We start from the raw sequence: 40,889 nt of genomic DNA on the forward strand, positions 1-40,889 counted from the left end.
TGGCGGCTTTAGGCGGCGACCGGCTTCAGGAAGAACTCGACGCTGCTGTTCACCCGAGCCTTGATCGGCTCGACCGCGTCATTGGCAACCTTCACGGTCATCTCCGACAGCTTGGCGGTCTCGGCGATGGTCTGGTCGAAGCTGGTCTTGGCGAAGCCGTTCTGCAGCTCCATCACATCACGCAGCGTCTTGCAGCCCATCAGCGCCTGCATGGTGCCGGCGGCCTGCTCCAGGCTCGACTGGGTGAAGCCGTACCAGGCCTTGCCGATTTCCTCGGCGCCCTTGCTGACGATGGCGCCGCTGGTGTTCAGCGCGTCCAGATTGGCGCGGTTCAGCTCGGTCAGCCCATCATAGGACTTGAAGAACGCCTCGCTCTGCTTGGCGATCTGTTCCTTGGTCAGGGCGACAGCCTGCTCATAGCTCTTGTTAGCGGCGTCGCCACCGGTCTTCACCATGGTTTCCATCGCCTCCTTGCTGGCGGCGACCATGGTCTCGACCTGCTTCAACGTCTCCTGAGGCGCGGCGGCCTTCTTGGCGGTGGTCATGGTGTGCTTCTCCAAAATCTTTTATGATTGCGGTCTTCCCGAGCGCCAGCGCAGGGCGTCATCGCATCGCGCCTGGCGGAACGGATTGCTGCAATGCAGCATGCGACTTAATTTAGGAAACGCTGCTTTTTTGTCAATGGATTTTTGTGCACTGCAACATAAAATTCGTATTTTTGCCGCTTGAGGGCGCTTTTCCGGGCTTCCTGCGGCGGGCCGGGACAGCTTATGCTGCTGCGCGACGGCAGCGCAGACCGTCCACGGCTGAAGAGAGAAACGATACGTGACCTATTGCCTTGGCATCGCCATCGAGGAAGGGCTGATCGCCCTGTCGGACGGCCGCATCACCAGCGGCACGGAGGTTTCCCAGGCAAAGAAACAGGTCCTGCTCGGCCCGCCCGGCGCGCAATTCGTGGTCATGACCTCGGGCCTGCGCTCGCTGCGCGACAAGACGCTGGCCTATCTGAAGCGCGACATGGCGGAAACCCGCCCCGAAGGCTTCCGCGGCATGCTGGAGGCGGTGATGGCCTACGCCAAGGCCCTGCGCCGCGTCGCCGACGAAGACCGCGAGGCACTGCAGCTCTCCGACCTGTCCTTCAACCTGCACGCCATCATCGGCGGCCAGCTGGGCCCGGACACCGAACCCTCCATGTTCCTAGTCTACCCGGAAGGCAACTGGATCGAGCTGGAGCCGCGCACGCCCTACCTGTCCATCGGCGCGACCGGCTATGGCAAGCCGATCCTCGACCGTGCGCTCAGCTTCGACAAGCCGATGCGCACGGCACTGAACATCGCCTATCTCTCCTTCGATTCCACGCGGGTCAGCGCGTCCAATGTCGGCTTTCCGGTCGACATCTCGGTCTATCTGCGGCGCGAGAAGGTCTGGCACACGGCGCGCTACGATTATGACGAGGTGCGCGAGCAGCGCGAATGGTGGAACACCAACCTGACCGAGCTGGCCTCGCGGCTGCCGGACGGGCCGTGGCTGGCCGGATTGCTGCCGGACTCCGCCCAGAAGCGCTTCACGGTTGTCCGGGAGGAGTAGGCTGTTACCGCGTCCCGCATACCGGAACACCGAAAAAGAGAATCTACATTTGATTCAATGGATTATGGACAAATCCTAAAATCGACATTAACATAAGGCCGGATTGGGGCATATTCAGGCTAAAATTCGACATCGAGGGGGCAGGCAATGAGGGGGCTTTTTCCGCAGGGCCGGAACAATGAGCAGGCACGCGGCATCGGGCGTCTTGTCCTCCTGCCGCTGATGTTCGTGATGGCCCTGGCTTTCGCCGTGGCCGCCCCGCTGGGTGCCGAAGCCCAGGCCAGCCGCTACGCCGCCCTGGTGATCGACTATTCCACCGGCAAGGTCTTGTTCGAGCGGCACGCTGACGAGCGGCGCTATCCTGCCTCGCTCACCAAGATGATGACGCTGTACATGACTTTCGAGGCGCTGGAGAGCGGCAAGCTGAAGTTCGACCAGCAGCTGCCGGTGTCCCAGCGTGCCGCCGGCATGTCCCCTTCGAAGCTTGGCATTCCGGCCGGCAAGACCATCAAGGTCCGCGACGCGATCTATGCGCTGATCACCCGGTCGGCCAACGACATGGCGGTGGTGCTGGCCGAGGCGCAGGGCGGCACGGAGATCAAGTTCGCGCAGATGATGACCGAGCGCGCGCACAAGCTGGGCATGAAGAATACCAGCTTCCGCAACGCATCCGGCCTGCCAAACCGCGGCCAGGTCAGCACCGCGCGCGACATGGCGCAGCTTGCCGTGCGGCTGATGCGCGACTACCCGCAATATTACGACATGTTCAAGGTGCGCTCCTTCACCTATGCCGGGCGGACCTATGTGAACCACAACCGGCTGCTCGGCAATTACGAGGGCACGGACGGCATCAAGACTGGCTATATCCGCGCCTCGGGCTTCAATCTCGTGGCCTCGGCCAAGCGCGGCCAGCACCGGCTGATCGGTGTGGTGTTCGGCGGCCAGACCGCCGCCTCGCGCGATGAGCACATGATGGATCTGCTGGAAGCCAGCTTCGTCGAGATCGACCAGATCCGCGTCGCCAACGCGGTGCCGGTGCCGTCACGCAAGCCGCGCCTCGACAATCCGCCGCCGGTCGCCGTGGCCGATGCCGGCACCACGAAGCTGGCCGAAGAGGAAGCGCTGGCCCAGGGCGACGCCTCCGACCTCGCCGCCGCCCGCGACCTGTGGGGCGTGCAGGTTGGCGCCTTCACCCAGGAAGGCCCGGCCCGCGCCGCGCTGACCAGCGCGCAGAAGCTGGCGCCGAAGCTGCTGGAAAGCGCGCAGCTGTTCATCGAACGCGCCCGGCCTGACCAGAAGCCGCTCTACCGCGCCCGCCTGCTGGGCCTGTCGGAGAAGGAGGCGCGCCGCGCCTGCGATACGCTGAAGACCAAGAAGATGGCCTGCGTGCCAGTGCCGCCGGACGCCATCGTCTCGGTCGCCAGCCTGCCGAACTGAGCGGTTTCCGGATCAATCCTAATATCGTCACCCTCGGGCTTGACCCGAGGGTCCAGGGGCGGTGCCCTGCCTGCATCATCTCAGAACGCGGCCCCTGGATTGCCGGGTCAAGCCCGGCAATGACAAGCGGAAAAATCCAGCCCCCTCACCCCGGAAACAGCTGGCGCAGCGCGGCGACCGTGCCGATGCCGATGAGGATCGCCACTAGCTCCTGCTTTGTCAGGCGGATGGCGATGACGGCCAGCACCAGGCCGGTCAGTTCGATCCAGCCACCCTTCCAGACCGCCGGCGCCACAACGGCGGCGATGACCGCGCCCGGAATGCTGCGCAGCCAGGATTCGACACGGCCCGACAGCGGCACGAAGCGCATCAGCCAGAAGCCGCCGGCCCGCGTGCCATAGGTGATCAGCGCCATGCCGAGGATGGTGTAGAGCGACAGCGGATCAAGTGTCACGGCTGCCCCCCACAGGTGCCTTGTAACGCACCAGCCCGGTCAGCGATCCGACGAAGCCGCCCAGCAGGATGTACCAGTGCCCGGGGAGGAACTGCGACGCCAGGATGGCGACCGCCGCCGCCACGCCCCAGGGCAGCAGGTCGCCCTTCCCCTTCCACATCGCTGCCAGCAGCGAGCCGAAGAAGATCGGCAGCAGCACATCCAGACCATAGATGCTGGGATCGCCGACCATGGAGCCCAGCCCGTAGCCGATGGCGGCCGAGGCCACCCAGCCGGCATAGAGGGCCAGCCCGCTGCCGATCAGGAAGGCGGCATCGCGGTAGCCGTTGAAATACTCCTTCATCGCCATGGCCCAGTTGCCATCGGTCAGGAAGAAGAAGGAGCCATAGGCCTGCTTCGCCGTGATGTGGATGAACCAGGGCCGCATCGAGGCGCCCATCAGCAGCATGCGGGAATTCACCGCCAGCGTGGCGATCAGGATCGGCAGCACCGGCAGCGGGGCCGCCCAAAGCTGCACCGCGATCAGCTGCGAGGCACCGGCGAAGACGGTGGCGCTCATCAGCACCGTCTCTGCCAGGCTGAGGCCGGCATCGCGGGCCAGCACGCCATAGACCGCGCCGAACACCGTGGCGCTCAGCACCAGCGGTATCATGGTGCGCGCGCCGAACAGCGCGCCCCCCATCGTGAAGGGAACGGATTTGTCACCGGATGCGGACATGCGCTCGCCGCCTTGCCTTTTGCCGAGAGGTCAATATGTCAGTCAGGATGTCGTAGTCACACCCTGGCACCGGTCCGTGTCAACCGAACTATTGTCGGGGTGGCAATAAGGTAAATGAATAAGTGCGCGGGCCTTCACAAAGCCGGCAGCAACGTTCATTGTGCTTATGAAAGGCCTTAACGGCCAACCAGGGGCATTCGCAAAAAAGGACGCACGGGAATGATCGTCGCCATTCCAAAGGAACGCCGACCGGGAGAGACGCGTGTCGCCGCCTCCCCCGACACGGTGAAGAAGCTGATCGACCTCGGCCTCGATGTGGTGGTCGAGAAAGGCGCTGGCCAGGCCGCCGCCATGACGGACGAGGCCTACAAGGCCGCTGGCGCCACCATCGCCAAGGACACCAAGACGGTGCTGGAAAAGGCCGACATCGTCCTCAAGGTGCAGCGGCCGACCGGCAGTGACGACAAGACCGACGAGGTCGCGCTGATGAAGGAAGGCGCGGTCCTGCTGTGCATCCTGAACGCCTATAACGACAAGCCGCTGCTGGACCAGCTGGCGGCCCGCAAGGTCACCACCTTCGGCATGGAGTTCGTGCCGCGCATCACCCGCGCGCAGTCGATGGACGTGCTGTCGAGCCAGTCCAACCTCGCCGGCTACAAGTCGGTGCTGGATGCGGCGGCAGAATTCGGCCGCGCCTTCCCGATGATGATGACCGCCGCCGGCACCGTGCCGCCGGCCCGCGTGATGATCATGGGCGTAGGCGTCGCCGGCCTGCAGGCCATCGCCACCGCGCGCCGCCTGGGCGCCATCGTCAGCGCCACCGACGTGCGCCTCGCCACCAAGGAGCAGGTGGAAAGCCTGGGCGCCACCTTCGTGATGGTCGAGAGCGAGGAGGCCAAGCAGGCCGAAACCGCCGGCGGCTATGCCAAGGAAATGAGCGACGAGTACAAGAAGCAGCAGGCAGCGCTGATCGCCGAGACGCTGAAGAAGCAGGATATTGCGATCTGCACCGCGCTGATCCCCGGCCGCAAGGCACCGACCCTCATCACCGAGGAGATGGTGAAGTCTATGAAGCCGGGCTCCGTCATCGTCGATCTGGCGGTCGAGCAGGGCGGCAACTGCGAATGCTCCGAGCCGGGCAAGGTGGTGCAGAAGCATGGCGTCACCGTCGTCGGCCATCTGAACGTGCCGGGCCGGCTGCCGGTCGATGCCAGCGCGCTCTACGCCAAGAATTTGCTGAACTTCGTCACCCTGCTGATCGACAAGGAGACGAAGGCGCTGAAGATCGACCTTGAGGACGAGATCGTGAAGGGCACGCTCGTCACCCAGGATGGCCAGGTCGTGCACCCGGCCCTGAAGGCGGCCTGAGAGCGGAGAGAGACATCATGGATCAGAAGACATTCATCGATAAGGCGGCCGAACTCGCCACTTCCGCCTCCGATCTCGCCGACCGCGCCGCCGTGCTGGCGAACGAGGCAACGCGCATCACCGCCATCGGCGCGCAGAGCCATGACGGCACCAATTTCGTGTTCCTGCTGACCGTGTTCGTACTGGCCTGCTTCGTTGGCTATTACGTGGTCTGGCGGGTCACACCGGCCCTGCACTCGCCGCTGATGGCGGTCACCAACGCGGTGTCCTCGGTCATCATCGTCGGCGCGCTGATCGCTGCCGGACCGGTCGAGATGAACTTCGCCAAGGTGATGGGCTTCCTCGCCGTGATCCTGGCCTCGGTCAACATCTTCGGCGGGTTCATCGTCACCCAGCGCATGCTGGCCATGTTCAAGAAGAAGCAGAAGTAAGGCGGAGAAGAGTCAATGAGCGCAACCTACGCAGCCCTGCTCTACCTCGTCGCCAGCATCTGTTTCATCATGGCGCTGCGCGGCCTGTCCTCGCCGGTCACCAGCCGTCAGGGCAACATCTACGGCATGGTCGGCATGGCCATCGCCATCCTCACCACCCTGGCCCTGCCCGACGTGCTGTCCTACGGCATGATCCTGGCCGGCATCGTGATCGGCGGCGCCATCGGCACGCTGATCGCCTACAAGATCCAGATGACGGCGCTGCCGCAGCTGGTGGCCGCCTTCCACAGCCTGGTCGGCCTGGCCGCCGTGTTCGTCGCCGCGGCCGCCTTCTACAGCCCGGAATCCTATGGCATCGGCGTCGCCGGCAACATCGCCGTCGGCAGCCTGATCGAGATGAGCCTGGGCGTGGCCATCGGCGCCATCACCTTCACCGGCTCGGTCATCGCCTTCGGCAAGCTGCAGGGGCTGGTCACCGGCAAGCCGCTGATCTTCCCGATGCAGCACCCGCTGAACGCGGCGCTGGGCATCGCGCTGGTGGTGCTGATCGTGGTGCTGTGCATCACCCAGTCCACCACCGTGTTCTGGCTGATCGTCATCCTGGGCCTGCTGCTGGGCCTGCTGCTGATCCTGCCCATCGGCGGCGCCGACATGCCGGTCGTCATCTCCATGCTGAATTCCTATTCCGGCTGGGCGGCGGCGGGCATCGGCTTCACCCTGCAGAACAGCCTGCTGATCGTCACCGGCGCGCTGGTCGGCGCCTCGGGCGCCATCCTCAGCTACATCATGTGCAAGGGGATGAACCGCTCGATCTTCAACGTCATCCTCGGCGGCTTCGGCGGCGAGACGGCGGCAGCGGCCGCCGGCGGCCCGGCGGGCGACCGCAGCGTGAAGGCGGGCAGCGCCGACGACGCGGCCTTCATCATGAAGAACGCCGCCTCGGTGGTGATCGTGCCGGGCTATGGCATGGCGGTCGCCCAGGCGCAGCACGCGCTGCGCGAGATGGCCGACATCCTGAAGCATGAAGGGGTGAAGGTGCGCTACGCCATCCATCCGGTGGCGGGCCGCATGCCGGGCCACATGAACGTGCTGCTGGCCGAGGCAAACGTGCCCTATGACGAGGTGTTCGAGCTGGAGGAGATCAACCGCGATTTCGCCTCCACCGACGTCGCCTTCGTGATCGGCGCCAACGACGTGACCAACCCGGCGGCCAAGACCGACCCGGCCAGCCCGATCTACGGCATGCCCATCCTGGAGGTGGACAAGGCCAAGACCGTGCTGTTCATCAAGCGCTCCATGGCGTCGGGCTATGCCGGCGTGGAGAACGAGCTGTTCTTCCGCGACAACACCATGATGCTGTTCGGCGACGCCAAGGCGATGTGCGAACAGGTCGTGAAGGCGCTGGAACAGCTATAGGCTTGACCTATCCCTCTCCCCTTGCGCTACCCCTCTCCCCAACGCGGGAGAGGGGTGCGTAGCCTTATCGAGCCAACCGGCGAGATTAGGCGAAGCTGGGTGAGGGGGCAGTTGCACAGGCACAGCCTCCCCCCTCACCCGGTTCGCTTCGCTCATCACCCTCCCCCGCTAGGGAAGAGGGTTTTTTCTACCTCACCCTACCCCTCGCCGATATCGCGCATGGCCCGCGCGCCGGCGGGGATGCCCTGCGGGGCCGGGCGCGGCATCGGGATCAGCAGCCGGCGGCGTGCCGGTTCGCGCCGACCCGTGGTGGCATAGACCTGCTTTGCCGCCTCCACCATCACCACCCCACCCATCTGCGGGAACCAGCGCTGGCCCAGCCGCTCGAAGCTGGCGGAGGAGCGCAGCAGCAGCCGCGAGCGCGCCGGCGGCGCGAACAGCGCATGCATCTGTTCGATGGGGGTGAAGCGGCAGTCGCGCAGCAGCCGCTGGATCTGCCCGGCGCTGTAAGGCTGGCCATGGCCGAACGGCGTGCTGTCGCGCATCGACCACAGGCTGCGGCGGTGCGGGGCGACCACCATCAGCCGGCCATTGCCGGCCATCACCCGCCAGATTTCATCCATCAGGGCGCGCAGCTGCTCCGTGCTTTCCAGCGCATGGACCAGCAGCACCCGGTCCATCGAGGCATCGGGCAGCGGCAGATCGCTTTCATCGGCCAGCAGGGTGACGTTCGGCCCCTCGCGCGGCCAGTGCATAATTCCTTGAGTCGCCGGCATCAGGGCGATGGTGCGCGCCGCCTCCTCCCGGAAGGGCCGCAGATAGGGCAGCGTGTAGCCGATGCCGAGGAAATTCTGCCCGCGCACATCCGGCCAGATCTGCCGCATCCGGCGGCGCAGCAGCCGGCGCGCCATCTGGCCCAGGCTGCTGGCGTAGAAATCCCGCAGATCGACGACATCGTCATACATGACCGCTTCGTCCTTTCCCCATCTGCCTACCCTTGGCTGCCATGCCCTGGAGGCCGTTGGCGCATGGCGGAGCGGGTGCTACTGTCCCGGCGAACCGAAATTAACACAACCGGATATGGGGAGGGAGGCAGCCATGACGCAACTGACCATCCACCAGATTCCCGTCCTCAGCGACAATTACGTCTATCTCGTCCATGACGAGGCCTCCGGCGAGACCGCCGTGGTCGATCCTGCCGTGGCGCCACCGGTGCTGGCGGCGCTGGAAGCGAAGGGCTGGCGGCTGACGCACATCCTGAACACCCACCACCATGCCGACCATACCGGCGGCAATCTGGCGCTGAAGCAGGCGACCGGCTGCACCATCGTCGGCCCGCGTGCCGATGCCGCCCGCATCCCCGGCATCGATGTGCAGGTTGGCGATGGCGAGCGCTACCGCTTCGGCGGGGAGGACGCGCAGGTGTTCGACGTGCCGGGCCATACGCGCGGCCATATCGCCTATTTCTTCGCCGGCAGCCGGGCGCTGTTCTGCGGCGATACGCTGTTTGCACTCGGCTGCGGCCGGCTGTTCGAGGGTACGCCCGCACAGATGTGGGCCTCGCTCGGCAAGTTCCGCGCCCTGCCCGCCGATACCCGCGTCTATTGCGCGCATGAATATACCCAGTCCAACGCCCGTTTCGCGCTGACCGTCGATCCGAAGAATGACCGGCTGAAGCAGCGCGCGGCGGAGATCGACCGGCTGCGCGCGGCGGGCCAGCCAACCGTGCCCTCGCTGCTGGGCGAGGAGATGGCGACCAACCCGTTCCTGCGCGCCGATGAGGATGGCGTCGCCGCCGCCGTCGGCCTTGCCGGGGCGGACCCGGTTTCCGTGTTTGCCGAAGTCAGGAAACGGAAAGACAGTTTCTAACAAGCACACCCCAGGAGGAGTCCCCATGAAGCTGCGTTATTCCCCGACCTCGCCCTATGTGCGCAAGGTCATGGTGCTGGCGATCGAGGCCGGCATCGACGGCAAGATCGAGAAGGACAAGACCGCCGCCAGCCCGGTGGAGCGCAACGAATCGCTCTATGCCGACAACCCCATCGGCAAGGTGCCGTCGCTCACCACCGATGACGGCATGACGCTCTTCGATTCGCCGGTGATCTGCGAATATCTGGATGCCGAGCATGCCGGCGGGAAGTTCTTCCCGGCCAAGGGCAAGGCGCGCTGGGTGGCGCTGCGCCAGCACGCCATCGCCGACGGGCTGCTCGATGCAGCCTTGCTGGCGCGCTACGAATCCGCGATGCGGCCGCAGGAGCTGCGCTGGGATGCCTGGCATGATGGCCAGAAGGGCAAGGTGAAGAGCGCGCTGGACATGCTTGAGAAGGAAGCCGCCGACCTTAATGGCCCCGTTACCATCGGCCAGATCGCGGTCGGCTGCGCGCTGGGCTACATGGATTTCCGCTACGAGGCGGACAAGTGGCGCGAGGGCCGGCCGAACCTCGCCAAATGGTATGAGGGCTTCTCCGCCCGCCCGTCCATGCAGGCGACTGTCCCGCCGAAGTGAGGGGGAGGTAAGGTGCCAATTCAGAACTTGATTTGACGCCAGACCGTCGCACCTTTTCTCAGGCCGTCACCCCCGCACTTGTTGCAGGGGTCCAGGGTTCAGCCAGCACGGGCGATGCCGGCGCGAGCCGAGGCCTGGATTCCCGGGACAAGCCCGGGAATGACGGTTTGAGTGAAAGTGCGATGCCCCGCGTACAACACCACCCCACCTGCACACGAAACACCGCCGGGAGAGCCCCATGCAGGACCGCGACGCCGACGCCATCATCCGGCATCTGGGGCTGGAACCCCATCCGGAGGGCGGCTATTTCCGGGAGACCTTCCGCGATGCGCCGGCGGATGGCTCGCGCGGGGCGCTGACCTGCATCCACTACCTGCTGAAGGCGGGCGAGTTCTCGGCCTGGCACCGCGTCACCGACGCCACCGAGATCTGGCATTTCCAGGCCGGCGCGCCGCTGGTGCTGACCCTGTCGCCGAACGGTCACGATGCCGAGGCGCATCATCTGGGCAATGACGTGCTGGCCGGGCACCGCCCGCACATCGTCGTGCCGCCGAATTGCTGGCAGACCGCCGAGAGCCTGGGGCACTGGACGCTGGTCGCCTGCACCGTGGCACCGGCCTTCGATTTCGCCGGCTTCGAGATGGCGCCGCCGGACTGGCGGCCTCTCCCCCGCCCTTCGGGCCGCTGACGACACCATGGCGGACCATCTGTTCTGTTTCGGCTTCGGCTATACGGCGGAGTGGCTCGCCAGGATGCTGCTGCCACAGGGCTGGAAAATCGCCGGCACCGCCCGCGAGGCGGACAAGCGCGCGGCGATGGAAGCACGCGGCATCGCCGCATATCCCTTCCCCCTGCCCGACCCGGCACAGGCGCTGGCAGATGTGACCCATATCCTGTCCTCCGTCCCGCCGCGCGACGGGCACGACCCGGTGCTGGCCGCGCATGGCGAGGCAATAGCAGCACTGCCCAACCTCGCCTGGGCCGGCTATCTCTCCACCACTGGCGTCTATGGCGATACTGGCGGCGCCTGGGTGGACGAGGACAGCCCGCTCGCCCCCTCCACGCCCTCCGGCAAGGCACGGGTGGCGGCGGAAGCGGAATGGCAGGGCCTCAATCTTCCGCTGCACATCTTCCGCCTGTCCGGCATCTACGGGCCGGGGCGCAGCGCCATAGACCAGCTGCGCGCCGGCACAGCCAAGCGCATCGTGAAGCCGGGGCAGATCTTCAACCGCATCCATGTCGCGGATATCGCGCAGGTGCTGGCCGCCTCGATGGCGCAGCCCGATCCGGGGGCGATCTACAATCTGGCGGATGACGAGCCTGCCTCCTCGGCCGATGTCGTGCTGGAGGCCAGCCGCCTGCTGGGCGTCGAACCGCCACCGGAAATCCCGCTGGAACAGGCCGGCCTCGGCCCTATGGGGCTTGCCTTCTATTCCGAGACCAAGCGTGTGCGCAATGACCGCATCAAGCGCGATCTCGACATCGCTCTCGCCTGCCCGACATACCGCGAGGGGCTGGCCGCCTGTCTTACCCCCTCCTCGGCCGCCGGCACACAGAATTAGTCTTTTCTGATTTTCTTCCTTGCATCCCCTCTCCCCGCCTGCTGACATAGGCGTTCATCAAGAAAGATGCGTCCCGCTCCGCCGTCCCCGGCGCGCTTCGGGAACGATGAAGAAGCGGGCCGCCGGCATTTGCCAAGGGAGGTGGCCATGGTCGCAAGAACCGAACGCATGCCCATCGACACGCCGCGCTGCGCCGTGCTGGTGGGCCCCTATCTCAGCGGCAAGACATCCCTGCTGGAAAGCCTGCTGGCGGCTTGCAGCGCCATTCCCCGGCAGGGCAGCGTGAAGGACGGCAACAGTATTGGCGATGCCTCGCCCGAGGCCCGCACCCGGGGCATGAGCGTGGAGCCGAACATCGCCCATGCCAGCTATATGGGCGAGCCCTGGGTGTTCGTGGACTGCCCCGGCTCCATCGAATTCGCGCAGGATTACCGCAACGCGCTGCAGGTGGCCGATGTCGCGGTGGTGGTGTGCGAGGCGGACCCGGCGCGCGCCCTGACCATCGCCCCGATCCTGAAATATCTGGATGATGAGGATATCCCGCACATCCTGTTCGTGAACCGCATGGACGAGAGCACAGGCCGCGTGCGGGACCTGCTGGCGGCCCTGCAGGCGCATTCCCGGCGGCCGCTGGTGCTGCGCCAGGTACCGATCCGCGAGGGCGAACACGTGACCGGCTATGTCGATCTGGCGAGCGAGCGCGCCTATCGCTACCGGCCGGGCCAGCCCTCCGACCTGATCCAGTTGCCGGAGACCGCGCTGGCGCGCGAGCAGGAGGCGCGCGGCGAGATGCTGGAGGCGCTGGCCGATTTCGACGACGGGCTGCTGGAACAACTGCTGGAAGACATGGTGCCGGAGACGCACGACATCTACCGCACGCTGGCGAAGGATCTGCAGTCCGACCTGATCGTGCCGGTGTTCCTGGGCGCTGCGGAAAAAAACCATGGCGTACATCGCCTGCTGAAGGCGCTGCGGCACGAGGTTTCCGACGTGGCCCATACCGCCGGGCGCAAGGCGATCCCGCCGGAGGGCGAACCGCTGCTGCAGGTGTTCAAGACGCTGCACCTCGCCCATACCGGCAAGCTGTCGCTGGCCCGGATCTGGCGCGGCAGCGTGAAGGACGGGCAGATGCTGACCGGCCCGCACGGGCAGGCGCGCATCAGCGGCCTCTATCACCTGCTGGGGTCCAATCTGGCGAAGATACCGGAGGCCGGCCCCGGCGATGTGGTGGCGCTGGGCAAGCTGGAGCCGGTCGCCACCGGCGATGCGCTGACACCCGCCGATCATCCTGCGGACGCACCCGACTGGCCATCCCCGCTGGCGCCGGTCTATGCCATGGCGCTGCATGCCGCCAACCGCAATGACGAGGTGAAGCTGTCAGGCGCGCTGCAGAAGCTGGTGGAGGAAGACCCCTCACTGACCGCCCGGCATGACGAGGATACCGGCGAGCTGCTGCTGTCCGGCCAGGGCGACATCCATCTGCAGATCGCCGCCGACCGGCTGAAGGGGAAGTATAATCTGGCGGTGACGCTGGCCCGCCCGCAGGTGCCCTACAAGGAGACCATCCGCCGCAAAGCCGAGCAGCATGCAAGGCACAAGAAGCAGAGCGGCGGCCATGGCCAGTTCGCCGATGTGAAGATATCGATCCAGCCGCTGCCGCGCGGATCGGGCTTCCAGTTCGTGGACAGGATCGTCGGCGGCGCGATTCCGCGCCAGTACATCCCCTCCGTCGAGGAAGGGGTGCGCGAGTTCATGACGCACGGTCCGCTGGGCTACCCGGTGGTCGATGTCCAGGTGACGCTGCATGACGGGCAGTTCCACAGCGTGGACAGTTCCGACATGGCCTTCAAGCTGGCCGGCCGGCAGGCGATGGCCGAGGGCATGCCAGCCTGCGAGCCGGTGCTGCTGGAGCCGATCCTGTCGGTCGCCATCGCGGTGCCGAACGAGTTCACCTCCAAGGTGCAGCGCCTGATCACCGGGCGGCGCGGGCAGATACTGGGCTATGACGCGCGCGCCGGCTGGGAGGGCTGGGACGAGGTGCAGTGCTACATGCCGCAGGCGGAAATCCACGACCTCATCATCGAGCTGCGCTCGGCGACGCTGGGCGTGGGCAGCTATAGCCAGCGCTTCGACCATCTGCAGGAACTGACCGGCCGGCTGGCCGACCAGGCGGTCGCGCGCTCGACAAACGGAGCCGTCGCCGCGCAGTAGGGGCTCAGCTCAACCGTCACCCCCGGGCTTGTCCCGGGGGTCCAGGCTTCCGCCCGCACCGACCTTGCCAGTGCCGGCGATGACCGAGCCTCCTTAAACGTGGACCCCCGCAACAAGTGCGGGGGTGACGAAGGAGGATAAGAGGAGAGCAAGGCTCACCCCTGAGGGTGGGGTGCAGACGGGACGTCGGTTATTTCTTGCGGAATTTATCCAGCGTCACGACATTGGCGCCATTCTCGGAGGCCGCGTTTGCCTCCGCCGGTTCGTCGGCGGCTGCCTCTGGGGCGGTGGCCTCCGGCGCGGCTGCCGGCTTCCCGGCGGGTGTGAAAGCGGCCACGCCTTCCGGCGTCTCCTGCACCTGCGCCTCCTCGGCGACCTGGAACTGCAGGCCGAACTTCACCGACGGATCGACGAAACCGGTGATGGCAGTGAAGGGGATCGACAGCTTCTCATGCACATCGTTGAAGCTGAGCAGAACCTCGAAGCGGTCCTCCGTCACCTTCAGCCCCCAGAACTGGTGCTGCAGGACGATGGTCATCTCGTCCTCGTACTTCTGGCGCAGAAAGGCAGGGATATCCACGCCGGCCAGCTGCGTCTTGAAGGTGATGTAGAAATGATGGTCGCCCGGCAGGCCGTTGATCGCGGCCTCTGTCAGCGCGGTCCGGACGACGCTGCGCAGCGCCTCCTCAACCAGCCTGTCGTATCTCAACTGATCCTGCACCTGTCGATTTCGCCCGGTTGGATGGCCCGCCTGCCCGAAAGGGCCGGCCGGCGGATTACGGCCAGCACGCTCGGCACCAAGATCGGGAATGGAGCCACGCGGCAACGAAAGTAAGTGGAGGGCTTCTGTTGCCCGGTGCCCTCCGAACCGCGCCTTACCTTAGCAAGATAAGGGCTTAAGGGTGGTTACCCAGACCGCAATTAAGCGGCGAGGGCGACCTGCTTGGAGTTGTCGTTCGCAACTACTAGCTTGGCCCGATAACGGTGGTACCATGCCGGGAGAAACTTACGCCTTTACTACACACGTCGATCCTGTTTCGCCCCCAGAGGGATGCGCCAGCCCACATATCCGTAAACGGGCGCATCTTGTAAACTGGTGGAGGCGCCGGGTACCGCCCCCGGGTCCGTAATGCTTATTCCGCGAAAGGTTTATCCCCATAGCCGGTTTCCCGACGCCTTAATAATAGGTATTCCGAGGGCGGAACGAAAGGGGTAACCACTTACTTTTTATGGGGGCTGCATCGCGGCTAAACACCATATATAGTAATGGCAGGCTCCACAGACCCAAGACATCGCTTCCAAGGCAGTGCCATGCAGACCTATCTCGACCTCCTGCGCCATGTCCGCCAGACCGGCACCTACAAGTCCGACCGCACGGGCACCGGCACCTACAGCGTGTTCGGCTACCAGATGCGCTTCGACCTGGCAGAAGGCTTCCCGCTGGTCACCACCAAGAAGCTGCATGTGAAGTCGATCATCCATGAGCTGCTGTGGTTCCTGCAGGGCGACACCAACATCGCCTATCTGAAGCGCAATGGCGTGTCGATCTGGGACGAATGGGCGGACGAGAATGGCGAGCTGGGGCCGGTCTATGGCCATCAATGGCGGTCCTGGCCGACGCCGGACGGCGGCAGCATCGACCAGATCAGCCAGCTCATCGGCCAGATCAGGGCGAACCCGGATTCCCGCCGCCTGATCGTCAGCGCCTGGAACGTCGCCGAGGTCGGCCGGATGGCGCTGCCGCCCTGCCACTGCCTGTTCCAGTTCTATGTGGCGGACGGCAGGCTCTCCTGCCAGCTCTACCAGCGCTCCGCCGACATCTTCCTGGGCGTGCCGTTCAACATCGCCTCCTACGCGCTGCTGACAATGATGGTGGCGCAGGTGACCGGACTGAAGCCGGGCGAGTTCATCCACACGCTGGGCGACGCACATCTCTATGCCAACCATGTGGAACAGGCCGACCTGCAGCTGACCCGCACGCCCTACCCGCTGCCCACCCTGCGGCTGAACCCGGATGTCGGCAGCCTGTTCGACTTCGTCTATGAGGATTTCACGCTGGAGAACTACCAGGCCCACCCGCACATCAAGGCCCCGGTGGCGGTGTGAGAGGCGGTGTGAGTTAGGCGTTCAGCGTCTCATATAGATCGCGCCAGTCCGGATTGGTGCGGTCGATCAGGTTGAGCTTCCAGTCCCGCTTCCACCGTTTCATTGCCTTCTCCCGCTGGATCGCGTCAGCGGCAGTGTCGAACATCTCGTAGTAAACGAGGCGCGAAACGCCATGGCGCTTGGTAAAACCGTCCGCCGCCCCCGCCTTGTGTTCGTGGACCCTTCGCGCAATGTCGTTGGTCACACCGATATACAGGGTGCCTTGCTCTCCGCTTGCGAGGATATAGACGAAGAAAGCCATCTTGGATTCCAAGCTTTCATCTGCGGTGGGCTCGCTCAATTATCGGCTACATACTCTATCCGTCACCCCCGGGCTTGTCCCGGGGGTCCAGGGTCCAGCTTATACCGGCGGTGCCTAAGCGAGCGGAAGCCTGGATTCCCGGCACAAGGCCGGGAATGACGGTCAGAGAAACACCAAGGTTTAAGCGAAATCGCCCTAAAATCGAAAGGTGCCACCATGATCTTCTCCGCCATTGCCGCGATGGCGCGCAACCGGGTGATCGGCCAGGATAACGGCCTGCCCTGGCGGCTGCCGGGTGACCTGAAATTCTTCAAGAACATGACGCTGAGCAAGCCGGTCGTCATGGGCCGCAAGACCTTCCAGTCCATCGGCAGGCCGCTGCCCGGCCGGCCCAACATCGTGGTGACGCGCGATCCCGCCTTCGCAGCCGAGGGTGTCCACATCGCCCGCGACATCGACAGCGCGCTCGACCTTGCCGCCAGGCTCGCGCGGGAGACCGGCGTGGAAGAAGTCATGGTGATCGGCGGGGCGGAGATCTATGCCCAGGCGCTACCTCGGCTCGACCGGCTGTACCTCACCGAGATCGACGCGGAAATTGCCGGCGACGCGCATTTCCCGGAGATCGAGCCCCGCGCCTGGCGCGAGGCTGACCGCACGAATCCTGTATTGGATGCAGCCTCCGGCCTGTCCTACTGTTTCGTGACCCTACAGAGAGTAGGGACTTAAGCACTTTTCAGAAAGCCGCCCTCATGGCGCAGAATCCCTTGGCGCAGCCGCCTGCCGACCCCGCCAGAAGCCGCAGCAGCTTCACGCCGAAGCTGGTAACGGCGCTGCAGGAAGGCTACGGGTTCAGCAAGTTCCGCCAGGACGCCATCGCCGGGCTGACCGTTGCCATCGTGGCGCTGCCGCTGGCCATGGCGCTAGCGATCGCCAGCGGCACCACGCCGGAACGCGGGCTGTTCACCGCCATCATCGCCGGCTTCCTGATCTCCGCGCTGGGCGGCAGCCGGTTCCAGATCGGCGGCCCTACCGGCGCCTTCGTCGTCGTGGTGTTCAACGTCATCGACCGGCATGGCTATGACGGGCTGGTGATCGCCACCATCATGGCCGGCATCATGCTGCTGGCCTTCGGCCTGCTGCGCTTCGGCACCTACATCAAATATGTGCCGCAGCCGGTGGTGACCGGCTTCACGGCGGGCATCGCCGTCATCATCTTCTCCAGCCAGGTGCGCGACCTGCTGGGGCTGGAAATCGAAAGGCTGCCGGCCGATTTCCTGCATCAGTGGGAGGCCTATCTCGCGCATCTGTCGAGCGTCAACTTTGCCGCTGTCGGGCTGGCCGCGCTGACGCTGGCGATCATCATCGGGCTGAAGCGCTGGCGGCCGCGCTGGCCGGGTTTCCTGATCGGCGTGCTGGCGGGCACGCTGCTGGCATTCGCCGTGGGGCTGCCGGTCGAGACCATCGGCAGCCGGTTCGGCGAGATTCCCAACATGCTGCCCAGCCCCAGCCTGCCCGACATGTCGCTGGAGCGTATCCGCATCCTGTTGCCCGACGCCTTCACCATCGCGCTGCTGGCCGGCATCGAATCGCTGCTCTCCGCCATGGTCGCCGACGGCATGACCGGGCGGCGCCACCGCTCCAACGGCGAACTGATGGCGCAGGGTATCGCCAATGTCGGCTCGGCCATGTTCGGCGGCATCCCCGCCACCGGCGCCATCGCCCGCACCGCGACCAACATCCGCTCCGGCGCCGTCAGCCCGGTCGCCGGCATGCTGCACGCCCTGTTCCTGCTGGTATTCATGGTGGCGCTGGCGCACCTGATGGTCTATGTGCCGCTGGCCTGCCTTGCCGCCGTGCTGGTGGTGGTGGCCTGGAACATGAGCGAGGCCGACCGCTTCCGCCATCTGATGAAGGCGCCGCATGGCGACCGGCTGGTGCTGCTGCTGACCTTCGGCCTGACCGTGCTGGTGGACCTGACGGTGGCAATCCAGGTTGGCATCGTGCTGGCCGCCATCCTGTTCATGGTGCGCATGGCCGAAGCAGTCGAGGTGCAGGGCGGCGTCAATCCCCTGGCAGACGACGATGACGGGGACGAGGACAGCAACGAGCGCGAGAACCTGCCGCCCGGCGTCGAGGTCTTCCTGATCCGCGGGCCGCTGTTCTTCGGCGCGTCGGGCCGGCTGACCGACGTGCTGGAACGGGTCGGCGCGACGCCGAAAGTCTTCATCCTGCGGCTGCGCCATGTCCCGCTGATGGACGCCAGCGGCGCCGGGACGCTGGAGGCCTTCCTGAAACGCTGCCAGTCGCAGGGCACGACCGTCATCCTGTCCGGCCTGCAGCCGCAGCCGGCCGGGCTGATGGCCCGCATGGGGCTGATCCGCGAGGGCGCAGGCGCCCCGGTTGTGGCAGCCGATTACCGCAGCGCCGTGGCGGCCGCGCGGACGCTCACCGGCGGGGACTGAAAGGCGTCAGCGCGCCGATCTTTCAGCCGCAGCGCATTGAAAACCGGCGGCTACAGCCAATATCCCGGAGGGTCGAGGCGCCGCTCTTGCGCCCTGCGGGTGCCTTTCTCTGGAAACGCCCGATGGGATCGCGTAAGGATGGCGTGCGCGACAAAGGAAAAACAGGCCAGGCTGGGAAACAAGAATGCCTTGGAATAGCAATCAGGGGGGCGGCCAGGGCGGCGGCCCTTGGGGTAGTGGCGGCAATGGCGGCAGCCCGTGGGGCCGTCCGGGTGGCGGCGGTGGCGGCGGCGGTGGTCCGCAGCCCCCCAATATCGAAGAACTGATCAAGAAGGGTCAGGAACGCTTTCAGAACATGATGCCGGGCGGCTTCGGCAACACCAAGGGCATCATCCTGGTCCTGCTGGTGGCCGTGGCGCTGTGGGGCGCCAGCGGCTTCTACCGCGTGCAGCCGGATGAGCAGGGCGTGGTCCTGCGCTTCGGCGAATGGGTGCGCACCACCGGCCCCGGTCTGAACTACCACCTGCCCACCCCGATCGAGAGCGTGCTGACCCCGAATGTCACGCGCGAAAACCGCATCGAGATCGGCTTCCGCTCGTCGGGCGATTCCGCCGGTCGCGCCGGCGTCAGCCGCGACGATCCCGAGGAAAGCCTGATGCTGACGGGCGACGAGAACATCGTCGATATCGATTTCGTCGTGTTCTGGCGCATCAAGGATGCCGGCCAGTTCCTGTTCAAGCTGCGCAACCCGGACCTGACCGTGAAGGCGGTGGCGGAAAGCGTGATGCGCGAGATCATCGGCCAGACGCCGATCCAGGTCGCGCTGACCGAAGGCCGCCAGGTGATCGAGGTGCGCGCCACCGAGAATGCCCAGCGCCTGCTGGACGATTATCAGTCCGGCGTCGAGGTGCGGCAGATCCAGCTGCTGGCGGTCGATCCGCCGGCCCCGGTCGTGGACGCCTTCAACGAGGTGCAGCGTGCCCGCGCCGACAAGGAGCGTGTGCGGAACGAGGCAGAAGCCTACCGCAACGACATCGTGCCGCGCGCCCGAGGCGATGCGGAGCGGCTGATCCAGGAAGCCCGCGCCTACCGCGAGGAGGTGGTCAACCGCTCCCAGGGTGACGCGCAGCGCTTCCTGTCGGTGTATGAGGCCTATTCCAAGGCCCCGGACGTCACGCAGCAGCGCATCTACATCGAAACCATGCAGCAGATTCTGGGCAACGTGCAGAAGGTCATCATCGACGACAAGGATGGCGGCCAGGGCGGCGTCGTGCCGTATCTGCCGCTGCCGGAAATCCAGAAACGTACCGGCCAGGGCACATCGACCGCCCCGGCGGCGAACCGGAACTGAGGGAGGACGCCATGCCACGCAAATTGCTTGCGATCCTGGGCGGCCTGATCGTCGTCGCCGGTATCGTTGCCTCCAGCGCGCTGTTCACCGTGCATCAGACCGAGCAGGTGCTGGTGCTGCAGTTCGGCGAACCCAAGCGCGTCGTGAAGGAGCCGGGCCTGCATGTGAAGCTGCCCTTCATCCAGAACCTGCAGCGCTATGAGCTGCGCGTGCTGGACCTCGATCCGCCGCGCCAGCAGGTCATCCTGGTGGACCAGAAGCGCCTCGATGTGGACAGCTATGCCCGTTTCCGCATCACCGATCCGCTGCTGTTCTACCAGTCGGTGGGCAACGAGTTCGGCGCCCGCCAGCGGCTGACCGCGATCATCAACTCGTCGCTGCGCCGGGCACTCGGCAACGCCAACCTGACCGACATCCTGTCGGCCAACCGTGACGCGATCATCACCCAGATGACCAGCGAGGTGAATGCCTCGGTCGAGCGGCTGGGCCTGCAGATCGTCGATGTCCGGGTGCGCCGCGCCGACTATCCGGAACAGACCAGCCAGGCGATCTACAACCGCATGCGCTCCGAGCGTGAGCGGGAGGCGAAGGAAGCCCGCGCCGAAGGCTTCGAGCTGGCCCAGCAGATCCGCGCCGATGCCGACCGCCAGCGCGTCGTCATCATCGCCAATGCCGAGCGTGAGGCACAGATCGTGCGCGGCCAGGGCGATGCCGACGCGATCAATATCTATGCGCAGGCCTTCGGTCGGGACCCGCAGTTCTTCACCTTCTACCGCAGCATGGAGGCCTACCGCGAATCGCTGGGCCAGGACGGCACCACCATGGTGCTGTCACCGAACAGCGACTTTATGCGCTTCTTCAACAGCATGAGCGGCACAGCCACGCCCCGCTAAGGTTGAAGGTAATGTTTCCTGGCGCGGCGGTGGCCATCCGGCTCCGCCGCGCTATTTTTTTTGACGAGGTACCGGTGTGACCGACCTGCTGACGGCCATTGCCCTCATGATCGCCCTGGAAGGGATACTTTATGCCCTGTTCCCCGGCGGCATGCAGGCCATGATGCGCATCGCCATCGCGCAGCCGCCGGCAAGCCTGCGGCTGGCTGGGCTGCTGGCCGCGGCGGTGGGTGTGCTGCTGGTCTGGTGGATACGCGGTTAGCTGCGGCAAGGGTGCCGCAAATGGCCCCACAAATGCCCAAAACGGATTGGGGTATGTCTTAATTTGACCATATGTGAAAAGCTGAATAGCGGACATGCGACGCCCTCCGATGCGTCGAACCGCCATCGGGCTTTCCGGTCAGGTCAGGAACGATACCAGCCGTGACCGGGTTCCCGACTTTCCTGTGACGAAGGACAAGAGAAGGCCTCCCATGAGCAATCGTCTGGCGTTCCTTCCCGGTAAACGCGCGCAAGCAGACGGGTCGTCCCGCCGCCTGTCCGCGAACCGGTTTTTCGCGACCCTGCTGGCCCTCGCGGTGCTGGTCCAGGCCGTGCCCGCCCTCGCCCGCCCGGCGCCCGACAGCTTCGCCGACATCGCCGAGAACCTGCTGCCGGCGGTCGTGAACGTTTCCACCACGCAGACCGTGCAGTCCTCCCCCCAGGACGTGCCGGAGATGCCGCAATTCCCTCCCGGTTCGCCGTTCGAGGAGTTCTTCCGCGACTTCTTCGATCGCCAGCAGCGGCCGAACCAGCCGCGCCGCGCCACCTCGCTGGGGTCCGGTTTCGTCATCGATGCCTCTGGCTTCATCGTGACCAACAACCATGTCATCGCGGACGCCGACAAGGTGACCATCCGCATGCATGACGATGCCGAGTTCGAGGCGGAGATTGTCGGCCGCGACCCGAAGACCGACCTTGCCCTGCTGAAGATCAATCCCGGCGACTACAAGCTGACCGCCGTGGGCTGGGGCGACAGCGACGCCAGCCGCGTCGGCGACTGGGTGCTGGCCATCGGCAACCCGTTCGGCCTGGGCGGCACGGTGACCGCCGGTATCGTCTCGGCGCGGGCCCGCGACATCAATGCCGGCCCCTATGATGATTTCCTGCAGACCGATGCCTCGATCAACCGGGGTAATTCGGGCGGCCCGATGTTCAACATGTCGGGTGAGGTGGTCGGCATCAACACCGCCATCTATTCGCCGTCCGGCGGCTCCATCGGCATCGGCTTCGCCGTGCCGTCGGCGCTGGCCAAACCGGTCATCGAGCAGCTGAAGGAATATGGGCGCACCCGCCGCGGCTGGCTGGGTGTCCGCATCCAGATGGTGACCGACGAAATCGCCGAGAGCCTGGGCCTCGACAAGGCGCGCGGCGCGCTGATCGCCAGCGTCACCGAGACCGGCCCGGCCGACAAGGGCGGCATCAAGGCCGGCGATATCGTGCTGAAGTTCAATGGCCAGAACGTCCCCGACATGCGCCGCCTGCCCCGCATCGTGGCGGCCACCAAGATCGACGAGGACGTGCCGGTCGAGATCTGGCGCGACGGCAAGAAGCTGACCGTGAAGGTGAAGGTGGGCGAGCTGGAGGAGGCCGAACAGGCCGGTCTGCTGGACCCGACCAAGCCGGCCGATTCCGGCGCCGTCAACCGCACGGTCGATTCGCTGGGCCTCAGCCTCACCGGCGTGACCCCGGAACTGCGCCAGCGCTTCGGCCTTGCAGACACCGCCAAGGGCGTGCTGGTGACCGAGGTGAAGCCGAACAGCCCGGCGGCCGAAAAGGCCATCCAGCCTGGCGACATGATCGTCGAGGTCAGCCAGGAGGAGGTGAACAGCCCGGCCGAACTCGTCGAGAAAGTGCAGTCCGCGCAGAAGGCCGGCCGCAAGTCCGTCCTGCTGCTGGTCAACCGCAAGGGCGAGATGCGCTTCGTCGCGGTGCGGATCGAGGGATAACCCCCAACACCCGCGCAAAACAAAAGGCCCCGCTCCGGCGGGGCCTTTTTCGTTCCGGCGTATATCCCTTACAGGGCAGCGCTGCTCTGCGGGTTGCCGATCATCGTCAGGAACTCGCGGCGCGTGCTGGCATTGGCGCGGAAGGCGCCCAGCATGCGGCTGGTGACCATGGAGGTACCGTGGGTATTCACCCCGCGCGAGGTCATGCAGCCATGCTCGGCCTCGATGACAACGGCCACGCCCTTGGGTTCCAGCACGTCGTTGATGGTGTTGGCGATCTGCGCGGTCAGCCGCTCCTGGATCTGCAGCCGGCGGGCATAGGCGTTCACCACCCGCGCCAGCTTGGAGATGCCGACGACACGGTTCAGCGGCAGGTACGCGACATGCGCGCGCCCGACGATGGGCGCCATGTGATGCTCGCAATGCGAGACGAAGCGGATGTCGCGCAGCAGCACCATCTCGTCATAGCCGTCGGTCTCGTCGAAGGTGCGCTTCAGCATCTCCACCGGATCGACCGCATAGCCGCCGAACCATTCCTCATAGGCCTTGGCGACGCGCTTCGGCGTGTCCAGCAGCCCTTCGCGCGCCGGATCGTCGCCGGCCCAGCGCAGCAGCGTGCGCACCGCCGCCTCCGCTTCTTCCCGCGACGGACGCTCGACACCGGATACCGAACCGAGAGTCAGCCGGCTGGCCTCGACGGACGGCTTCATGATGTTTTCGTTCATGGCATGCCTTTTCGGGTCATGGTCACCGTCCGGGCCGGAGCGGGAATACTCAGGCGCATTCTGGCAGACGGCATCTCCTTCACATGCCCTCCAAATGGCGCCCGGTCATGGGGCTTCAAGCGCATATGAAGAAAAACTTTTATTTTTCAGTAACTCGTGAACCACCGGATGGTTCGCTGCGTATATGGCCTAATTCAGCCGGACGGGCTGGTGCGGGCTGTCCAGCGAGAAGGCCGGCACATCGATGTCGAAATGGCTGCCATCGCCGGCTTCCATCGTATAGGCGCCGACCATGATGCCCGATGGCGTGCTGAGCGGCGTGCCGCTGGTATATTCGAAGCTCTCCCCCGGGCGCAGCACCGGCTGCTCGCCGACGACGCCATCGCCGCGCACTTCCTGGGTGCGGCCCAGCGCATCGGTAATGCGCCAGAAGCGGCGGCGCAGCTGCACCGTCTCGCTGCCCTCATTCTCGATCTTCACCTGATAGGCCCAGACATAGTGATTGTCGGACGGGGTGGACTGGTCCTCCAGATAGATGGGCCGCACGGTGACGCTGATCGATCGGGTGGTCTGCTTGTACATGGCCTCTTCTCCGGGCGCGGCGATCCGTGGCGCCGCCTGCCGTCTTGTCGATCCATATTTAAAGCCGGAAGGCGCTTTGTCCAGTAAACCCGGCCATGCACGGCGGGGCGGCTTGAAATGCTGGCGTTCGATCTTGCTGTTCCGTCATTCCCGCACTTGTTGCGGGAATCCAGGCCTCGGCTCGCTTCGGCCTCGCCTGAGCGGGCTGAACCCTGGACCCCCGGTACAAGACCGGGGGTGACGGCCGGAGTGTGAGGCAGGGCCTGAGTGTAGGGCACCGAAAGCATATCGCTGTTTCACACTGGGGTACTATCCCCCGAACGGCAAAGGGCCCGGGACGGTGCCCGGGCCCTCGCCAATCCGTCTGACGGAACGGATCAGTTCTTGGTCTTGTCGACGAGGCGGTTCTGGCCGATCCACGGCATCATCGCGCGCAGCTTCTCGCCCACTTCCTCGATCGGATGGGCGGCGGCCTTGGCGCGGGTCGCCTTGAAGGAGGTCTGGTTGACCTTGTTCTCCAGCATCCAGTTGCGGGTGAAGATGCCCGACTGGATGTCGTTCAGCACGCGCTTCATCTCGGCCTTGGTGTCGGCGGTGATGATGCGCGGGCCGGTGACATACTCGCCATATTCGGCGGTGTTGGAGATCGAGTAGTTCATGTTGGCGATGCCGCCCTCGTAGATCAGGTCCACGATCAGCTTCACCTCGTGCAGGCACTCGAAATAGGCCATCTCCGGGGCGTAGCCGGCTTCCACCAGCGTCTCGAAGCCGGCGCGGATCAGCTCGACCAGGCCGCCGCACAGCACGACCTGCTCACCGAACAGGTCGGTCTCGCACTCTTCCTTGAAGGTGGTCTCGATGATGCCGGCGCGGCCGCCGCCGATGGCGCAGGCGTAGGACAGGGCGATTTCCAGCGCATTGCCGGAGCTGTTCTTGTCCACCGCAACCAGGCAGGGCACGCCGCCGCCGCGCTGATATTCGGAGCGCACGGTGTGGCCCGGGCCCTTCGGCGCGATCATGAACACGTCGAGGTCGGAGCGCGCCTCGATCAGGTTGAAATGGATGTTCAGGCCATGCGCGAAGCAGATCGCCGAGCCCTTCTTCATGTTCGGCGCCAGTTCGGCATTGTAGATATCGGCCTGCAGCTCGTCCGGGGTCAGCATCATGACCACGTCTGCATCCTTCACCGCCTCGGTCGGGGTCTGCACCTTGAAGCCGGCGGCCTCCGCCTTCTTCGCCGTGGCGGAGCCGGCGCGCAGTGCGACGACGACGTTCTTCACGCCGCTGTCCTTCAGATTGTTGGCGTGGGCATGGCCCTGGCTGCCGTAACCGACGATGACGATCTTCTTGTCCTTGATCAGATTCACGTCGGCATCGCGATCGTAATAGACCCGCATGGTGTAGTTCCTTCGTTTTCGACTGGGTTGGGGTTGATGGCGTTGCCGCCGTACTGATTGAGTTAGATACCGTCCGCCGTGGCGTCGCGCTGCATGCCCATGGCAATGTCGCTGCCCCGCGAGATCGCGACCACGCCGGTGCGCGACACCTCCACCTTGCCCAGCGCCACCATCAGCTTGATGAAGGCGTCGAGCTTGCCGGCGGTACCGGTCAGCTCGAAGGTGAAGCTCTCCAGCGTGCTGTCCAGCACGCGGGCGCGGAAAGTGTCGGCGATGCGCAGCGCCTCGATGCGATCCTCGCCGGTGTTGGCGACCTTGATCAGCGCCAGCTCGCGCTCGACATGCTCGCCATCCGCCGTCAGGTCGGCGACCCGGTGGACCGGCACCAGCCGGTCGAGCTGCGCCTTGATCTGCTGGATGATCATCGGCGTGCCGCTGGTGACGACGGTGATGCGCGACAGGCCGCGCGCCGTATCGACCTCGGACACGGTGAGGCTCTCGATATTGTAGCCGCGGCCGGAGAACAGGCCGATCACCCGGGCGAGCACGCCGGGCTCGTTATCCACCAGCACGGCGATGGTATGGCGTTCGATGGCTTCCAAGAATCAGGCTCCAGAATGGGCCGCCGGCGAAGCGAAGGCGGCATGTCGGGGAAGGCGGACGGGCGCTGCAGCAAGCAGCGCCTAGACGAGGACCATCCCCTCCTCCGAGGTCGGCTGCTCGGCATGATCCTCCGGCCCCAGCAGCATCTCGTAATGCGCGGCACCGGACGGGATCATCGGGAAGCAGTTTTCCTTCTGATCGACGCAGATATCGGCGATGACCGGGCGGTCCACCGCCAGCATCTCCTTGATGACATCGTCCAGCTGGTCCGGCCGTTCGGCGCGCAGGCCCACCGCCTGGAAGGCCTCGGCCAGCTTCACGAAGTCGGGCAGCGCCTCCGAATAGCTTTCCGAATAGCGCCCGCCATGCAGCAGTTCCTGCCACTGGCGCACCATGCCCATCCACTGATTGTTCAGGATGAACACCTTCACCGGCAGATTATACTGCGCCAGCGTGGACATCTCCTGGATGTTCATAAGGATCGAGGCCTCGCCGGCGATATCGACCACCAGCGCGCCCGGATGCGCGATCTGCACGCCCATGGCGGCAGGCAGGCCATAGCCCATGGTGCCGAGGCCGCCGGAGGTCATCCAGCGGTTCGGCTTCTCGAAATGGAAATGCTGGGCGGCCCACATCTGGTGCTGGCCAACCTCGGTGGTGATGAACACCTCGTCGCGCTCGCGGGTCAGCTCGTACAGCCGCCTGATCGCGTGCTGCGGCTTGATGGTCTTGTCGGACGGGCCGAACTTCAGGCTGTCGCGGCTCTTCCAGTTGTCGATCTGCTTCCACCAGGCGGCCAGCGCCTTGCCGTCCGGCGACAGCTTCTGCTTCTGCCAGCGGCCAACGATCTCCTCCAGCACATTGCCGACATCGCCGACCAGCGGCACGTCCACCCGGACATTCTTGTTGATCGAGGACGGGTCGATATCGATGTGGATCTTCTTCGAATTCGGCGAGAACTCGGTCAGCTTGCCGGTCACCCGGTCGTCGAACCGCGCGCCGACGCACAGCATGACATCGGCATTATACATGGCGAGGTTCGCCTCGTAGGTGCCGTGCATGCCCAGCATGCCGAGGAAATGCGGGTCGGAGGCCGGCAGCGCGCCGAGGCCCATCAGCGTCAGCGTGCAGGGATAGCCGGTCATCCGCACCAGCTTGGTCAGCAGCTCCGACGCGTGCGGGCCGGAATTGATGATGCCGCCGCCGCCATAGATGATCGGCTTCTTGGCGCCGGCCAGCAGGCGCACTGCCTCGTCGATGGCCGCACTGTCGCCCTTCACCTGCGGGCGGTAGCTCTTGTGCAGCCGCCCATCCGGCTTGCCGCCATAGGGCCCCTTGGCGAACAGCACGTCCTTCGGCAGGTCGATGACCACCGGGCCGGGCCGGCCATTGCTGGCGACATAGAATGCCTCATGCACCACGCGCGACATGTCGCGCACATCCTTCACCAGGTAATTATGCTTGGTGCAGGGGCGGGTGATGCCGGTGGTGTCGGCCTCCTGGAAGGCGTCATTGCCGATCAGATGCGTCGGCACCTGGCCGGTGAGGCAGACGATGGGGATCGAATCCATCAGCGCGTCGGTCAGGCCGGTCACCGCGTTGGTGGCGCCGGGGCCGGAGGTCACCAGCACCACGCCGGTCTTGCCGGTGGAGCGCGCATAGCCTTCCGCCGCATGCACGGCCGCCTGCTCGTGGCGCACCAGGATGTGGCGGATACGGTTGTTCTTGAAGATCTCGTCATAGATCGGCAGGACAGCACCACCGGGATAGCCGAAGATAACCTCGACGCCCTGATCCTCAAGGGCGCGCAGCAGCTGGGCAGCGCCGCTCATCTCCTCCTGGGGCTCGGTCGTCATCTTGTCGGTTGCCATCTTCATTCATCCTGTGGATGCGGTCGGTTTATGCGGTCACAAATCGCCCCTCGCCGCGCTTTCGGCGCGGGGGAGGCCGGAAGCTAGACCGTCAGCCCTTCGCGGTCAACCCAGATTGACGAATTTTCGAAAAGATTTCATCTCGCGGGCTTGTCGAATATTTCGCGCCATAGCCTGTCTCGAAAATCATGGCATCCTCCATCTGGTGCCGGAACCAGGTCACCTGCCGCTTGGCGTAGCGCCGCGTCTCGCGCTGCGCCTGGTCGATGGCGGTCTCCAGCGTCAGCTCCCCGGCCAGATGCGCCGCCAGCTCGCGCACGCCCAGCGCCTTCATCACCGGCAGCGCCGGATCGAGCCCGCGCGCGGCCAGCGCCCGCACCTCCTCCAGCGCCCCCATCTCCACCATCTGCATGAAGCGCCCGTCGCAGGCGGCATAGAGCGGGGCGCGCGCCGGCAGCAGCACGAAGGACAGGAAGTCGAGGCCGGTCGCCGCGCCCGTTCTGGGAGCCGCCTGCCAGTCGGCCAGCGAGCGGCCGGTCGCGTTCAGCACCTCCCAGGCGCGGATCAGCCGCTGCGTATTGCCGGGATGCAGCCGCGCGGCCATCACCGGGTCGCGCTCTGCCAGCCTTTCGTGAAAGCCGGGGCCGCCGAGCTGCGCATGCAGCGCCGTCGCCTCCGCGCGGAAGATGGCCGGCACCGCCGGCACCGGGGCGATGCCGCGCATCATCGTCTGCAGGTACAGCCCCGTCCCGCCGCACAGCACCGGCAGCTGGCCGGATGCCTGGACGCGCGCAATCTCCGCCAGCGCCAGCTCGCGCCAGCGCCCGGCCGAGCATTTCTGCGACCCGTCCAGCACGCCATAGAGACGGTGCGGCACGCGGCGCTCCTCCGCCTCCGAGGGGCGCGCGGTCAGCACCCGCAGATCGGCATAGACCTGCATGGAATCGGCATTGATGACCACGCCCCGGAACGCCTCGGCAATCTCCACCGCCAGCGCCGACTTGCCGCTGGCGGTCGGCCCGGCGACCACAATCACGGGCGCCCCTCCCGACATGGTCCCCGGCATCGTCATCGTATCTTCCCTTTTCCTGCCGCGCGCGGGGGGCTAGATAAGCGCGTTCCCATTGCGAGGTAACCCATGTCGTTCGTCCTGACCCTGATCGCCGATCCCGCCCGCCAGACGCTGGATGCCGCCCTGCTCGATGCCGCCGGAGCCGCCCTGACGGAGTCCGGCGCCACGCCCGGTTCCCGCGACTGGCTGGCCGAGGGAACAGCCCTCGACATCGCGCTGGAAACGGCAGACCCCGTGACGGCGGAAGCCGCCCTGCGCGACCGCCTCGCCGGTGCGCCCGTCGATATGGCGATACAGAAGCCGGACGGGCGGCGCAAGAAACTGCTGCTGGCCGACATGGATTCCACCATCGTCACCAGCGAGACGCTGGACGAGCTGGCCGCCTATGCCGGCCTGAAGGAGAAGATCGCCGCGATCACCGCGCGCTCGATGAATGGCGAGATCGATTTCGCCACCGCGCTGCGCGAGCGCGTCGCCATGCTGAAGGGCCTGTCGGCGGATGCGCTGGACCGGACCTATGAGGGGGTGGAGCTGACGCCGGGCGCGCGCACGCTGGTGCAGACCATGCGCGCGCATGGCGCCCGCACCGCGCTGGTCTCCGGCGGCTTCACCTGGTTCACCGGCAAGGTGCGGGAGCGTTGCGGCTTCCACCTCGACCGCGCCAATGTGCTGAATGTCGAGGCGGGCGTGCTGACCGGCACGGTGGCGGAGCCGATCCTCGACCGCGACGCCAAGCTGGCCGCGCTGAACGAGCTGGCCGCCGAGCTGGCCATCGCCACGGAAGCCGCCGTAACGGTGGGCGACGGCGCCAACGACCTCGCCATGCTGAAGGCCGCCGGCCTGGGTGTGGCCTTCCGCGCCAAGCCCATCGTGGCCGCAGAAGCCCGCTTCCGCGTGGACCACACCGACCTGACGGCGCTGCTATACTATCAGGGCTACCGGAAGGCGGAGATGGTGGGGTAGGGGGTGTTATGCTAGCCTGTCCACTTCAATATGCCAGCCTCCCTGCTTCAGGCAAAAGCACCTTGGTCCTCGCGCTAATATAAAGTGATAAGCCGCAAAACTTTGTTAACCGCTTGATACTCTAGCGCCGCCAAGAGCCTTATCGGCCTCGCTTCATTGACCGATGGCAGTTCAATGATGATATTGAATTTGTGGACATTGTGCTCAGCGTCGAATGCCATGTTGTAAATGTAGTTATCCAAAACCTTCTCCCTAATGCGGGCAGCAAGTTCAACGTTGCTCACATTCTCAAGTCCGGCGGCGGACATCGACCCCACCTTCTCGCACTTCAAATACGCAAGTTTTGCATCTTCAACACAGACCTTGAAGTCCGTGAATGGAAGCGGTGATGCGCTTATTGCGTTTAGAGAAAATTCGAGATCTTCCTCAAATCCCTCAATCACAGGGCGCTCGATCTTGTACGAGAGAAGCGTACCTTCGAGATATGATGGAACACTGCGACAAATATAGCCATTTTCCTCGAATGGGTAGCCGGACGTATTGACATCTTCGTCTAAGTCTAGATCGTCTTCGTGGCATTGAATGATAATGCTCCCATGCTTCACGCACACGTTCACAAGCATGGTTGAGATCAGCAATTTGAATACTGAAGAGTATGTTGTGTCCGCATAGCCAACATAGGCCCTGTAATCTGTCAGACCTTCATTAATGAGACGAACCATCGTTTCAGTCAGATTATTGATATAAACGATGAAAAATTGCGTGCTGTGTTCGAAATCGACCTCCCGCCGCAGCGTAACCGCGTCGTTCATGGCCATAAAAAGCATTGACTGACTCTCGTTATCGCCGAGGTAATCGCCAGCGAGAATGCTGTGATTGCTTTTACGATCAAAGAGCGGGATCAGCCGTTTAAATATGTCATAACCGTACCAGCTGCTGTCGATAGCCTTGCTATCAAATACCAATGCGATTTCACGCCGCTTTGTACTGGGAATCAAAGCGGTCTTAAGTCGGTCGTAGCTTACTCCTTTCCTGGCAAGCGCCTCTTCGACTAAGTGCCGTAGCGCCTGAATCTCTTTGTGCATCTGTTCGGGCGACACGTTGAATTGCCGGCGAATCACCTCAAGCATGACGTTATCGCGTGCATTCAGAGTATGGAGAGGTTTAGTCAACAGCTTGGTCATCCCCGCACCTCAATTTTACGAAAGTTATTTTCGTCTAATTTTGTTTTCCCCACACGTTTAGAGCTAGATAAAAAGAAATATCCACAAAAACCCGAGAATACAGAAATACTATATTCTGATTATAGTCTTTAACATTAAATAATTCGTCTTTCTCTCGTTGTCATGCCCGGACTTGATCCGGGCATCCAGGGGCCACAGGCTGAGACGTTTCAGGCAGGGCACCGCCCCTGGACCCTCGGGTCAAGCCCGAGGGTGACGAAAGAAGAAACTGTCCCACCGCACGATATCTGCCCGAGGGTGACGACGGAAGAGGGGCGTTTCCAAGGTCATTCTGCGATGTGTCGGGTCGCCCCCTTGCTCTCCTGCTGGCCCTCCCACTGGACAGGCGCGCCGTTATCGCCTTTGATCGCGCGATGATGCGCCCGAGCAGAACCACGACCCGAAAACCGGTCCCCCTGACGGCCCCCATAACGGCTTCCGTGATGGCCCACCCTTCCCTGATGGCAGGCTGAGCCGTGCCCGCTCTCGGTCCCGTTCTCTATATCGTCGGTCTGGTGCTGGCCCTGCTGGCCGGGGTGATGGTCATTCCCGCATTGGTGGATGCGCTGACCGGGCATGAGGACTGGCAGGTCTTCGCGGCCTCCGCGCTGATCACCCTGTTCGCCGGCGTGTCGCTGATGCTGACGACGCAGGGCACGCGCACCGTCTCGCTCAATCTGCGGCAGGCCTTCCTGCTGACCACGCTGCTGTGGCTGGTGGTGGCGCTGTTCGGCGCGCTGCCCTTCGCCTTTTCCGACCTGAAGCTGAGCTACACCGACGCCTTCTTCGAGGCGATGTCGGGGGTGACGACCACCGGCTCCACCGTCATCGTCGGGCTGGATACCGCCCCGCCGGGGCTGCTGCTGTGGCGCGCGCTGCTGCAATGGCTGGGCGGCATCGGCATCATCGTGATTGCCATGGGCATCCTGCCGATGCTGTCGGTCGGCGGCATGCAGCTGTTCAAGACCGAGGCGTTCGACACGCCGGAGAAGGTGCTGCCGCGCACCGCGCGGCTGGCCGGCGGGCTGGGCATGCTCTATGCCGGCATCACGCTGGCCTGGACCTTCATGCTGTATTTCGCCGGCATGAGCGGCTTCGACGCGCTGGCCCACGCCATGACCACGGTGGCGACCGGCGGCTATTCCACCAAGGACGCCTCGATCGGCCATTATGACAGCGCGCTGATCGACTATATCGTCGTGGCCGGCATGCTGGCCGGCAGCCTGCCCTTCATCGCCTATCTGAAGGCGGTGCGCGGCGATATGCGCATGCTGCTGCAGGACAGCCAGGTGCGCTGGTTCCTGTCGATCACCGGCGCCGCCGTGCTGCTGGCCGGGGGCTGGCAGTTCTGGACGCTGGACACCCACCCGCTGGAGGCGGTGCGCCATGCCGCCTTCAACTGCATCTCGGTGATGACCGGCACCGGCTTCGCCACCACCGATTTCGGGCTGTGGGGCGGCTTCGGCATGTCGCTGATGCTGTTCCTGATGTTCCTGGGCGGCTGCGCCGGCTCCACCACCTGCGGGGTGAAGATCTTCCGCATCCAGATCGCCTATGCCACGGCGCGCGCGCAGATGAAGCGGCTGCTGCGCCCGCATGGCGTGTTCATCCCGCATTATAACCGCAAGCCGGTGCCGGAGGATGTCTCCACCGCCGTCATCGGCTTCCTGATCACCTACATGCTGTGCTTCCTGCTGCTGTCCATGCTGCTGGGGCTGCTGGGACTCGACTTCGTGACCGCGATTTCCGGCGCCGCCACGGCGATCAGCAATGTCGGCCCCGGCCTGGGCGACATCATCGGCCCGGCCGGCAATTTCTCCACATTGCCCGACGCCGCCAAATGGGCGCTGTCGCTGGCCATGCTGATGGGCCGGCTGGAGCTGTTCACCGTCCTCATCCTGTTCGCGCCCTCCTTCTGGCGCGGCTGACCCCCCCTTCCTTTCAGGAGAGTCCTTCCGTGACCGATACCGCACGCGCCATCGCCATGATCCGCCGGCTGGTCGCCTTCGACACCACCTCGGCGCTGTCCAACCTGGCACTGATCGAGGATGTGAAGGCCTATCTGGCGGAATACGGCATCGACAGCCGGCTGACCTTCGATGAAGCGCACGGCAAGGCCAACCTCTATGCCACCATCGGCCCGAAGGACAAAGGCGGGGTGGTGCTGTCCGGCCATACCGACGTGGTGCCGGTGGAGGGCCAGATCTGGGCGACCGACCCGTTCGAGGTGGTGGAGAAGAACGGGCTGCTCTACGGGCGCGGCACCAGCGACATGAAGAGCTTCATCGCCATCGCGCTGATGCTGGTGCCGGAGCTGGTGAAGATGGAGTTGAAGACGCCGATCCATTTCGCCTTCTCCTTCGACGAGGAAGTCGGCTGTTTCGGCGTGAAGCACCTGATCCGCGATATCGTGGAGAATTTCCCGCTGCCGCGCGCCGTCATCATCGGCGAGCCGACGGAGATGAAGCTGGTCACCGCGCACAAGGGCGTGCAGGCCTACCGCGTGGAGGTCACCGGCGTCGCCGGCCATTCCAGCCTGCCGCAGAACGGGGTGAATGCGGTGTTCGCCGCCACCGACCTGATCCAGACCGTGAAGGCGATGCAGGAAGCGGCAAAGCAGCGCCCCAGCGCCGAGGCGTTCGAGCCGCCCTATTCCAGCTTCAATATCGGCCGCATCGAGGGCGGCACGGCGGGCAACATCATCCCGCAGAACTGCAACTTCTCGGTCGAGATGCGCATCGTGCCGGAGGATGACGGTGCGGCGATGGAAGCCGAGCTGCGCGCCGCCGTCGAGGCGCTGGATGCGGAGCTGAAGGCGCAGTCGCCGAAGGCCGGCGCCACCATGAGGCTGTTCGCCGCCGTGCCGCCGCTGAAGCCGGAGAGCGACGGCGTGGCCGAGACGCTGGTGCGCCACCTGACCGGCGTGAACCAGACCGGCGTGGTCGCCTTCGCGACCGAGGGCGGGCTGTTCCAGGAGGCCGGCATCTCCACCGTCATGTGCGGCCCCGGCTCCATCGTGCAGGCGCACCAGCCCGACGAGTTCATCGCCATCTCTCAGGTCGAGGAAGGCATCGCCTTCATGCGCAAGCTGTTCGCCTGGGCGGAAAAGACGGCGTAGGAGGCAGACTGTTTTTTGTTCGTCATCCTCGGGCTTGACCCGAGGATCCAGGGGCGGTGCCCTGCCTGAAACGTCTCAGACCGTGGCCCCTGGATTGCCGGGTCAAGCCCGGCAATGACAATTGTGGGGAATCGCCCCCTCACCCCACGGTGATGCGTTGCAGCGCGGCGCGGATCGGGTCGGGAATCGGCACCGGCTTCTGCGTGTCGCGGGTGACGAACACATGCACGAAATAGCCGTGCGCGGCGATCTCCGCCTCGCCTTCGCGGAACAGGCCGATCTCATAGCGCGCGGAGGAATTGCCGAGCCGGCCGATGCGCAGGCCGGCCTCCACCACATCGGGGAAGGCGATGGAGCGGCGGAAGGTGCATTTGCTTTCCACCGCCACGCCGATGACCGGGGCGCGGTGGATGTCCAGCCCGCCCGCGCGGATCAGGTAGGTACAGATCACCGTGTCGAAGAAGGAGTAATATTCGACATTGTTCACATGCCCGTAGATATCGTTGTCCTTCCAGCGCGTCGGGATGGACAGGAAATGCGGGTAGCGGTCACGGGTTTCGGCGATCTCGGTCTGCTCGCTCATACGGGCTTCACCCCGGCGAGGAAGTCCTTCAGCACATCCAGCGTGCGGTCCGGCTTCTCGATCATCATCATGTGGCCGGCGCCCGGCATCTCCACCGGGCGCGGGTCGGGCAGCGCCTCGGCCAGCGCGCGCCCGGCCTTGGGCGGGGTCATGCGGTCGGCGGCGCCGATCAGTACCAGCGCCGGCACCAGCACTTTCGCCGCGTCGTCCCGACCTTCCGCATAGTCGTTACAGGCGGCAAGGTCGCTGGCCAGCACGGCGGAGTCGCCGCGCTCCAGCAGCCGCAGGCTGGCGCCCGCGACCCACAGGCCCGGCGCGATATGCCCGCCAATATGGGCCGGCCGGCCGACGCCCCAGTTCACCATGCTGTCGATGGCGGCATGGTTGCCGGTGCGCGCGGCCTCCAGCAGGTCGGGATGCACCGGCATGTGCAGCGCCGCCCCCAGCAGCGCCAGCGCACTCACCCGCTCCTGATGGCGGGCAGCTGTCGCCAGTGCCACCAGCGCGCCCATCGAATGGCCGGCCAGCGCCGCCTTGGCGATGCCCGCCTTGTCCATGACGGCGGCCACCCAATCCGCCATCGCCGGGATATCCGGCAGCGCCGGACCTTCCGACCGTCCATGGCCCGGCAGGTCGAGCGCCAGCGCCGCCCAGCCATGGCTGGCGAAATAGCGCAGCTGGCCGGACCAGACGCTGCGGTCCATGCCGGCCCCATGCAGGAAGATCACGGCGGGCAGCGCCGGATCGAAATCGCGCCCGCCGGTCGCGGCGAAGACGCGCTTGCCCTCAACTGTCAGTTCCATGCTCTAGCCCTTTTGGGAGGCCTTCAGGCCCTGATCGAGATCGGCCAGCAAATCGGCCTCAGCCTCCAGCCCGACCGACAGGCGGATCAGCTCCTCGCCGATGCCGGCTGCCTTCAGCGACTCCGCATCCATCTGCTGGTGGGTGGTGGAGGCCGGATGAATCACCAGCGACTTGGCATCGCCGACATTGGCGAGGTGGGAGAAGACGGCCAGCCGCTCGATGAAGCGCCTGCCGGCCTCACGCCCGCCTTTCACGCCGAAGGTCACGATGGCCCCGGCGCCTTTCGGCAGCAGCTTCGCCGCCAGTGCCTTGTCGGCGTGGCTGTCGAGTTCGGGGTAATTCACCCAGGCGACCGCCGGATGCGCCGCCAGGAAGTTTGCCACCGCGCGGGCATTGCCGACATGGCGTGCCATGCGCAGCGGCAGCGTCTCCACCCCCTGCAACAGCAGGAAGGCGTTGTGCGGGCTGATGCAGGCGCCGAAGTCGCGCAAGCCCTCGGCGCGGGCGCGCATGATGAAGGCCAGCGGACCGTATTCCTCGGCAAAGTCCAGCCCGTGATAACCGGCATAGGGCTCGGTCAGGGTCGGAAACTTGCCGGATTTTTCCCAGTCGAAGGTGCCGCCATCGACCAGCATGCCGCCGATCGCCACGCCATGCCCGCCCAGCCATTTGGTCGCCGAATGCATGACGATGTCGGCGCCATGATCGAACGGTCGGCACAGATAGGGCGTGGCGAAGGTCGAATCGACCATCAGCGGGATGCCCGCCTCATGCGCGATCTTCGAGAGTTCCGGCAGGTTCGCGACTTCCAGCCCGGGATTGCCGATGGTCTCGCAGAAGACGAGGCGTGTCTCCGGGCGGATCGCCTTGCGGAATCCGTCAAGGTCGCGCGGATCGACGAAGCTGGCGGTGATGCCGAAGCGCGGCAGCGTGTGGGTCAGCAGATTGTGGCTGCCACCATAGAGCCGGTTGGAGGCGACGATATGGCCGCCCGCGCCCATCAGCGTGACGATGGCAAGGTGCAGCGCCGCCTGGCCGCTGGCCGTGGCGATGGCGCCCACGCCGCCTTCCAGCGCCGCCAGCCGTTCTTCCAGCACCGCAACGGTGGGGTTGGAAATGCGAGAATAGATGTGGCCGGAACGTTCCAGGTTGAACAGGGCAGCGGCGTGATCGACGTCTTTGAAGACATAGGATGTGGTCTGATAGACCGGCACGGCGCGCGCGCCGGTGGTCGGGTCCGGCTGCTGCCCGGCATGCAGCGACAGCGTATCGAACCGGAAGGCATTGGCGTCGGTCATGTTCCTGCGGCCCCTCTCCCTCACACTTTGGCGGCACTCTACACGCCACGCCAGCGGGGGCAAAGAGTTGCAGGAAGAAGCCACCAAAGGAAAAGGGCCGCCCCATAAGGACGGCCCCTCATTCCCATGACCGGAGCGGTGTTCCGCCCTCGATTTGTCTGCCCTGTTCAACTTGCCGAGTACAAGCGAGGCAAAGGGTAGTCATGAGCGGCAAGACTCGTCAAGCCGTTCGATTCAATAGTGACGAACGCGAGGAAATCCGCCGTTTTTACATGGATGGGTAGGGAATGATGGCAGCATGGAGGCGATTCGGCCGTGTGCTCGCCGATACGAAAAAAGCGCCGCCCTTGGGGGGCGGCGCTGAAGGAAGGGAGGCTTCACAGTCACCATGCGTCTCGCGTGATCGACCCGATTACGGCAAGAACGCAATAGAAGATTAGTATATTGTGGATATATTAACAAGAGATTACTAAAACACGGTATCTTCATACCAAATCGACTATCGACTCGACTGACTCGCAGTTGCAGCTGGCAGGTCGATTACTTTGCGCGCCCCATTTTAGCCGCAATTGCCGGCGTCTGTACTATCGTATGCGCACCCTCTATTGCGCGGTCCAGCCGCCATCCAGCGAATAGCTGGAGCCGGTCATGGTCGCCGCCGCGTCGGAGCACAGGAAGACCGAGAATTCGCCGATCTGTTCCGGCCGGGTGAATTTGTGCATCGGCTGCTTTTCGCCCAGCAGGTTGCGCTCCGCCTCGGCGACCGGGATGCCGCTGGCCTCGGCGCGGGCGTCGATCTGCTTCTGCACCAGCGGGGTCAGCACCCAGCCGGGGCAGATCGCGTTGCAGGTGATGCCGTCATTGGCGGCTTCCAGCGCCACCACCTTGGTCAGCCCGACCAGCCCGTGCTTGGCCGCGACATAGGCCGCCTTGTTCACCGAGGCGACCAGCCCGTGCGCCGAGGCGATGTTGATGATGCGGCCCCAGCTGCCCTTACGCATCAGCGGCAGGGCGGCGCGGATGGTGTGGAAGCTGGAGGACAGGTTGATGGCGATCACCGAATCCCAGCGTTCGACCGGAAATTCATCGACCGGCGCGGTGTGCTGGATGCCGGCATTGTTCACCAGGATATCGACGCCGCCCAGCAGCCCGGCCGCATCCTCCACCAGCCCGACGATCTCGTCCGGCTTCGCCATGTCGGCGGCGCTGTAGCCCACCGTCACGCCATAGGCCTGCTCCATGCCGCTCTTCAGCTTGTCGATCTCGCCGGCATCGCCGAAGCCGTTCAGCATGATGTCGGCGCCCGACGCGGCCAGCGCGCGGGCGATGCCGAGGCCGATGCCGCTGGTCGAACCGGTAACGATGGCGCGCTTGCCCTTCAGATTTACGCTCACTGTGTCGTTCCTCGCTAAAATGAAATCCGTGCCGATGGGCGTTCAGCGCCGGAACAGCGATTCGGCGCTGCTGCGGTGCTTCGTCTTCTTCTCGATATCCTGCCGGACGCGGGCGATCTCCGCCTCCAGCTCGCCGATATAGGCTTCCAGCTCCTCCACCGACATCGGGGCGAGATTGCGCTGCTGCGGTTTCGCGGCGCGCGGCAGCAAATCCTCCGGTTCCATGGTGCCTCCTCCCAACTGCCGTCCGTGTTGTCCCGTGGCGTCGATGCCCTCGGGGGATGCCTTCGGTACTTGCAAGACGGCAAGGAGCATAATAGAGGACAAGGGAATTCCGAAATGGGGAGGATATGGATTATGGCTCTGCCAGAGATGATGCGCGCCATTGAGATCGCGCAGCCCGGCGGCCCGGAAGTTCTGCGGCCGGCCAAGCGCCCGCTGCCGAAGCCCGGCCCCGGCGAGGTCCTGATCAAGGTCGAGGCCGCCGGCGTAAACCGCCCGGACGTGCAGCAGCGCAGCGGCAACTACAACCCGCCGCCCGGCACCACCGATATTCCGGGGCTGGAAGTGGCCGGCACCATCGTCGAGGTGGGCGAGCATGACCCGGCCGCCGAGCTGGAGGGGCTGTACCCGAACCCGCTGAACTGGAAGACCGGCGACAAGGTGTGCGCGCTGGTGGCCGGCGGCGGCTATGCGGAATATTGCGTGGCCCCGGCCCTGCAGTGCCTGCCGGTGCCCGACGGCTATTCCATGGTCGAGGCGGCGGCCCTGCCGGAGACCTATTTCACGGTCTGGACCAACGTGTTCGACCGTGGCCGGCTGAAGCCGGGCGAGGTGTTCCTGGTGCATGGCGGGTCCAGTGGCATCGGCACCACCGCGATCCAGCTGGCGAAACAGTTCGAGGCGCGGGTGTTCGCCACCGCCGGCAGCGACGAGAAGTGCAGGGTCTGCGAGGAGCTGGGCGCGGAGCGCGGCATCAACTACAAGACCGAGGATTTCGCCAAAATCCTGAAGGATACCTGCGGCGGCGCCGACCTGATCCTCGACATGGTGGGCGCGCCCTACCTTGAGCGGAACCTGGACGCGCTGCGCACCGAAGGCAGGCTGGTCATCATCGCCGTGCTGGGTGGTGCCAAGGCGGAGCTGTTCATCCCGACGCTGATGATGAAGCGGCTGACCGTCACCGCCTCCACCCTGCGTCCGCGCAGCGTGATGCAGAAGGCACTGATCGGCCGCGACCTCTACCGCGAGGTCTGGCCGCTGCTGGCGAAGCGGACGCTGCGTCCGCTGATCCACGAGACGATGAAGCTGGAAGATGCCGCGAAGGCGCACGCCCTCATGGAATCCAGCACCCATATCGGGAAAATCATGCTAGAAATCTGACGATCTGGGTAAACAGGACCATCCGGAGCGGCGGCCGCGAACGTGGCCGCGCGCCCGGAGGCCTTACCCATTCGGTTGAAATAGGGTATTTCCAACCAACCTATATCGCGTCTGGCGGCTGCTGGAATGGCCGCCAATCAGGAGGAATCATGGCCGAATTGTTGATGCCGAAGGCGACCGCCGTCTGGCTGGTCGAGAATACTGCGCTCAGCTTCGAGCAGATCGCTGCCTTCTGCGGGCTGCACCCGCTGGAAGTCCAGGCGATCGCCGATGGCGAGGTCGCGACCGGCATGCAGGGCCTCGACCCCGTCGCCAACGGCCAGCTGAGCTGGGCGGAGATCGAACGCTGCACCAAGGATCCCAAGGCGCGGCTGGAAGCCTCGGTCCGCACCGTCGAGGTGCCCGAGCAGAAGCGCAAGGGGCCGAAATACACCCCGATCTCCAAGCGCCAGGACAAGCCCGACGCCATCGCCTACCTGCTGCGCTATCACCCGGAACTGTCGGACGCTCAGATCGGCAAGCTGCTGGGCACGACCAAGCCGACCATCCAGGCGGTGCGCGACAAGAGCCACTGGAATTCGTCCAGCATCCGCGCGCAGCATCCGGTGCAGCTCGGCCTGTGCACCATGAAGGACATGAACGCCGCGCTGATCAGCGCCCGCGCCAAGCGCCCGGAGCAGGTCATCAAGACCGCCGAGGAGACTGCCGCGGAAAGCGCTGCCGCCAGCGAGAGCGACGTGGCCAGCAACGAGTCGCCGTTCGCCGACACCTCGGTCACCGGCGGGCTGACCTTCGACGAGCGCAGCGACAGCGACGATTACGAGTCCGGCGGACGCTACGACCGCTGAGCGGCCGTCCTCGTGACCATCTGAAGAGGGGCGCCCCACGGCGCCCCTTTTTCATATTTCCCTCTCCCCTTGCGGGAGAGGGTTGCGCAGCCTTATCGAGCCATAAGGCGAGATTAGGCGGAACTGGGTGAGGGGGTATCGCACTGGCCGAGCCGCCGCCGCCCCCCGCGCACGGGGGCGAGCACCCCCCCCCCGCCCGGGGGGGCGGGGGGGTTTGGTGGCTCGTGAGAGTGG

General features: G+C 65.1%; 40 protein-coding genes and 1 other RNA gene. 22 read left to right on the forward strand and 19 right to left on the reverse strand.

The features are described from left to right. Positions 1-8: 8 nt before the first annotated feature. Complete coding sequence (locus MK313_RS00680; protein WP_008945145.1) at positions 9-545, reverse strand: phasin family protein; 537 nt, start codon at positions 543-545, stop codon at positions 9-11. 280 nt (positions 546-825) lie between these two features. Here MK313_RS00680 and MK313_RS00685 point away from each other — a divergent pair, with 280 nt between their 5' ends. Both MK313_RS00685 and MK313_RS00690 read left to right on the forward strand, forming a co-directional pair. Continuing rightward, positions 826-1,587 (forward strand): proteasome-type protease, encoded by a 762-nt coding sequence (locus tag MK313_RS00685; protein WP_008945144.1) that lies wholly within the window; start codon positions 826-828, stop codon positions 1,585-1,587. 147 nt (positions 1,588-1,734) lie between these two features. Further along, entirely contained in the window at positions 1,735-3,024 is a 1,290-nt protein-coding gene (locus tag MK313_RS00690) for a D-alanyl-D-alanine carboxypeptidase (RefSeq protein ID WP_287779505.1), read from the forward strand. A gap of 145 nt (positions 3,025-3,169) precedes the next feature. On the opposite strand, the gene MK313_RS00695 is transcribed toward MK313_RS00690, so the two are convergent. Together MK313_RS00695 and MK313_RS00700 are read right to left on the reverse strand one after the other, a co-directional pair. Further along, positions 3,170-3,478: an AzlD family protein gene (locus MK313_RS00695; RefSeq protein WP_287779508.1), complete on the reverse strand. Its 309-nt coding sequence runs from the start codon at positions 3,476-3,478 to the stop codon at positions 3,170-3,172. Further along, entirely contained in the window at positions 3,468-4,196 is a 729-nt protein-coding gene (locus tag MK313_RS00700) for an AzlC family ABC transporter permease (RefSeq protein ID WP_121220167.1), read from the reverse strand. Before MK313_RS00700 ends, MK313_RS00695 begins: the two co-directional genes overlap by 11 nt. A 219-nt stretch (positions 4,197-4,415) precedes the next feature. Between MK313_RS00700 and MK313_RS00705 the strand changes: the two genes are divergently transcribed. The 3 genes from MK313_RS00705 to MK313_RS00715 are packed head-to-tail and all read left to right on the forward strand — an operon-like array spanning position 4,416 to position 7,411. Next, complete coding sequence (locus MK313_RS00705) at positions 4,416-5,564, forward strand: Re/Si-specific NAD(P)(+) transhydrogenase subunit alpha (protein WP_121220165.1); 1,149 nt, start codon at positions 4,416-4,418, stop codon at positions 5,562-5,564. 17 nt (positions 5,565-5,581) lie between these two features. Then, positions 5,582-5,995, forward strand: coding sequence for an NAD(P) transhydrogenase subunit alpha (locus tag MK313_RS00710; RefSeq protein ID WP_008945139.1), 414 nt, complete (start codon positions 5,582-5,584; stop codon positions 5,993-5,995). 15 nt (positions 5,996-6,010) lie between these two features. Next, positions 6,011-7,411 carry an NAD(P)(+) transhydrogenase (Re/Si-specific) subunit beta gene (locus MK313_RS00715; protein WP_008945138.1) on the forward strand — a complete coding sequence of 467 codons (1,401 nt, stop codon included), beginning with the start codon at positions 6,011-6,013 and terminating at the stop codon, positions 7,409-7,411. Positions 7,412-7,608: 197 nt separating this feature from the next. On the opposite strand, the gene MK313_RS00720 is transcribed toward MK313_RS00715, so the two are convergent. Further along, complete coding sequence (locus tag MK313_RS00720; protein WP_287779513.1) at positions 7,609-8,376, reverse strand: class I SAM-dependent methyltransferase; 768 nt, start codon at positions 8,374-8,376, stop codon at positions 7,609-7,611. Between the two features lie 133 nt (positions 8,377-8,509). On the opposite strand from MK313_RS00720, the gene gloB reads away from it, so the two are divergent. The 5 genes from gloB (at position 8,510) to MK313_RS00745 (ending at position 13,690) form a co-directional block, all read left to right on the forward strand. Continuing rightward, positions 8,510-9,280, forward strand: coding sequence for a hydroxyacylglutathione hydrolase (gene gloB, locus MK313_RS00725; RefSeq protein WP_287779516.1), 771 nt, complete (start codon positions 8,510-8,512; stop codon positions 9,278-9,280). 25 nt (positions 9,281-9,305) lie between these two features. After that, on the forward strand, positions 9,306-9,917 hold the full coding sequence (locus tag MK313_RS00730; protein ID WP_287779519.1) for a glutathione S-transferase: 612 nt from the start codon (positions 9,306-9,308) through the stop codon (positions 9,915-9,917). Positions 9,918-10,155: 238 nt separating this feature from the next. Then, positions 10,156-10,605, forward strand: a complete 450-nt coding sequence (locus tag MK313_RS00735) for a cupin domain-containing protein (RefSeq protein WP_287779521.1) — start codon at positions 10,156-10,158, stop codon at positions 10,603-10,605. Between the two features lie 7 nt (positions 10,606-10,612). Beyond that, entirely contained in the window at positions 10,613-11,479 is an 867-nt protein-coding gene (locus MK313_RS00740; RefSeq protein WP_287779524.1) for an SDR family oxidoreductase, read from the forward strand. A gap of 147 nt (positions 11,480-11,626) precedes the next feature. Then, positions 11,627-13,690: an elongation factor G gene (locus tag MK313_RS00745; RefSeq protein ID WP_287779527.1), complete on the forward strand. Its 2,064-nt coding sequence runs from the start codon at positions 11,627-11,629 to the stop codon at positions 13,688-13,690. A 190-nt stretch (positions 13,691-13,880) separates the two neighbouring features. Here MK313_RS00745 and MK313_RS00750 read toward each other — a convergent pair whose 3' ends face one another. Next, positions 13,881-14,399 carry an SspB family protein gene (locus MK313_RS00750; RefSeq protein WP_121220691.1) on the reverse strand — a complete coding sequence of 173 codons (519 nt, stop codon included), beginning with the start codon at positions 14,397-14,399 and terminating at the stop codon, positions 13,881-13,883. Positions 14,400-14,524: 125 nt separating this feature from the next. Then, positions 14,525-14,903, reverse strand: a transfer-messenger RNA (tmRNA) gene (ssrA, locus tag MK313_RS00755). Between the two features lie 98 nt (positions 14,904-15,001). Here ssrA and MK313_RS00760 point away from each other — a divergent pair. Continuing rightward, positions 15,002-15,796 carry a thymidylate synthase gene (locus tag MK313_RS00760; RefSeq protein ID WP_287779532.1) on the forward strand — a complete coding sequence of 265 codons (795 nt, stop codon included), beginning with the start codon at positions 15,002-15,004 and terminating at the stop codon, positions 15,794-15,796. 13 nt (positions 15,797-15,809) lie between these two features. Here the strand turns inward: MK313_RS00760 and MK313_RS00765 are convergent, their stop codons facing one another. Beyond that, positions 15,810-16,097: a GIY-YIG nuclease family protein gene (locus MK313_RS00765; RefSeq protein ID WP_008945129.1), complete on the reverse strand. Its 288-nt coding sequence runs from the start codon at positions 16,095-16,097 to the stop codon at positions 15,810-15,812. A 216-nt stretch (positions 16,098-16,313) separates the two neighbouring features. Here MK313_RS00765 and folA point away from each other — a divergent pair, with 216 nt between their 5' ends. The 6 genes from folA (at position 16,314) to MK313_RS00795 (ending at position 22,791) form a co-directional block, all read left to right on the forward strand. Beyond that, positions 16,314-16,823 (forward strand): type 3 dihydrofolate reductase, encoded by a 510-nt coding sequence (gene folA, locus MK313_RS00770; protein ID WP_287779536.1) that lies wholly within the window; start codon positions 16,314-16,316, stop codon positions 16,821-16,823. Positions 16,824-16,846: 23 nt separating this feature from the next. Further along, positions 16,847-18,559, forward strand: coding sequence for a SulP family inorganic anion transporter (locus MK313_RS00775; protein WP_287779539.1), 1,713 nt, complete (start codon positions 16,847-16,849; stop codon positions 18,557-18,559). 184 nt (positions 18,560-18,743) lie between these two features. Beyond that, a complete protein-coding gene (hflK, locus tag MK313_RS00780; protein ID WP_287779542.1) occupies positions 18,744-19,910 on the forward strand; it encodes an FtsH protease activity modulator HflK in 1,167 nt (388 codons plus the stop codon). 11 nt (positions 19,911-19,921) lie between these two features. Beyond that, positions 19,922-20,803: a protease modulator HflC gene (gene hflC, locus MK313_RS00785; protein ID WP_287779545.1), complete on the forward strand. Its 882-nt coding sequence runs from the start codon at positions 19,922-19,924 to the stop codon at positions 20,801-20,803. A gap of 76 nt (positions 20,804-20,879) precedes the next feature. Next, positions 20,880-21,065 (forward strand): DUF2065 domain-containing protein, encoded by a 186-nt coding sequence (locus MK313_RS00790; protein ID WP_287779548.1) that lies wholly within the window; start codon positions 20,880-20,882, stop codon positions 21,063-21,065. A 211-nt stretch (positions 21,066-21,276) separates the two neighbouring features. Further along, positions 21,277-22,791: a DegQ family serine endoprotease gene (locus tag MK313_RS00795; RefSeq protein ID WP_287779551.1), complete on the forward strand. Its 1,515-nt coding sequence runs from the start codon at positions 21,277-21,279 to the stop codon at positions 22,789-22,791. A 68-nt stretch (positions 22,792-22,859) separates the two neighbouring features. Here the strand turns inward: MK313_RS00795 and folE are convergent, their stop codons facing one another. The 6 genes from folE to miaA form a co-directional block, all read right to left on the reverse strand. Continuing rightward, positions 22,860-23,501: a GTP cyclohydrolase I FolE gene (gene folE, locus MK313_RS00800; RefSeq protein ID WP_287779822.1), complete on the reverse strand. Its 642-nt coding sequence runs from the start codon at positions 23,499-23,501 to the stop codon at positions 22,860-22,862. Positions 23,502-23,705: 204 nt separating this feature from the next. Then, positions 23,706-24,098, reverse strand: coding sequence for a Co2+/Mg2+ efflux protein ApaG (gene apaG / locus MK313_RS00805; RefSeq protein ID WP_008945121.1), 393 nt, complete (start codon positions 24,096-24,098; stop codon positions 23,706-23,708). Between the two features lie 377 nt (positions 24,099-24,475). After that, a complete protein-coding gene (ilvC, locus tag MK313_RS00810) occupies positions 24,476-25,495 on the reverse strand; it encodes a ketol-acid reductoisomerase (protein ID WP_008945120.1) in 1,020 nt (339 codons plus the stop codon). A 62-nt stretch (positions 25,496-25,557) separates the two neighbouring features. Next, the gene (gene ilvN / locus MK313_RS00815; protein ID WP_008945119.1) at positions 25,558-26,097 is read right to left on the reverse strand and encodes an acetolactate synthase small subunit; all 540 of its coding nucleotides are present in this window, start codon (positions 26,095-26,097) and stop codon (positions 25,558-25,560) included. A gap of 81 nt (positions 26,098-26,178) precedes the next feature. Then, a complete protein-coding gene (locus MK313_RS00820) occupies positions 26,179-27,954 on the reverse strand; it encodes an acetolactate synthase 3 large subunit (RefSeq protein WP_121220689.1) in 1,776 nt (591 codons plus the stop codon). Between the two features lie 106 nt (positions 27,955-28,060). Continuing rightward, positions 28,061-29,041, reverse strand: coding sequence for a tRNA (adenosine(37)-N6)-dimethylallyltransferase MiaA (gene miaA / locus MK313_RS00825; protein ID WP_287779556.1), 981 nt, complete (start codon positions 29,039-29,041; stop codon positions 28,061-28,063). A 66-nt stretch (positions 29,042-29,107) separates the two neighbouring features. Between miaA and serB the strand changes: the two genes are divergently transcribed. After that, positions 29,108-30,004 (forward strand): phosphoserine phosphatase SerB, encoded by an 897-nt coding sequence (gene serB / locus MK313_RS00830; RefSeq protein ID WP_287779558.1) that lies wholly within the window; start codon positions 29,108-29,110, stop codon positions 30,002-30,004. A gap of 74 nt (positions 30,005-30,078) precedes the next feature. Here the strand turns inward: serB and MK313_RS00835 are convergent, their stop codons facing one another. After that, on the reverse strand, positions 30,079-31,188 hold the full coding sequence (locus tag MK313_RS00835; RefSeq protein WP_287779561.1) for a hypothetical protein: 1,110 nt from the start codon (positions 31,186-31,188) through the stop codon (positions 30,079-30,081). A 515-nt stretch (positions 31,189-31,703) separates the two neighbouring features. Here MK313_RS00835 and MK313_RS00840 point away from each other — a divergent pair. Together MK313_RS00840 and argE are read left to right on the forward strand one after the other, a co-directional pair. Further along, positions 31,704-33,155, forward strand: a complete 1,452-nt coding sequence (locus MK313_RS00840) for a TrkH family potassium uptake protein (protein WP_287779564.1) — start codon at positions 31,704-31,706, stop codon at positions 33,153-33,155. Positions 33,156-33,184: 29 nt separating this feature from the next. Further along, positions 33,185-34,345: an acetylornithine deacetylase gene (gene argE / locus MK313_RS00845; RefSeq protein WP_287779567.1), complete on the forward strand. Its 1,161-nt coding sequence runs from the start codon at positions 33,185-33,187 to the stop codon at positions 34,343-34,345. Between the two features lie 139 nt (positions 34,346-34,484). On the opposite strand, the gene MK313_RS00850 is transcribed toward argE, so the two are convergent. From MK313_RS00850 to MK313_RS00870, 5 genes are all read right to left on the reverse strand, one after another. After that, complete coding sequence (locus tag MK313_RS00850; protein WP_287779570.1) at positions 34,485-34,928, reverse strand: acyl-CoA thioesterase; 444 nt, start codon at positions 34,926-34,928, stop codon at positions 34,485-34,487. Beyond that, positions 34,925-35,731, reverse strand: coding sequence for an alpha/beta fold hydrolase (locus MK313_RS00855; protein ID WP_287779573.1), 807 nt, complete (start codon positions 35,729-35,731; stop codon positions 34,925-34,927). Before MK313_RS00855 ends, MK313_RS00850 begins: the two co-directional genes overlap by 4 nt. A 3-nt stretch (positions 35,732-35,734) precedes the next feature. Further along, on the reverse strand, positions 35,735-37,030 hold the full coding sequence (locus MK313_RS00860) for an O-acetylhomoserine aminocarboxypropyltransferase (RefSeq protein WP_287779576.1): 1,296 nt from the start codon (positions 37,028-37,030) through the stop codon (positions 35,735-35,737). Positions 37,031-37,632: 602 nt separating this feature from the next. Next, positions 37,633-38,424: a 3-hydroxybutyrate dehydrogenase gene (locus MK313_RS00865; RefSeq protein ID WP_008945110.1), complete on the reverse strand. Its 792-nt coding sequence runs from the start codon at positions 38,422-38,424 to the stop codon at positions 37,633-37,635. Positions 38,425-38,466: 42 nt separating this feature from the next. After that, the gene (locus tag MK313_RS00870) at positions 38,467-38,649 is read right to left on the reverse strand and encodes a DUF1192 domain-containing protein (RefSeq protein WP_008945109.1); all 183 of its coding nucleotides are present in this window, start codon (positions 38,647-38,649) and stop codon (positions 38,467-38,469) included. Positions 38,650-38,781: 132 nt separating this feature from the next. Between MK313_RS00870 and MK313_RS00875 the strand changes: the two genes are divergently transcribed. Then, on the forward strand, positions 38,782-39,807 hold the full coding sequence (locus MK313_RS00875; RefSeq protein ID WP_287779579.1) for an NAD(P)H-quinone oxidoreductase: 1,026 nt from the start codon (positions 38,782-38,784) through the stop codon (positions 39,805-39,807). A 149-nt stretch (positions 39,808-39,956) separates the two neighbouring features. Further along, positions 39,957-40,655, forward strand: coding sequence for a DUF1013 domain-containing protein (locus tag MK313_RS00880; protein WP_287779582.1), 699 nt, complete (start codon positions 39,957-39,959; stop codon positions 40,653-40,655). Positions 40,656-40,889: the final 234 nt, after the last annotated feature.

The sequence above is a fragment of the Oceanibaculum sp. genome, assembly GCF_022449305.1.
GTDB classification, from domain to species: Bacteria; Pseudomonadota; Alphaproteobacteria; order Oceanibaculales; family Oceanibaculaceae; genus Oceanibaculum; species Oceanibaculum indicum.

Bases quoted from the DNA above. Each gene is read 5' to 3' on its own strand.
- MK313_RS00680 (WP_008945145.1), bottom strand. From the start codon at position 545: ATGACCACCGCCAAGAAGGCCGCCGCGCCTCAGGAGACGTTGAAGCAG.
- MK313_RS00690 (WP_287779505.1), top strand. From the start codon at position 1,735: ATGAGGGGGCTTTTTCCGCAGGGCCGGAACAATGAGCAGGCACGCGGC.
- MK313_RS00700 (WP_121220167.1), bottom strand. From the start codon at position 4,196: ATGTCCGCATCCGGTGACAAATCCGTTCCCTTCACGATGGGGGGCGCG.
- MK313_RS00705 (WP_121220165.1), top strand. From the start codon at position 4,416: ATGATCGTCGCCATTCCAAAGGAACGCCGACCGGGAGAGACGCGTGTC.
- MK313_RS00710 (WP_008945139.1), top strand. From the start codon at position 5,582: ATGGATCAGAAGACATTCATCGATAAGGCGGCCGAACTCGCCACTTCC.
- MK313_RS00715 (WP_008945138.1), top strand. From the start codon at position 6,011: ATGAGCGCAACCTACGCAGCCCTGCTCTACCTCGTCGCCAGCATCTGT.
- MK313_RS00720 (WP_287779513.1), bottom strand. From the start codon at position 8,376: ATGTATGACGATGTCGTCGATCTGCGGGATTTCTACGCCAGCAGCCTG.
- gloB (WP_287779516.1), top strand. From the start codon at position 8,510: ATGACGCAACTGACCATCCACCAGATTCCCGTCCTCAGCGACAATTAC.
- MK313_RS00730 (WP_287779519.1), top strand. From the start codon at position 9,306: ATGAAGCTGCGTTATTCCCCGACCTCGCCCTATGTGCGCAAGGTCATG.
- MK313_RS00735 (WP_287779521.1), top strand. From the start codon at position 10,156: ATGCAGGACCGCGACGCCGACGCCATCATCCGGCATCTGGGGCTGGAA.
- MK313_RS00740 (WP_287779524.1), top strand. From the start codon at position 10,613: ATGGCGGACCATCTGTTCTGTTTCGGCTTCGGCTATACGGCGGAGTGG.
- MK313_RS00745 (WP_287779527.1), top strand. From the start codon at position 11,627: ATGGTCGCAAGAACCGAACGCATGCCCATCGACACGCCGCGCTGCGCC.
- MK313_RS00760 (WP_287779532.1), top strand. From the start codon at position 15,002: ATGCAGACCTATCTCGACCTCCTGCGCCATGTCCGCCAGACCGGCACC.
- MK313_RS00765 (WP_008945129.1), bottom strand. From the start codon at position 16,097: ATGGCTTTCTTCGTCTATATCCTCGCAAGCGGAGAGCAAGGCACCCTG.
- folA (WP_287779536.1), top strand. From the start codon at position 16,314: ATGATCTTCTCCGCCATTGCCGCGATGGCGCGCAACCGGGTGATCGGC.
- MK313_RS00775 (WP_287779539.1), top strand. From the start codon at position 16,847: ATGGCGCAGAATCCCTTGGCGCAGCCGCCTGCCGACCCCGCCAGAAGC.
- hflK (WP_287779542.1), top strand. From the start codon at position 18,744: ATGCCTTGGAATAGCAATCAGGGGGGCGGCCAGGGCGGCGGCCCTTGG.
- hflC (WP_287779545.1), top strand. From the start codon at position 19,922: ATGCCACGCAAATTGCTTGCGATCCTGGGCGGCCTGATCGTCGTCGCC.
- MK313_RS00795 (WP_287779551.1), top strand. From the start codon at position 21,277: ATGAGCAATCGTCTGGCGTTCCTTCCCGGTAAACGCGCGCAAGCAGAC.
- folE (WP_287779822.1), bottom strand. From the start codon at position 23,501: ATGAAGCCGTCCGTCGAGGCCAGCCGGCTGACTCTCGGTTCGGTATCC.
- apaG (WP_008945121.1), bottom strand. From the start codon at position 24,098: ATGTACAAGCAGACCACCCGATCGATCAGCGTCACCGTGCGGCCCATC.
- ilvC (WP_008945120.1), bottom strand. From the start codon at position 25,495: ATGCGGGTCTATTACGATCGCGATGCCGACGTGAATCTGATCAAGGAC.
- MK313_RS00820 (WP_121220689.1), bottom strand. From the start codon at position 27,954: ATGACGACCGAGCCCCAGGAGGAGATGAGCGGCGCTGCCCAGCTGCTG.
- miaA (WP_287779556.1), bottom strand. From the start codon at position 29,041: ATGACGATGCCGGGGACCATGTCGGGAGGGGCGCCCGTGATTGTGGTC.
- serB (WP_287779558.1), top strand. From the start codon at position 29,108: ATGTCGTTCGTCCTGACCCTGATCGCCGATCCCGCCCGCCAGACGCTG.
- MK313_RS00835 (WP_287779561.1), bottom strand. From the start codon at position 31,188: ATGACCAAGCTGTTGACTAAACCTCTCCATACTCTGAATGCACGCGAT.
- MK313_RS00850 (WP_287779570.1), bottom strand. From the start codon at position 34,928: ATGAGCGAGCAGACCGAGATCGCCGAAACCCGTGACCGCTACCCGCAT.
- MK313_RS00855 (WP_287779573.1), bottom strand. From the start codon at position 35,731: ATGGAACTGACAGTTGAGGGCAAGCGCGTCTTCGCCGCGACCGGCGGG.
- MK313_RS00860 (WP_287779576.1), bottom strand. From the start codon at position 37,030: ATGACCGACGCCAATGCCTTCCGGTTCGATACGCTGTCGCTGCATGCC.
- MK313_RS00870 (WP_008945109.1), bottom strand. From the start codon at position 38,649: ATGGAACCGGAGGATTTGCTGCCGCGCGCCGCGAAACCGCAGCAGCGC.
- MK313_RS00875 (WP_287779579.1), top strand. From the start codon at position 38,782: ATGGCTCTGCCAGAGATGATGCGCGCCATTGAGATCGCGCAGCCCGGC.
- MK313_RS00880 (WP_287779582.1), top strand. From the start codon at position 39,957: ATGGCCGAATTGTTGATGCCGAAGGCGACCGCCGTCTGGCTGGTCGAG.